Annotated in this window: 41 protein-coding genes and 2 pseudogenes; 15 read left to right on the plus strand and 28 right to left on the minus strand. The window is 70.6% G+C overall.

From position 1 onward, the window contains the following. Positions 1-69: 69 nt before the first annotated feature. The 11 genes from hpnE to ACFXC1_RS42635 all read right to left on the minus strand — a co-directional run bounded on the left by hpnE (position 70) and on the right by ACFXC1_RS42635 (position 10,907). The gene (hpnE, locus tag ACFXC1_RS42585; protein WP_381253463.1) at positions 70-1,473 is read right to left on the minus strand and encodes a hydroxysqualene dehydroxylase HpnE; all 1,404 of its coding nucleotides are present in this window, start codon (positions 1,471-1,473) and stop codon (positions 70-72) included. Continuing rightward, entirely contained in the window at positions 1,470-1,592 is a 123-nt protein-coding gene (locus tag ACFXC1_RS42590) for a DUF6380 family protein (protein WP_381253466.1), read from the minus strand. Before ACFXC1_RS42590 ends, hpnE begins: the two co-directional genes overlap by 4 nt. After that, the gene (gene hpnD, locus ACFXC1_RS42595) at positions 1,592-2,542 is read right to left on the minus strand and encodes a presqualene diphosphate synthase HpnD (RefSeq protein ID WP_381253469.1); all 951 of its coding nucleotides are present in this window, start codon (positions 2,540-2,542) and stop codon (positions 1,592-1,594) included. The genes ACFXC1_RS42590 and hpnD overlap by 1 nt, the downstream gene beginning before the upstream one ends. Then, positions 2,539-3,441, minus strand: a complete 903-nt coding sequence (gene hpnC / locus ACFXC1_RS42600) for a squalene synthase HpnC (protein WP_381253472.1) — start codon at positions 3,439-3,441, stop codon at positions 2,539-2,541. The genes hpnD and hpnC overlap by 4 nt, the downstream gene beginning before the upstream one ends. Before the next feature lie 361 nt (positions 3,442-3,802). After that, the gene (locus tag ACFXC1_RS42605; protein WP_381253475.1) at positions 3,803-4,609 is read right to left on the minus strand and encodes an ABC transporter ATP-binding protein; all 807 of its coding nucleotides are present in this window, start codon (positions 4,607-4,609) and stop codon (positions 3,803-3,805) included. After that, a complete protein-coding gene (locus tag ACFXC1_RS42610) occupies positions 4,602-5,531 on the minus strand; it encodes an ABC transporter permease (protein WP_381253478.1) in 930 nt (309 codons plus the stop codon). The genes ACFXC1_RS42605 and ACFXC1_RS42610 overlap by 8 nt, the downstream gene beginning before the upstream one ends. 149 nt (positions 5,532-5,680) lie before the next feature. Beyond that, the gene (locus ACFXC1_RS42615) at positions 5,681-6,553 is read right to left on the minus strand and encodes a glycosyltransferase family 2 protein (RefSeq protein ID WP_381253677.1); all 873 of its coding nucleotides are present in this window, start codon (positions 6,551-6,553) and stop codon (positions 5,681-5,683) included. A 5-nt stretch (positions 6,554-6,558) separates the two neighbouring features. After that, entirely contained in the window at positions 6,559-7,338 is a 780-nt protein-coding gene (locus tag ACFXC1_RS42620) for a CDP-alcohol phosphatidyltransferase family protein (protein WP_078532484.1), read from the minus strand. Beyond that, positions 7,316-8,377, minus strand: coding sequence for an iron-containing alcohol dehydrogenase family protein (locus ACFXC1_RS42625; RefSeq protein WP_381253481.1), 1,062 nt, complete (start codon positions 8,375-8,377; stop codon positions 7,316-7,318). Before ACFXC1_RS42625 ends, ACFXC1_RS42620 begins: the two co-directional genes overlap by 23 nt. Further along, positions 8,365-9,117, minus strand: a complete 753-nt coding sequence (locus tag ACFXC1_RS42630; protein WP_262057373.1) for a phosphocholine cytidylyltransferase family protein — start codon at positions 9,115-9,117, stop codon at positions 8,365-8,367. The genes ACFXC1_RS42625 and ACFXC1_RS42630 overlap by 13 nt, the downstream gene beginning before the upstream one ends. After that, a complete protein-coding gene (locus tag ACFXC1_RS42635; protein ID WP_381253484.1) occupies positions 9,114-10,907 on the minus strand; it encodes a DUF5941 domain-containing protein in 1,794 nt (597 codons plus the stop codon). Before ACFXC1_RS42635 ends, ACFXC1_RS42630 begins: the two co-directional genes overlap by 4 nt. 444 nt (positions 10,908-11,351) lie before the next feature. On the opposite strand from ACFXC1_RS42635, the gene ACFXC1_RS42640 reads away from it, so the two are divergent. Together ACFXC1_RS42640 and idi are read left to right on the plus strand one after the other, a co-directional pair. After that, positions 11,352-12,296, plus strand: coding sequence for a cation diffusion facilitator family transporter (locus ACFXC1_RS42640; RefSeq protein ID WP_381253487.1), 945 nt, complete (start codon positions 11,352-11,354; stop codon positions 12,294-12,296). 200 nt (positions 12,297-12,496) lie between these two features. After that, a complete protein-coding gene (idi, locus tag ACFXC1_RS42645) occupies positions 12,497-13,090 on the plus strand; it encodes an isopentenyl-diphosphate Delta-isomerase (RefSeq protein ID WP_359613714.1) in 594 nt (197 codons plus the stop codon). Positions 13,091-13,099: 9 nt separating this feature from the next. On the opposite strand, the gene ACFXC1_RS42650 is transcribed toward idi, so the two are convergent. After that, positions 13,100-13,612, minus strand: a complete 513-nt coding sequence (locus ACFXC1_RS42650; RefSeq protein ID WP_381253680.1) for an ATP-binding protein — start codon at positions 13,610-13,612, stop codon at positions 13,100-13,102. A gap of 204 nt (positions 13,613-13,816) precedes the next feature. Between ACFXC1_RS42650 and ACFXC1_RS42655 the strand changes: the two genes are divergently transcribed. Next, positions 13,817-14,566 (plus strand): enoyl-CoA hydratase/isomerase family protein, encoded by a 750-nt coding sequence (locus ACFXC1_RS42655; RefSeq protein WP_381253489.1) that lies wholly within the window; start codon positions 13,817-13,819, stop codon positions 14,564-14,566. Here the strand turns inward: ACFXC1_RS42655 and ACFXC1_RS42660 are convergent. Then, a pseudogene (locus ACFXC1_RS42660) lies at positions 14,544-14,688 on the minus strand (DJ-1/PfpI family protein); the annotation flags it as partial. The gene ACFXC1_RS42655 and the pseudogene ACFXC1_RS42660 sit on opposite strands and share 23 nt — an antisense overlap. 56 nt (positions 14,689-14,744) lie before the next feature. Here ACFXC1_RS42660 and ACFXC1_RS42665 point away from each other — a divergent pair. Then, positions 14,745-15,614, plus strand: coding sequence for an SCO6745 family protein (locus ACFXC1_RS42665; protein WP_381253492.1), 870 nt, complete (start codon positions 14,745-14,747; stop codon positions 15,612-15,614). Positions 15,615-15,620: 6 nt separating this feature from the next. On the opposite strand, the gene ACFXC1_RS42670 is transcribed toward ACFXC1_RS42665, so the two are convergent. Then, positions 15,621-16,355, minus strand: coding sequence for a DUF6585 family protein (locus ACFXC1_RS42670; protein ID WP_381253495.1), 735 nt, complete (start codon positions 16,353-16,355; stop codon positions 15,621-15,623). A 197-nt stretch (positions 16,356-16,552) separates the two neighbouring features. Here ACFXC1_RS42670 and ACFXC1_RS42675 point away from each other — a divergent pair, with 197 nt between their 5' ends. Further along, positions 16,553-18,940, plus strand: a complete 2,388-nt coding sequence (locus tag ACFXC1_RS42675; RefSeq protein ID WP_381253496.1) for a Tex family protein — start codon at positions 16,553-16,555, stop codon at positions 18,938-18,940. Positions 18,941-19,044: 104 nt separating this feature from the next. Beyond that, complete coding sequence (locus ACFXC1_RS42680) at positions 19,045-19,680, plus strand: DinB family protein (protein ID WP_381253498.1); 636 nt, start codon at positions 19,045-19,047, stop codon at positions 19,678-19,680. 16 nt (positions 19,681-19,696) lie between these two features. Here the strand turns inward: ACFXC1_RS42680 and ACFXC1_RS42685 are convergent, their stop codons facing one another. Continuing rightward, positions 19,697-21,340 carry an ABC-F family ATP-binding cassette domain-containing protein gene (locus tag ACFXC1_RS42685; protein WP_381253500.1) on the minus strand — a complete coding sequence of 548 codons (1,644 nt, stop codon included), beginning with the start codon at positions 21,338-21,340 and terminating at the stop codon, positions 19,697-19,699. A gap of 48 nt (positions 21,341-21,388) precedes the next feature. Continuing rightward, on the minus strand, positions 21,389-22,414 hold the full coding sequence (locus ACFXC1_RS42690; protein ID WP_381253683.1) for an oxidoreductase: 1,026 nt from the start codon (positions 22,412-22,414) through the stop codon (positions 21,389-21,391). An 84-nt stretch (positions 22,415-22,498) separates the two neighbouring features. On the opposite strand from ACFXC1_RS42690, the gene ACFXC1_RS42695 reads away from it, so the two are divergent. After that, entirely contained in the window at positions 22,499-23,458 is a 960-nt protein-coding gene (locus ACFXC1_RS42695; RefSeq protein WP_381253502.1) for an FAD-dependent oxidoreductase, read from the plus strand. A gap of 649 nt (positions 23,459-24,107) precedes the next feature. On the opposite strand, the gene ACFXC1_RS42700 is transcribed toward ACFXC1_RS42695, so the two are convergent. Next, on the minus strand, positions 24,108-26,060 hold the full coding sequence (locus tag ACFXC1_RS42700) for a Xaa-Pro dipeptidyl-peptidase (RefSeq protein WP_381253505.1): 1,953 nt from the start codon (positions 26,058-26,060) through the stop codon (positions 24,108-24,110). Between the two features lie 240 nt (positions 26,061-26,300). Between ACFXC1_RS42700 and ACFXC1_RS42705 the strand changes: the two genes are divergently transcribed. Next, positions 26,301-27,788 (plus strand): M1 family metallopeptidase, encoded by a 1,488-nt coding sequence (locus ACFXC1_RS42705; RefSeq protein ID WP_381253508.1) that lies wholly within the window; start codon positions 26,301-26,303, stop codon positions 27,786-27,788. A 69-nt stretch (positions 27,789-27,857) separates the two neighbouring features. Here ACFXC1_RS42705 and ACFXC1_RS42710 read toward each other — a convergent pair whose 3' ends face one another. Together ACFXC1_RS42710 and ACFXC1_RS42715 are read right to left on the minus strand one after the other, a co-directional pair. Next, complete coding sequence (locus ACFXC1_RS42710) at positions 27,858-28,769, minus strand: PfkB family carbohydrate kinase (RefSeq protein ID WP_381253511.1); 912 nt, start codon at positions 28,767-28,769, stop codon at positions 27,858-27,860. A gap of 81 nt (positions 28,770-28,850) precedes the next feature. Then, entirely contained in the window at positions 28,851-29,330 is a 480-nt protein-coding gene (locus ACFXC1_RS42715) for a macro domain-containing protein (RefSeq protein ID WP_381253514.1), read from the minus strand. Positions 29,331-29,427: 97 nt separating this feature from the next. On the opposite strand from ACFXC1_RS42715, the gene ACFXC1_RS42720 reads away from it, so the two are divergent. Then, entirely contained in the window at positions 29,428-30,141 is a 714-nt protein-coding gene (locus tag ACFXC1_RS42720; protein ID WP_381253517.1) for a MerR family transcriptional regulator, read from the plus strand. A 361-nt stretch (positions 30,142-30,502) separates the two neighbouring features. On the opposite strand, the pseudogene ACFXC1_RS42725 reads toward ACFXC1_RS42720, so the two are convergent. The 5 genes and pseudogenes from ACFXC1_RS42725 to ACFXC1_RS42745 form a co-directional block, all read right to left on the minus strand. Continuing rightward, a pseudogene (locus tag ACFXC1_RS42725) lies at positions 30,503-30,772 on the minus strand (thiamine pyrophosphate-binding protein); the annotation flags it as partial. Between the two features lie 106 nt (positions 30,773-30,878). Then, positions 30,879-33,074, minus strand: coding sequence for a 3-hydroxyacyl-CoA dehydrogenase NAD-binding domain-containing protein (locus tag ACFXC1_RS42730; RefSeq protein WP_381253520.1), 2,196 nt, complete (start codon positions 33,072-33,074; stop codon positions 30,879-30,881). A gap of 79 nt (positions 33,075-33,153) precedes the next feature. Next, a complete protein-coding gene (locus tag ACFXC1_RS42735; RefSeq protein WP_381253523.1) occupies positions 33,154-34,368 on the minus strand; it encodes an acetyl-CoA C-acetyltransferase in 1,215 nt (404 codons plus the stop codon). A gap of 11 nt (positions 34,369-34,379) precedes the next feature. Then, complete coding sequence (locus tag ACFXC1_RS42740; protein WP_381253526.1) at positions 34,380-35,561, minus strand: CaiB/BaiF CoA transferase family protein; 1,182 nt, start codon at positions 35,559-35,561, stop codon at positions 34,380-34,382. A gap of 115 nt (positions 35,562-35,676) precedes the next feature. Further along, positions 35,677-36,066, minus strand: a complete 390-nt coding sequence (locus ACFXC1_RS42745; protein ID WP_381253528.1) for an MmcQ/YjbR family DNA-binding protein — start codon at positions 36,064-36,066, stop codon at positions 35,677-35,679. Positions 36,067-36,157: 91 nt separating this feature from the next. On the opposite strand from ACFXC1_RS42745, the gene ACFXC1_RS42750 reads away from it, so the two are divergent. Together ACFXC1_RS42750 and ACFXC1_RS42755 are read left to right on the plus strand one after the other, a co-directional pair. Next, positions 36,158-37,336, plus strand: coding sequence for a saccharopine dehydrogenase family protein (locus tag ACFXC1_RS42750; protein ID WP_381253530.1), 1,179 nt, complete (start codon positions 36,158-36,160; stop codon positions 37,334-37,336). Between the two features lie 146 nt (positions 37,337-37,482). After that, on the plus strand, positions 37,483-37,698 hold the full coding sequence (locus ACFXC1_RS42755; protein WP_381253533.1) for a hypothetical protein: 216 nt from the start codon (positions 37,483-37,485) through the stop codon (positions 37,696-37,698). Positions 37,699-37,917: 219 nt separating this feature from the next. Here the strand turns inward: ACFXC1_RS42755 and mmpA are convergent, their stop codons facing one another. The 3 genes from mmpA to ACFXC1_RS42770 all read right to left on the minus strand — a co-directional run bounded on the left by mmpA (position 37,918) and on the right by ACFXC1_RS42770 (position 39,967). Next, entirely contained in the window at positions 37,918-38,055 is a 138-nt protein-coding gene (gene mmpA / locus ACFXC1_RS42760; RefSeq protein ID WP_381253535.1) for a morphogenic membrane protein MmpA, read from the minus strand. An 86-nt stretch (positions 38,056-38,141) separates the two neighbouring features. After that, positions 38,142-38,831 carry an endonuclease V gene (locus ACFXC1_RS42765; RefSeq protein ID WP_381253538.1) on the minus strand — a complete coding sequence of 230 codons (690 nt, stop codon included), beginning with the start codon at positions 38,829-38,831 and terminating at the stop codon, positions 38,142-38,144. A gap of 41 nt (positions 38,832-38,872) precedes the next feature. Continuing rightward, the gene (locus ACFXC1_RS42770) at positions 38,873-39,967 is read right to left on the minus strand and encodes a WD40/YVTN/BNR-like repeat-containing protein (protein WP_381253541.1); all 1,095 of its coding nucleotides are present in this window, start codon (positions 39,965-39,967) and stop codon (positions 38,873-38,875) included. A gap of 242 nt (positions 39,968-40,209) precedes the next feature. Here ACFXC1_RS42770 and ssgD point away from each other — a divergent pair, with 242 nt between their 5' ends. Then, complete coding sequence (gene ssgD, locus ACFXC1_RS42775) at positions 40,210-40,626, plus strand: spore wall synthesis regulator SsgD (protein WP_381253543.1); 417 nt, start codon at positions 40,210-40,212, stop codon at positions 40,624-40,626. A 10-nt stretch (positions 40,627-40,636) separates the two neighbouring features. On the opposite strand, the gene ACFXC1_RS42780 is transcribed toward ssgD, so the two are convergent. After that, positions 40,637-41,461, minus strand: coding sequence for an isocitrate lyase/PEP mutase family protein (locus ACFXC1_RS42780; RefSeq protein ID WP_381253546.1), 825 nt, complete (start codon positions 41,459-41,461; stop codon positions 40,637-40,639). A 340-nt stretch (positions 41,462-41,801) separates the two neighbouring features. On the opposite strand from ACFXC1_RS42780, the gene ACFXC1_RS42785 reads away from it, so the two are divergent. From ACFXC1_RS42785 to ACFXC1_RS42795, 3 genes are all read left to right on the plus strand, one after another. Then, complete coding sequence (locus tag ACFXC1_RS42785) at positions 41,802-43,424, plus strand: ABC-F family ATP-binding cassette domain-containing protein (protein ID WP_381253549.1); 1,623 nt, start codon at positions 41,802-41,804, stop codon at positions 43,422-43,424. A gap of 135 nt (positions 43,425-43,559) precedes the next feature. Beyond that, positions 43,560-44,336, plus strand: a complete 777-nt coding sequence (gene ddaH, locus ACFXC1_RS42790; RefSeq protein ID WP_381253551.1) for a dimethylargininase — start codon at positions 43,560-43,562, stop codon at positions 44,334-44,336. A gap of 215 nt (positions 44,337-44,551) precedes the next feature. Next, positions 44,552-45,526 (plus strand): acyl-ACP desaturase, encoded by a 975-nt coding sequence (locus tag ACFXC1_RS42795; protein WP_381253553.1) that lies wholly within the window; start codon positions 44,552-44,554, stop codon positions 45,524-45,526. Positions 45,527-45,650: the final 124 nt, after the last annotated feature.

The raw sequence follows: 45,650 nt of genomic DNA on the forward strand, positions 1-45,650 counted from the left end.
CCTTACAACCGAACAGGACCACCGCCTCTGTAACCAACTGCGCGTTGGACACGGCACTACGGCACACCGTCACCAACAGCGAGTCCAACACGCCCATTCCCGTCGCGGGCCCCCCCCCCCCCCCCCACTGCGGACCGCACTTTCCATGGTCGCGGGCCACCCTGTGGCGGTCCACGCTCCGGCCAGGTAGAGGCCGGGGGCCTTGGTGCGGGCGCCGGGCCGCAGCCGTCCGACGCCGGGGGCGGGAGCGAACGTCGCCGTGCGCTCGCGGGTCACGAAGAAGTCCCTCACCTCGGCACCGCGCGCACGGGGCAGCAGCCGCTCCAGCTCGGGAAGGTAGCGCTCGCGCAGTTCGGCGACGGTCTCGTCGATCTCGTCGTGCGCGGCGGACTGGGACAGCGCCAGGTACTGGCCGTCTTTCAGCCCGGACGCCCCGGTCCGGTCGAACACCCACTGCACGGGGCTGCCCAGCGCGGCGAAGAAGGGCCGGGCGAGCACCTTGCGGTCGTAGACGACATGGACGTTGAGAATCGGCGCGGTGTCGATGGCGAGCAGCTGCTCAGGGGCGTCGAGGGCCCCGTCGGGCAGCAGATCGTGGGCCTCGCGCTGCGGTACGGCGAGGACGACGGCGTCGGCCTCGATGCGCTCGCCGGGAACCTGAACGCTCCAACGCCCGTTCTCCTCAGTGGAGACGGAGGTGACGCGTGTACGGACTTCGGTGCGCACGCCCGCGGAGTCGAGCGCCTTGCGGGCCAGCCGGTCGTGCAGTTCACCCAGCGGCACATGGGCCCAGCCGATGTCGGCCGCGCCCGGGTCGGAGAGCAGACCGGTCTTGAACACCATCGCGGCCAGCGCCAGCGAGGAATCGCCGGCCACCGCGTTGAGGGTGGCGACCCCCACCAGGTCCCACAGTGCCTCGACGGCACGCGCCGACTGACCGTGCGCGGCCAGCCAGCTGCCGAAGTCCTGCGTGTCCAGGGCCGGATCGTTGAGGTCGAGCGCTTTGAGCGCGAGAGCGGCACGGCCTACTCTGGCGCGCTCGGCGAGCGAGAGATGCGGGTAGGTGGCCAGGCTGCGCCCAAGATGCAGAGGTACGGGCAGCGCGTCGCGCCGCAGTCTGCCGAGCCGGCGGCCCTCGGGGCGGTTCGCGTCGAGTACGGGCACGTCGAGACGATCCTGCAGCGGCGACAGCGCCGCGCCCTCGATGCGGTCGAGGAACCAGCGGTAGGCGGTGCAGCAGCGCAGATACACATGCTGTCCGTTGTCGACGGTGAGTTCGCCGCGCTGGAAGGAGAAGGCGAGTCCGCCCAGGCGCGGGCGGCCTTCGAGCAGGGTGACACGGACTCCGGCGTCGGCGAGCGCGAGCGCGGTGGTGACGCCGGCCAGGCCGCCGCCGACCACGACGGCATGCCGTGGGGCCCCGTGGGCCGGTTCGTCCGAGGGCAGCCCGTCCGGCTGCGTCCCGTCGCTCATCGTGCGCTCCCCCCTGCGTACCCGCCGTGGCAGGTCGTCGCAGTCAGGGACGCGACTTCACACCGGAGGGTTGCGTGCCGCATTTCTCCGGTGACATCACCTTGGCCCACTTTGTCCATCAGGTGCGCCTCCTGAGGGTCCTGCGCGTGACGTGGCGGGTGTCCAGTCCGGACAGGCCGCGCACGGCGACGTAGGCCTTCTCACGGCCGGGCAGCGAGACCCGGCCGCGCAGCACGGCCTCCGGCTCGCGCTCGATGCGGTCCAGGAGGCGGCGGTAGATGCCGGCCATGGCGGCGACACAGGCGCCGCTGCGGCGGTCGAGCATGGGGAGCAGCCGGTAGCCCTCGGCGAAAAGGGTGCGGGCCCGGCGCACCTCGAAGTGCACGAGACCCGCGAAGTCGGAGCCCTCCGGCGGAGTCGGCCCGTCGAACCCGGCCGAGCAGCCGAATTTCGCGAGGTCGTCGGCAGGCAGATAGGTACGGCCGCCCTCGGCGTCCTCGCGGACGTCTCTGAGGATGTTGGTGAGCTGGAGCGCGAGCCCCAGCGTGTCGGCGTACTCCGAGGCGCGTTCGGAGCCGCGCGCCCCCGCTTCCGTGCCGAACACGCCGAGCGAGAGCCGCCCGATGGCGCCCGCGACACACCGGCAGTAGACCTTCAGGTCGTCCCAGGTCTCGTAGGTCTCGCCCTGGACATCCATCAGGACGCCGTCGATCAGCTCGTCCAGGCCACCGAGCGGGATCGGGAAGGCCTCGGCCGCGTGCGCGAGGGCGACCGCGACGGGGTCGGTGTCGTCCTCCTCCACCTTGCCCTCACGGACCCGCGTCAGCAGCGCCCGGGTGTCCTCCAGCCGCGCCGCCTTCACCTCGGTCGCCAGCGTGCCGTCGCCGATGTCGTCGACACGCCGCGAGAAGGCGTACAGCGCAGACATGGCGCGCCGCTTCGGCGTGGGCAGCAGTCTGATGCCGTACGCGAAATTGCGCGCCTGTTGTCCGGTGACGGCCTCGCAGTAGCTGTAGGCGGCGAGTACCGGCGCGGACATGTGCGGTGCAGACTCCACGGTCCGGATCACCCCTCTCCTCGCAGAGTCACGCCCACCTCACGCAGCAACTGGATCTTGCCGGGTTTGGGCGGGCCGGGAAGTACGTCGTATTCCGCGGCGACGATCGCTTTGATCGCCGCCCGTCCCCCCGCCACGAACCCCGCGAGCAGCAGCTTCAGTCTGCCGTGGACGCTACCCACCAGGGGGGCGCCTTCATTCAGGAGATCGCGGGCGCGTTCTGCTTCGTATGCAACCAGTGCGCGCACCGATGCGCCCGCGGAGGGCGTGGCGAGATCCGCTTCCTGGACGTGAAAGCGCTTCATGTCCTGGGCGGGCAGGTAGATGCGGTCGCGGCCGAGGTCCTCGGTCACGTCCTGAAGGTGTTCGACGATCTGCAGTGCGGTACAGATCGCGTCCGAGAGCCGGACCCGCTCGGGGGTCTCGGTGCCGGTGACGCCGAGGACGAGACGGCCGACCGGGTTTGCGGAGAGTTCACAGTAGGCAAGGAGATCGTCGTACGTCTCGTAACGCGTGACGAGCTGGTCCTGGCGGTTCGCCGCGATCAGGCCGAGGAAGGGCTCCGGGGTGAGCGCGCACCGGCGGACGGTCGGCTGGAGGCGGCGCAGCAGGGGGTGGCTCGGGGTGCCGTCGAAGACCCGGCGCAGATCGGCCTCGAAGGCGTCGAGGAGGACCACGCGGTCCTCGGCGTCCTCGGGCGACACGCCGAGCAGCCGGGCGTCGGCGCCGCCGGGGGCGAGGTCGCCGTCGCCGATGTCGTCCACGAGGCGGGCGAATCCGTAGACCGCCATGAGGTCGGTGCGCCACGCCCTGGGCAGGAAGAAAGGCGCCACGGGGAAGTTCTCGCCCGCGGCCTTGTCGAGTGTGCCGCGCTCCGGATCACCGGGGCCGGCGGTGCCGCTTCCCGTCACCGCTCACTGCCAGGGGCGGGGACGGCACATGCTTCGGTGAGCTGGGGAGTTTCCGTAGCCATTGCCGTCACATCTCCCGTTCTACACTGCCGACCCAATACACACTATTTCGGACACGCCGCCCAGTCGTCCGCACGGTGACCCGTATTTGGGTGTCGCGCATTATCGCCCCACTTGCCGCTATTCGGCACCGGTACAGCTTACGTTGTACAACGCAGCGAGCCTCCTCGGGGTGTCCTGCACATCACAACAACACACCGATTGGTGTCAAGATTCCTTGGCCCGGGCCGAGTTGACGTTTCCTTTGCAGACGCGGGGCCCTGGGAAGCGTTCCGGGCTTTTGCGCCCATATGCGAGTGGACTACTTGCCGGTGAACTTCTCGTACTCCTTGAGGACCTCTTCGGTCGGCCCGTCCATCCGCAGTTCGCCGCGTTCCAGCCACAGGACGCGGTCGCAGGTGTCGCGGATCGACTTGTTGTTGTGGCTCACCAGGAACACCGTGCCCGCGGACTTGCGCAGTTCACGGATGCGCTGCTCGGAGCGGACCTGGAACTTGCGGTCGCCGGTGGCCAGCGCCTCGTCGATCATCAGGACGTCGTGGTCCTTGGCGGCGGCGATGGAGAAGCGCAGCCGGGCCGCCATTCCGGAGGAATAGGTGCGCATGGGAAGAGTGATGAAGTCGCCCTTCTCGTTGATCCCGGAGAAGTCGACGATCTCCTGGTAGCGCTCCCTGACCTGTTCGCGGCTCATGCCCATGGCGAGTCCGCCCAGGATGACGTTCCGCTCGCCGGTGAGGTCGTTCATCAGGGCCGCGTTCACGCCCAGCAGGGAGGGCTGGCCGTTGGTGTAGACGCGGCCGCTCTCGGCCGGGAGCAGACCGGCGATGGCGCGCAGCAGGGTCGACTTGCCGGAGCCGTTGGAGCCGATGAGGCCGACGGCCTCGCCCCGGTAGGCGACGAAGGAGACGCCCCTGACGGCGTGCACCTTGCGCACCCCGCGCTCCTCGCCGCGCTTGACTATGCGGCTGAGGGCTGCCGTTGCGCTGCCCTTGCCGGTCTTGGCGCCGTGCACGCGGTAGACGATGTGCAGTTCGTCCGCGACGACGGTCGGGATCAGCGCCTGAGGCGTCTGGTCCACCGGGTTCTGCTCGGTGTCGGGCTCAGCCACGGCCGTACCTCTCCTCCGCCTGCCAGAAGTACACGAAGCCGCCGGCGAACAGGACCACGGCCCAGAAGGTGGCGATGGCCCAGACGTGCGGCGGAAGGTTCGAGGAGCCGTAGCCGTCGATGAGCGCGAAGCGCATCAGGTCCATGTAGATCGCGGCCGGGTTCACCTGGAGGAAGCGGATGAACACCTCGGAGCGGCCCTCCATCATCTTGCTGATGGAGAACATGACGCCGGACGTGTACATCCAGGTGCGCAGGATGAACGGCATCAGCTGGGCGAGGTCCGGGGTCTTGGCGCCCATCCGCGCCACGATCAGCGCGAGCCCGGTGTTGAAGAGGAACTGGAGCACCAGGACCGGGACGATCAGCAGCCAGGACATGCTGGGGTAGCTGCCGAAGCCGACGACGATAATAAACAGCACGATCATCGAGAACAGCAGCTGCTGGAGCTGCTGGAGCGCGAAGGAGATCGGCAGCGAGGCGCGCGGGAAGTGCAGCGCGCGCACCAGGCCGAGGTTGCCGGAGATCGCGCGGACGCCCGCCATGATCGAGCTCTGCGTGAAGGTGAACACGAAGACACCCGTCACCAGGAACGGGATGTAGACGTCCCGCGACATGCCCCGGCTGGCCTTCAGGATGACGCCGAAGATGAAGAAGTAGACGGCCGCGTTCAGCAGCGGGGTGGCCACCTGCCAGAGCTGGCCGAGCTTCGCCTGGCTGTACTGGGCCGTCAGCTTCGCCTGGGAGAAGGCCAGGATGAAGTGACGTCGTCCCCAGAGCTGGCGGACGTAGTCGACGAGTCCGGGGCGGGCGCCGCTCACGGTCAGCCCGTACTTGGCGGCGAGCTGCGGCGCCGTGAGGCCTTCGTCGGGCGACGGGCGCGGGCTCACCGCGACCCCGCCGTCATGCGTTGTCTCACTCAAGGGTGGAAGCCTTCATGTTCGGATGCGTCTTACGATCGTCTTGTGTTTGTCTTACGGAATTGTGCTACAGGACGCGACACGTATCCGCCGCCGGACAGGTTCCACGGGCGTCCGCGCGTCGAGCGCGCGGTCACGCACCGTCGAGCCGGTCAGATCACGGGGGGTCGACCCAGTCGGGTCAGCCGCCACACCGTACGCCACTTCATGGGCCTGCGCGGTCCGCACGGAGTGGTCCAGCCCTCCCTGAACCCGCCGAACCAGGCCTGCAGGGCCGGGCGCGAGGGCCGGCGCAGGAGGGTGAGGAGCAGCCATACCCCGAGGTAGACGGGGACGAGGGGGGCGGGGAGGTTGCGGCGGGCCAGCCAGACGCGGTTGCGGGCGACCATGCGGTGGTAGACCGCGTGCCGCGAGGGCGCCGTCGTCGGGTGGTACAGGACCATGTCGGACCGGTAGTCGATCATCCAGCCGGCGTCGAGGGCCCGCCAGGCGAGGTCGGTCTCCTCGTGGGCGTAGAAGAACTCGTCCGGGAGGGCGCCGACCTCGGCGAAGACCTGGGTGCGGACGGCGTTGGCGCCGCCGAGGAAGGTGGTGACGCGGGAGGAGCGCATGGGGTCGGAGGCGCGCAGCCGGGGGACGTGGCGGCGCTGGGTGACGCCGGTGTCCGGGTCGGCGATGCGGAAGCTGATGATGCCGAGCCGGGGGTCGGCGGCGAAGGCCTGGCGGCACAGCTCGGCGGTGTCGTGCTGGGCGAGCAGCCCGTCGTCGTCGAGGAACATCACTATGTCGACATCTCGACCGCACGGCCCGAAGGCCTCCAGGCCGATGTTGCGCCCGCCGGGAATGCCGAGGTTCTCGGGCAGCTCTATGGTCCGCACACCGTCCGGGACGTCCGGGACGGGCGAGCCGTTGCCGACGACGACCGCCTCGACCCGGTCGCCGTCCTGCTTGGCGACCGAGTCGAGCAGCGCCCGGAGTTCGTCGGGGCGGTTGCCCATGGTGATGATCACCGCGCCGACCTTCATGCCGCTCACTTCAGCCTGCTCGACGCGAGGATCGACACCAGGTGCAGCAGGGTCTGGAGCAGCGCGATGCCGGCGAGTACGGCGACGCCGAGCCGCGAGTAGAAGAGGTCGCCGCGGACCTGGTCCACGATCGCGAGGACCAGGATCAGCAGGGACGCCTCGATGCCGAGGATCAGCCGGTGGAACTTGAAGGCGGCGGCGGCCCGGCGGGCCAGCGCCATCCCGGAGGACCGCATCTCGGCCGCGGACTCCTGCACCGGCGCCTTGCCGGTCTGGTGCCGGGCGACGCCGACCAGGTCGGTCTCGGCCTTGATCAGGATCGCGCCGAGCGCCGCCAGCGTCCCGAGGAACGCCCACAGCCAGTCGATACGGCCGCTGCCCCACAGGTCGGCGGCGCGCAGCCCGAAGCCGACTAGCACGGCGGCGTCGGTGAGGTAGGCGCCGACCCGGTCGAGGTAGACGCCCGCGAGGGAGTACTGCTTGCGCCAGCGGGCGATCTCGCCGTCGACGCAGTCCAGCAGCAGATACATCTGGACGCACACCACGCCCAGCACGGCGCCCGTGATCCCCGGCACCAGCAGCGCCGGGGCGGCGAGTACGCCGAAGACGGTCATCAGGTACGTGAGCTGGTTGGGCGAGACCCTGGTGTTCACCAGGTAGCGGTCGACCCGCAGGGACACCTCACGCATGTAGAGGCGTCCCATCCAGTGCTCACCGCTGCGCCGGTCCTTCACCCCTGCGGGGTGGACGACGGGACGGAGTTCAGCTACCGATGGCCTTGACATAGTCGGCGTAGATGTCCTTGATCTGGTCGGTTTTCAGGTCGAGGTGTTCGAGGATCGTGTAGCGGCCGGGGCGGGTCTCCGGAGCGAACTCCACGGCGCGGACGAACTCGTCCACCGTGAAGCCGATCTCCTCCGGCAGCACCGGCAGTCCGTGCCGGCGCAGCACCTCGGCCATGTACGCCGATTCCTCGTGGGCTCCGCGCAGGTACATCGCGAAGGCCGCGCCCAGTCCGCACTGCTCGCCGTGGGCGGCGGCGCGTTTGGGGAAGAGCAGGTCGAAGGCGTGGTTGATCTCGTGGCATGCGCCGGAGGAGGGGCGGGAGTCGCCCGACACCGACATGGCGACACCGGTGAGGACCAGTGCCTCGGCGAGGACCTGGAGGAAGCCGTCGTCGCCGACGCCGCCGGGGTGCCTGAGGACCGCCTCGCCGGCCTGCCGTGCCATCGCCGCGGCGAGGCCGTCGATCTTCTCGCCCTTGACCCGGTTGGCCAGCTCCCAGTCCGCGACCGCGGAGATGTTGGAGACGACGTCGCCGATGCCGGAGCGCACGAAGCGGACGGGGGCCTCACGGATCACATTGAGGTCGATGACCACCGCGATCGGATTGGGCACACCGTACGAGCCGCGCCCCGCGTCGTTGTCGAGCGTCGCGACCGGTGAACACAGGCCGTCGTGCGCGAGGTTGGTGGCGACGGCCACCAGCGGAAGACCGACCCGTGCGGCCGCGAACTTGGCACAGTCGATGATCTTTCCGCCGCCGAGGCCGACGACCGCGTCGTACCGGTCGGCCTTTATGTCGCTCGCCAGCCGGACCGCGTCGTCGATGGTGCCGCCGTCGACCTCGAACCAGGTGGCGCCGGGCAGGCTCGGCGCGAGCCGTTCGCGCAGCCGGGCGCCCGAGCCGCCGCTGGCGGCGATCGCGAGCTTTCCGGAGTGCGAGATGCGTTCGTCGGCGAGCACGCACGCCAGGTCGTCGAGGGCACCCGGGCGGATGTCCACGACGAGCGGCGAGGGAATCAGCCTGGTCAGTACAGGCACGCGATCTCCCGCCCCTTGGCCAGATCGTCGTGGTTGTCGATCTCGACCCACTTGACGTCGCCGATCGGGGCGACATCGATCCGGAAGCCGCGGTTGACCAGTTCCTGGTAGCCGTGCTCGTAGAACTGCTGCGGGTCGGTCTCCCACACGGTCTTGAGCGCGTCGGCCAGTTCGGGGGTGGCGTCGCCCTCGATGAGGGTGACGCCGATGTACTCGCCGGTGGCCTCGGCGGGGTCCATCAGTTTGGTGATCTTCGTCATGCCCTTGGCGGGGTCGACGACGACCTTCATCTCCTCGTCCGCAAGGGACTTGACGGTGTCCAGCGCGAGGATGATGCGCTTGCCGTCGCCGCGGGCCGCCAGCAGCGTCTTCTCGACGGAGACCGGGTGGACGGTGTCGCCGTTGGCGAGGATCACGCCGTCCTTGAGGGCGTCACGTCCGCACCACAGGGAGTAGGCGTTGTTCCACTCCTCGGCCTTGTCGTTGTCGATGAGGGTGAGCTTGAGGCCGTACTTCGCCTCAAGGGCCGCCTTGCGCTCGTACACCGCTTCCTTGCGGTAGCCGACGATGATCGCGACCTCGGTCAGACCGATCTCGGCGAAGTTGCCGAGCGTCAGGTCAAGGACCGTGGGTTCGCCCTCTATACCCGCGGGCCCCACCGGCACCAGAGCCTTGGGAAGGCTGTCGGTGTAGGGGCGCAGACGCCGTCCGGCGCCGGCCGCCAGCACGAGGCCGATCATGCGGGTTCTCCTTCATCGTGTACGGCGGGCGCCCCTGCGGACACCCAGAAGCGGATGCTCTCGAAGAGCACCAGCAGGGCCACGGCCACGGCCAGGACCGTGAGCGCGACCGTGAACTGCGACGCGGTGAGCACGGCGGCGAGAACGGTGACGAGCAGCGTCCGCCCTTCGTGCCCCCCTATGGCGCGCACCAGCCAGGCCGGGGACGCCCCGGCGTTGCCGCGAATGCGGTACACCGTGTCGTAGTGATGGTAGGCGACCGCGGCCACCAGGCCGAAAGCCGCAGGAAGGGCTCCGTTCACCTCCGCTTCAGCCGCGAGGATGAGGACCGTGCAGTATTCGGCCGCCCGGAAGAGCGGCGGGACCAGCCAGTCGAGAGCTCCCTTGAGGGGGCGGGCGACGGCGAGCGGGGACTGGAGCACGTAGAAGACGGCGCCCAGGACGGGCACCCAGCTGCCGTATCCGCCGAACCAGGCCGCCAGGAGGACGACCGCCGTACCGACCAGCGCGGTGTGGGTCGGCGCGCGCAGGGACACCCTGCGCGCGATGCGCGTCAGCCCCTGGGCCAGTGGCCCGCTGTCCGCCAGGTCCGCCAGCGCCTGTGCCGCCCGGTCCGTGCGCCGTGCCTTCCGGGTCAGCGAGCGCAGCACCCGGCCCGCCGTCGTGTACGTCGCCGCGAAGGCACAGCCGACGAGGAGGACGTAGAAGGTGATGCGGGGGGTCGTCACGGCCGTGAGGACGGCGATCATCGCCCATCGTTCGCCGATGGGCAGGACTATCATCCGGCGCACCCAGACCGTCCAGCCGACGCTGTCGAGCTTGTCGGAGAGGGCGGCGGTGGGGCTGGTGTTGGCGGTGGCGTCGTGGTTGGCCTCGTTGAAGGAGAAGTCCACGACGTGCCGGCAGGTCTGCAGGATCATCGCGCCGAGCGCGAGCGCCCATACGTCGTCGCCGCCCCGGGCCGCTCCCAGCGCGAGCCCCGCGTAGTAGGCGTACTCCTTGGCCCGGTCGAAGGTGGCGTCGAGCCAGGCGCCGAGCGTCGAGTACTTCAGGGCGTAGCGGGCGATCTGGCCGTCGACGCAGTCCAGGACGAAGGACGCGATCAGCAGGACGCCGGCCGCGACGAACCCGGCGCGGGTGCCGGTGGCCGCGCAGCCGGCCGCGATCAGCGCGGTGAGCAGGGAGGCGGTGGTGACCTGGTTCGGGGTGAGGCCGCGGCGGGCGCACCAGCGTGCGATGTAGCGGGAGTACGGGCTGATGAAGTGGGTGGTGAAGAAGCCGTCGCGGGACTTCACGGCCGACTTCAGGCGTACGGCCTCGTCGTCCACGGCGGCCACGGCCTGGCGGGCTTCGTTGCTGGCCTGAGGGTCGGCGGGGACGGTGGCGACGAGGCTGCCCAGTTCGGGGCGGTGCACGGCCGAGCCGTCGGCGTCGAGGGCGGTGACGATGCGGTCGGCGAGGTTGTCGAGGAGGGTCGTGCCGCCGCCGACCGAGTTCTCCCGGGCCATCGCTCGGGTCAGGGCCTGACGGCCGGCCGGCTGCGCGGTGACGGCGCCCGGTACCGCGGCGAGCGGGAAGCGGGGGTCGGTGAGGCCGAGGCGCAGCGCGTGCAGATGGCCGACGAAGCGGGCGTCCACGACGGCGACGCGCCGGTCAGCGGGAACGGTCGCCAGCAGCGTTTCCGCCTCGGCGGTGTCGGCGGCGATCCGGACCTCGAAGCCGAGCGAGCGCAGGTCGTCCTCGATCGACGATCCGGGGACCGGCTGACCGGTGAGGATGGCGGTCGACAACCGAACTCACTCCCTGGTGCCGACGCGTGGGCGCCGGTCATGTGCATGGTGGTGGCGCCCCTTGGGTGGCACCCGGGCGGCATGTCGGCAGAGGCTATCGGATGCTCTCAAGCCCTTGTTCACCGGCCGTTCATAGGCTGATCAACAGGATCTGCAAACGCCTCCGCCGAGATCATCATCAGGGATTCGGCCCCTGGCCGACAAACCGCACATGCCAGAGCGGGCATCGCCGGACATTCCGCGGAGCCCATTACGGCGGTCAGCGCGTGCGGCCGTAGGCCTGAGCCGTCTTCCGCACCCTCCCGCAGGCACTCCGCGCCACTCCGACCTACGATCCGTTTGCGCAGGTCAGAGCAGATGACAACGGTGTTCAGTGCCGCGTTGCCCCATACCCCCCACCCGTAGTTCACTGTGATTCGGGCAGTCATCAGGAGGGCGGCTTTCATGGGGGCAGGGCACGACCACGGGCATTCCCACACACACGGCGCACCCGTCCCCGGTACGGCCGCGGCGGCGTACCGGGGCAGGCTGCGCGTCGCGCTGGGGATCACGCTCACCGTGATGGTGGTCGAGGCGGTCGGCGGACTGCTCGCGGACTCCCTCGCGCTCATCGCGGACGCGGCCCACATGGCGACGGACGCACTCGGGCTCGGCATGGCACTGCTCGCCATCCACTTCGCCAACCGCCCGGCGGCCGGCAACCGCACCTTCGGCTACGCCCGCGCGGAGATCCTCGCCGCGCTCGCCAACTGCCTGCTGCTGCTCGGCGTCGGCGGCTACGTCCTGTACGAGGCGATCCAGCGGTTCGTCGTGCCCGCCGACACCGAGGGCGGACCGACCGTCGTGTTCGGTCTGATCGGCCTGGTCGCGAACATGATCTCCCTCACGCTGCTGGCGCGCGGACAGAAGGAGAGCCTGAACGTGCGGGGCGCGTTCCTGGAGGTGGCCGCCGACGCGCTGGGCTCCCTCGCGGTGATCGTCTCGGCCGTGGTGATCCTGGCCACGGGCTGGCAGGCGGCCGACCCGATCGCCTCGCTCGCCATCGGCCTGATGATCGTGCCGCGCACGCTGAAGCTGCTGCGCGAGACCCTCGACGTCCTGCTGGAGTCGGCACCCAAGGACGTCGACATGCGGGACGTACGGGCACACATCCTTGCCCTGGACGGCGTCGAGGACATCCACGACCTGCACGCCTGGACGATCACCTCGGGCCTGCCGGTGCTCTCCGCACACGTGGTCGTCGGCTCGGACGTCCTGAACGCCATCGGCAACGAGAAGATGCTCCACGAACTCCAGGGCTGCCTCGGCGACCACTTCGACGTGGAGCACTGCACCTTCCAGCTGGAGCCCGGCGGGCACGCGCGGCACGAGGCGAAGCTCTGCCACTGACCACCGACAGAAACCGACAGAAATTGAGGGAAACCGACCAGTTCGGACGGAACGCAACCGTCCGGCGTACACCCGTGTCCACACTCCCGTGACCCCACCCCCGGACGGTTCCCCCGCCGCCGCGCCGGGCACGATGAACTGCCGGGAGTGCCGGATTCGTACGGCAGACTTGGCCCTGAAGACCGATGTGAAGGATGGGTATGCCGATCACACCTGCCACCGCGACGCACACCTCGTCGAACGGCACCGCCGAAGCGATCCTGCTCGAACTGGTCGACGAGAACGGCGTGACGATCGGCACCGCGGAGAAGCTCTCCGCCCACCAGCCACCGGGGCGGCTGCACCGCGCCTTCTCCGTCTTCCTCTTCGACGAGCAGGGCCGGCTGCTGCTCCAGCAGCGGGCGCTCGGCAAGTACCACTCCCCCGGCGTCTGGTCCAACACCTGCTGCGGTCACCCCTACCCGGGCGAGGCACCCTTCGCGGCGGCGGCCCGGCGGACGTACGAGGAGCTCGGGGTGTCGCCCTCGCTGCTCGCCGAGGCGGGCACGGTGCGCTACAACCACCCGGACCCGGCCTCGGGCCTGGTGGAGCAGGAGTACAACCACCTCTTCGTCGGCATGGTGCAGTCCCCGCTGCGGCCGGACCCGGAAGAGGTGGGCACGACCGCGTTCGTGACCCCCGCCGAGCTGGCGGAGCGGCACGCGAAGGACACCTTCTCGTCCTGGTTCATGACGGTCCTGGACGCGGCCCGCCCGGCGGTCCGCGAGCTGACGGGCCCGTCCGCGGGCTGGTGACCGGCCGGCCTACGGCACCCGCGCGGCGGTGAGCGGCAGCGCGGCCCAGATCACCTTGCCGCCGCTCGCCGTGTGCTCCACGTCGCACACGCCGCCCGCCTCCCGGGTCACCTCGCGCACCAGGAGCAGTCCCCGGCCACCGGTCTCGTCGTGGTCGGCCACCAGGGCGGTCGGGCGGTAGGGGTGGTTGTCCTCGACGGACACCCGCACCCACTCGGCGCCGACGGCGACCTCCACCGCGAGTATCGGCGACAGCAGCGCCGCGTGCTTGACCCCGTTGGTGACCAGCTCGGAGACGATCAGCAGCAGCCCCTGCAGCAGGTCGTCCGTCAGGGGCACGCCCTGGCGGAGGAGCAGGTCCCGTACAGCGTGCCGCGCCTGCGGGACGGAGGCGTCGACGGCGGAGGCGGTGAACCGCCAGACTCCCTCGTACGGCAGCGGACCCGGCGGAGCGGGGGCCGGGAGATCGTCCCCGCCGCCGCCTTCTGGGCGGGGGCCTGCCCCACGCCCATCGTTCTCCATCGTCCGGTCGCCACCCTTGCGCTCGATTGTCACCACCTGATGAGTGTTGGCAACGACCCGCACCGTCCCCTACGACTGAACAGAAGTCAGCAGTTTTCGGGTGTATTACGACCGCTTCCGCCCGGCACGGTCACGTGTCGGACCGCTCGTGTTCCGATCATGCCGACTTCGCGAACTCTTCCGGTTGTACGTAGCATCCGGCGCATGGAGCCCCGACTGCTGCACGAGGTCGCCGACTCGGTCGCCACCGTCGTCGTCCACCATCCCGGCAAGCGCAACGCGATGACTGCCGCCATGTGGCGCGCGCTGCCGCCGCTGCTCGACACCCTGGCGTCCGATCCCGCCGTACGGGCGCTGGTGCTGACCGGTGAGGGCGGGACGTTCTGCGCCGGGGCCGACATCTCCACGCTGCGGGATTCGGCGGATGAGGCACAGGGGCTCGCGGTGCTCGCAGAGGAGGCACTCGCGGCGTTCCCGAAGCCGACGCTGGCCGCGATCCGGGGTCATTGTGTGGGCGGCGGGGCGCAGTTGGCGGCGGCCTGCGATCTGCGGTTCGCGGAGCAGGGGGCGCTGTTCGGGGTGACTCCGGCGAAGCTCGGGATCGTGTATCCGGCCTCCTCCACCCGGCGGTTGGTGTCGCTGGTGGGTCCCGGAACCGCCAAGTACCTCCTCTTCTCGGGCGAGTTGATCGACGCGGACCGGGCGCTGCGCACCGGATTCCTCGACGAACTGCTGCCCGAGGGCGAACTCACCAAGCGGGTCGCCGAGTTCACCCGCGTGCTGACCACCCGCTCCCGGCTGACGCAGGCCGCGGCGAAGGAGTTCGCCAACGGGCGTACGGACAGGGACGGTTACTGGGCCGAGCAGGCACGCGGCAGCGACGACACCGCGGAGGGCGTCACCGCGTTCCTGGAACGCCGCGAGGCGCGCTTCACCTGGACCGCGTCAGGATGAAGCGGCTTCCGGCCCGGAACTTCTCGACGAGATGCGCGGGCGCCTTCTGCGGGGACCCCGCGTCGTAAAGTCAGGCCCATGTCGATACCGGAGGAGACGCCGGCCGCGGTGACGTACTTTCCCGCCATCCGACGCCCACCACTGGAGACCGTACCGACCAGTCGGTAACGTGACCGTCATGACTACTGCCGCCGTCGACCCCCGTGCCGGGCGCCGCTGCCACAACGCGCTCAACTCCCTGCACGCCACGCTCTACTTCTCGCCCGACCTGGGGAGGGAACTGGCGGAGCTCGGGGTCACGGACTCCAGGGCCGTCAACTTCGCCGCGCGGGCGGCGGCGCTGGGACGGGTCGGGCCCGGCGTGGTGGCGGCGACCTTCTACAACTACAAGTACGAACTCGTGGCCCGGTATGTGCCCGCCGTGTGGGAGACCGTCTCCCCGGAGCGGGCCCTTCGGGCACGCGCGCGTGCCGTCGACGCGACCCTGCGCCGGCTGCTGGACGACGACGTCGTCGAGTCGGAGGAGATGGCGGAGGCCGCGCGGCTGGCACTGCGGGCCACCGAGGCGTGCTCGCGTACCGCACGTCCCCTGTACGCCGCGCACGCCGATCTGCCGGTCCCCGAGGAGCCGCACCTCGCGTACTTCCACGCCGCCACCCTGCTGCGCGAGCACCGCGGCGACGGTCACCTGGCCGTCCTGATGTCCGCCGAACTCGACGGCCTGGAGGCGGTGGTGACCCACACCGCGACCGGCAAGGGCATGACCCCGAAGTGGGTGTTCGGCACCCGCGGCTGGAGCCAGGAGGAGTGGGACGCCGCATCGGGACGGCTGCGGGAGCGCGGACTGCTCGACGGGGACGGCGAGTTGACCGAGGCGGGCGTGGCGCTGCGCGCCGGGATCGAGACGGAGACCGACCGCCTGGACCGGGCACCGTACGAGCGCCTGGGCGCCGGAGGAGTCGCACGGCTGACCGAGCTGGCGACCGGCTTCGCCCGGCGCGCGCTCGCCGCCGGGGCGTTTCCGGCGAATCTGCTGGGCAAGAGCTAGGAGGGTTCAGGAGTTGCGGTGCTTGTCCACCATGGTCAGGAACACCTGAAGATTCGGGACGCTCTTGGCCATGGAGCGGGCCCAGAAGGCGGATTCGCCGGCCTTCGTCACCGCGACGGCTCCGCCGCCGAGCTTGACCTGTCCCACCTGGGTCCAGGGCAGCAGCTGCTTGCGGTGCGCTACGCCGGCGGTGGAGAGGTCGAACTCGCCGAAGTCCAGGACCTCGCCGGCCAGGAACGCCTGCTGTGCGGTGGCGCCCTGGGCCCGCAGTACCGCCCGCTGCATGGCCGGGGCCCAAGTGCGGGGGTTCTCGTAGAAGTTGGTGACCGTCACGCTCGCGCCGGGGCTCGTCGCCACGCAGGTGTACTGGATCGGCCCCGGTATGCCGTTGATGATCTTCTGTACCTGCTCCTCGTAGAGCCTGATCCGGTCCCACCGTACGGCGACCGTGCCCACGCCCGTCTCCTGGTCGGCGATCACGCCGTGCTCGAACAGGTGCAGCCGCTTGGCCGCCTGTCTGGGGTTGAAGTCCGGGGTGCGGCGGAGCGCCACGTAGTAGAAGATCACGGCCGGCACCACGAACATGAACAACAGCACCGCGAGCGTCACGTAGAGCGACGACTTCACGAACCACCCGAAGCGCTGGGGCTTGAAGGTGGCGAGCAGCGCACCCAGTTCGTGCTGTGCCGCCAGTTCGGCGACGGCGGGGGACGGGGGCGCAAGGGGGACTGTCGCGGGCATGAGCCTCAACTTCGCTGTAAGGGGTGTCAGTTGTCTGCTGCCTGCTCATACCAGGCGATACCCGCAGCCTGTACTACTCCGCTCCCACCGTCCAGAAGATCACGGAAAATCGAATCCGGGACGGCGCCCTGATCCCCGAGTGTCAGTGTCACCTGCCACAATTGCCGCGCAACCTCAGTGGAGAAGGCGGTACGGGCGTGACGACACCCCTCGTAGGGTCCATCGAAGGCAGGATCGCCGAGGAGCTCGGCGTACGGGAGCGGCAGGTGAAGGCCGCCGTCGAGCTGCTCGACGGCGGCTCGACGGTGCCCTTCATCGCCCGCTACCGCAAGGAAGCGACCGAGATGCTCGACGACGCGCAGCTGCGCACGCTCGAGGAGCGGCTGCGGTATCTGCGGGAGCTGGGGGAGCGGCGGGCCGCGATCCTCGAATCGGTGCGCGAGCAGGGCAAGCTCACCGAGGAGCTGGAGGCGCAGATCCGGGCGGCGGAGACGAAAGCGCGCCTTGAGGACATCTACCTTCCCTTCAAGCCCAAGCGGCGTACCAAGGCGCAGATCGCACGCGAGGCGGGGCTCGAGCCGCTCGCGGAGGGCCTGTTGGGCGATCCGTCCGTGGAGCCGCTGGCCGCTGCCGCCGCGTTCGTCGACGCCGACAAGGGTGTCGCCGATCCGCAGGCCGCCCTGGACGGCGCCCGGGCGATCCTCACCGAGCGGTTCTCGGAGGACGCCGACCTGATCGGCGAGCTGCGCGAGCGGATGTGGGTGCGCGGACGCCTCGCCGCGAAGGTGCGGGACGGCAAGGAGGAGGCGGGCGCCAAGTTCGCCGACTACTTCGACTTCTCGGAGCCGTTCACCGCGCTGCCCTCGCACCGCATCCTGGCGATGCTGCGCGGCGAGAAGGAGGAGGTCCTCGATCTCGTCCTGGAGCCCGAGGAGGCCACCGAGGGGCCTTCTTCCTACGAGGGGATGGTCGCCCATCGCTTCCAGATCCTCGACCGGGGCCGCCCCGGCGACAAGTGGCTGCAGGACACGGTCCGTTGGGCCTGGCGCACCCGCATCCTGGTGCACCTCGGCATCGACCTGCGGCTTCGGCTGCGTACGGCGGCCGAGGACGAGGCGGTCAACGTGTTCGCCTCGAACCTGCGCGACCTGCTGCTCGCCGCCCCGGCCGGCACGCGCGCGACGCTGGGTCTGGACCCCGGTTTCCGTACGGGCGTGAAAGTGGCCGTCGTCGACGCGACCGGCAAGGTCGTCGCCACGGACGTCATCTACCCGCACGTTCCGGCGAACAAGTGGGACGAGGCCATCGCCAAGCTGGCCCGGCTGTCCGCGCAGCACTCGGTCGACCTGATCGCGATCGGCAACGGCACGGCATCGCGTGAGACCGACAAGCTCGCCGGTGAACTCATCACCAGGCACCCGGAGTTGAAACTCACCAAGGTGATGGTGTCCGAGGCCGGCGCGTCCGTGTACTCGGCGTCCGCGTTCGCCTCGCAGGAACTGCCCGACATGGACGTGTCGTTGCGCGGCGCCGTCTCCATCGCCCGCCGACTCCAGGACCCGCTCGCCGAGTTGGTGAAGATCGACCCCAAGTCGATCGGTGTCGGCCAGTACCAGCACGACCTGTCCGAGGTGAAGCTGTCGCGTTCGCTGGACGCGGTGGTCGAGGACTGTGTGAACGGCGTCGGTGTAGACGTCAACACGGCCTCCGCACCGCTGCTTTCACGCGTCTCCGGCATCACCTCCGGCCTCGCCGAGAACATCGTGTCGCACCGCGACGCCAACGGCCCCTTCACCTCGCGCACCCAGCTGAAGAACGTGGCACGGCTCGGCCCGAAGGCCTACGAGCAGTGCGCGGGCTTCCTGCGCATCCGCGGCGGCGACGACCCGCTCGACGCGTCCAGCGTGCACCCCGAGGCGTATCCGGTCGTACGGCGGATGGTGAAGACGGCGGGCAGCGAGGTCGCCTCGCTGATCGGCAACACGGCGGTGCTGCGGTCCCTGAAGCCGACGGAGTTCGTCGACGAGAAGTTCGGTCTGCCGACCGTGACCGACATCCTGAAGGAGCTGGAGAAGCCGGGGCGCGACCCGCGGCCCGCGTTCAAGACGGCCACGTTCAAGGACGGCGTCGAGAAGATCTCCGACCTCGCACCCGGGATGGTCCTTGAGGGGGTCGTCACGAACGTCGCCGCGTTCGGGGCGTTCATCGACGTCGGTGTCCACCAGGACGGGCTTGCACACGTCTCCGCCCTGTCGAAGACGTTCGTCAAGGACCCGCGGGACGTGGTGAAGCCGGGGGAGATCGTCAAGGTGAAGGTGCTTGATGTCGACATTCCGCGGAAGCGGATCTCGTTGACGCTGCGGCTGGAGGACGAGGCGCAGGCCTCCGGCGGGGAGCGGGGACAGCAGGGTGGGGGTGGCGAGCGCCGGCAGCGTGGTGGGCGTCCTCCCCAGCAACGCCAACAGCAGCGCCAAGGTGGTCAGGGTGGCGGGGCGCGGCCGGCGGCTCCGCCGGCCAACAGTGCGATGGCCGATGCTCTGCGCAAGGCGGGGCTGCTGGACCCGGGTAAGAAGGGCAAGCGCTGACGGCTGCGGCCGTCAGGTTGTGGGGAGCTGCGGGCCGGTGGGGGCTGGTCGCGCAGTCCCCGCGCCCCTGCAGAGCGCGCAGCGCTCTGCGACAGACTGGGCGCATGATCACACCGGACTTCAAGGCCGACCTCCGCGTCATTCTGCAGGACAGCCGTGACACGCTCTTGTGGAAGCTCGATGGGCTCTCGGAGTACGACATCCGACGGCCGATGACGCCGACCGGCACCAACCTGCTGGGGCTGGTCAAGCATCTGGCCGGGGCCGAGGCGTTCTACTTCGGAACGGTCTTCGGACGGCCGGTCGACGCGCCGGAGTTGTGGATCGCGGGAGACGCCGAGCCGAACGCGGATCTATGGGCGACGCCGGACGAGACGCGGGAACAGATCGTCGGGGACTACCGGAGGATATGCGCGCACTCGGACACGACGATCGAGGCACTACCCCTCGAAGCGATCGGCCGTCTGCCCGGTGAACCGGGGCGCGAGATGACGCTGCACCGCACCCTCGCCCACATGATCTACGAGACGTCCCGGCACGCAGGGCACGCCGATGTCGTACGGGAACTCGTCGACGGATCGGTGGGACAGCGGGCAGCAGGCGACAACATGGCGCCGGGCGACGCGAGTTGGTGGGCGGAGCACCGGGAAAAGGTGGAGCAGGCCGCGAAAGAGGCCGCACGGCAGCGGCCTGAAGGGGCGCGGGGAACTGCGCGACCAGCCACGACGGACCCGCAGTGAACGAACTCTCAGCACCTCACCGCTGCTCAGTCACCTTCCCGTCCGCCACCTCCAACCGCCGAGTCACCTGAACCGCGTCCAACATCCGCCGGTCGTGCGTGACCAACAGCAGCGTGCCCTCGTAGGCATCGAGCGCCGACTCCAACTGCTCGATGGCCGGCAGGTCCAGGTGGTTCGTCGGCTCGTCCAGAACCAGGAGGTTGACACCCCGGCCCTGGAGCAGCGCCAGGGCCGACCGCGTGCGCTCGCCCGGCGACAGCGTCCCGGCCGGCCGCATCACATGGTTCGCCTTGAGGCCGAACTTGGCGAGCAGCGTGCGGACTTCGGCCGGCTCCGTCTCCGGGACAGCCGCGCAGAACGCGTCGAGCAGCGACTCCGTGCCGTGGAACAGCCGGCGGGCCTGGTCGACCTCGCCGACCAGGACGCCCGAGCCCAGCGAAGCCTGCCCCGAGTCCAAGGGGATACGGCCGAGCAGCGCGCCGAGGAGCGTCGACTTGCCCGCGCCGTTCGCACCGGTCACCGCGACCCGGTCCGCCCAGTCGATCTGGAGGGACACGGGGCCGAAGGTGAAGTCGCCGCGACGTACCTCGGCGTCCCGCAGGGCCGCGACGACCGCGCCGGAGCGGGGCGCGGAGGCGATCTCCATGCGCAGCTCCCACTCCTTGCGGGGCTCCTCCACGACGTCGAGGCGTTCGATCATGCGCTGGGTCTGCCGGGCCTTCGCGGCCTGCTTCTCGCTGGCCTCGCTGCGGAACTTGCGGCCGATCTTGTCGTTGTCGTTGTTCGCCTTGCGGCGGGCGTTCTTGACACCCTTGTCCATCCAGCCGCGCTGCATCTGCGCCCGGTCCTGGAGCGCCGAGCGCTTGTCGGCGTACTCGTCGAAGTCGTCGCGGGCGTGCCGGCGGGCCACCTCCCGCTCCTCCAGGTAGGCCTCGTAGCCGCCGCCGTAGAGGTTGATCTGGTTCTGGGCCAGGTCGAGTTCGAGGACCTTGGTGACGGTGCGGGTGAGGAACTCGCGGTCGTGCGAGACGACGACGGTGCCGGCGCGGAGGCCGGAGACGAAGCGTTCGAGGCGTTCCAGGCCGTCGAGGTCCAGGTCGTTGGTGGGCTCGTCGAGGAGGAAGACGTCGTAGCGGGAGAGGAGGAGGGAGGCGAGGCCCGCGCGGGCGGCCTGGCCGCCGGACAGGGACGTCATCGGCTGGTCGAGGTCGATGGTGAGGCCGAGGGTGTCGGCGATCTCCTCGGCTCGTTCGTCGAGGTCGGCGCCGCCGAGGTCGAGCCAGCGCTCCAGGCTCGCGGAGTAGGCGTCGTCGGCGCCGGGTGCGCCGTCGACCAGTGCCTGGGTGGCCTCGTCCATCGTGCGCTGGGCCTCGGCGACGCCGGTGCGGCGGGCCAGGAACTCGCGCACGCTCTCGCCCGGGCGCCGGTCCGGTTCCTGCGGGAGATGCCCTACGGTCGCGGCCGGCGGGGAGAGGCGCAGCTCGCCCTCCTCCGGTGCGAGGAGACCGGCGAGCATCCGCAGGAGGGTGGACTTGCCGGCGCCGTTGGCACCGACGAGGCCGATCACATCGCCGGGGGCGACGACGAGGTCGAGCCCGGAGAAGAGGGCGCGGTCGCCGTGTCCGGCGGCGAGATTCTTGGCGACGAGAGTGGCAGTCATCAGACCGCCGATCCTAATCGGTCCGTTTGCCCGCTCGCGCCGCGGTTTTCAGCGCGCCATCGGCTCCACCAGCACGCTCCCCGTGGTCCGGGCCACGACGAAGGACTCGCCCTTCACGGCTTTCGCGTCGAGGGCGATGCGGTGGCGGCCGGGTTCCAGGACGCCGTCGAAGACGTCCTGGGTGTGGCTGCGGTAGAGGCGGTCGAGCCGGTACGCGGTGACGCGTACCCGGCACGGGGAGGTGACCTCGACGCCCGCCTCGCCGTCGGCGGCGACGAGCCCGGTCAGCCGGTGCTGCTCCAACGGGCGTCGGTCCAGGGCGTGTTCGATCTGGGCGACGAGGAGCGGGACGATGGGGGCGAGTCCGTCGACGTAGGCCACGTCGACTCCTGCGCGGTCGAAGGCGGTCCGTACGGCGGCGCGCTCGTCCTGGGTGACGGCACGGCCGAAGGCTACGGCGCCGTAGCCGCGGAGTTCGTCGGCGGGGACGTGGGTCGCGTCGCCGGTGATCTCGGCGCCGATGCCGATGGCGCGGAGGGCGGCGGCGAGTTTGTTGAGGACGGCGACGCGGGCGCCGATGAGGAGGACGCGGCGCTTGGCGGCCGGGGGGTCGGTGCCGTCGATGAGGGCGTCGAGGGCGGCGCGGTATTCGGTGCCGGCGAAGCGGAAGGGTCCTATGCCGTGGTAGCCGTTGCGCTCCAGGTCGGGGTGTTCGTCGGTCTGCCACGCGAAGTCGCGCCAGATGTAGTCGGTGCCGTCCCGTTCGATGACGGCGGTGACGGCGCCGCAGGCCAGGTCCGCGCACTCGGGGCAGCCGTAGATGATGTGGCGTCCGCCCTCCAGGGGTGGGTCGGTCTCCAGGAGGAGGCTGCGGACCTGGGCGGTGAAGATCGCGGGCGGGACGTCGGAGGCGAGCGGGGAGACGGCGTCCAGGTCGGCGAGCCGGAAGAGCAGCGGGCGGCCGTCGACGAGGAAGTCGACGAAGTCGCGGTGTACCTGGTAGCCGCCGTCCGCGAGGACTTCACCGGCGCGCATCGCCGGTGCCAGGCCGAAGGCCGCGTACGCGGCGGACATCGCGTGTTCGGCAGACATGCTGTGAGTATCCCCAGCGAGATGCCGGTGTGAGCACGGCATGGGGTATTCCGCTACGGTCCGCGCATGGAGAGCGGTGTGAGTGGCGAAGTGATCGTGGTCGGCGGGGGCGTCATCGGGCTGACGACGGCCGTCGTCCTGGCCGAGAGCGGTGCCCGGGTCCGGGTGTGGACGCGCGAGACGGTCGAGCTGACGACCTCGGCGGTCGCGGGCGCGCTGTGGTGGCCGTACCGGATCGAGCCGGAGGCGCTCGTCGGTGAGTGGGCGCTCCGATCGCTGGGCGTGTACGAGGAGTTGGCGGCGCGGCCAGCGGAGACGGGCGTACGCATGGTCGAGGGTGTACAGGGCGGGACGCGGCTGGACGAGCTGGGGCCGTGGGCGCGCCGGGTGCCGGGGCTGCGCGAGGCGCGGGCCGAGGAGTACGCGGGAGGTGGGCTGTGGGCACGGCTGCCGCTGATCGACATGTCGGTCCATCTGCCGTGGCTGCGGGAACGGTTCCTGCGGGCGGGCGGGACGGTCGAGGAGGCGTCGGTGACGGACCTCACCGAGGTGCCGGCACCCGTCGTGGTCAACTGCACGGGCCTGGACTCCCTTGACCTGGTGCCCGATCGTTCGATGCGGCCGGTGCGCGGTCAGCTCGTCGTGGTGGAGAACCCGGGGATCACGACCTGGTTCACGTCCGTCGACCACGCGGCCGACACGTCCACGTACTTCTTCCCGCAGCCCGGCGGCCTGATCCTGGGCGGCACGGCCGAGGACGGCGCCTGGTCGATGACGCCGGACCCCGCGACCGCCGAGGCGATCATCGCGCGGTGCGCGACGATCCGGCCGGAGATCGCTGACGCCCGTGTCCTGGAACACCGGGTGGGACTGCGACCGACGCGGCCCGCGGTACGCCTGGAGCGTCAAGTGCTGCGCGGCGGCCGGGTGTTGGTGCACAACTACGGTCACGGCGGGGCGGGGATCACGGTCGCCTGGGGGTGCGCGGAGGAGGCCGCGGGGCTGGCGCGGCTGCGGTTGGGCTGAGCGTCTGGGCATTCGGCCGCCTGCATGGACGACGCGGACGCGGAGCCAGGTGCGCGGCCGGTGCGCCCGGCACGGACGCGGAGCGAAGTGTGCGGCCGGCGTGTCCAGGCGGGCGCCGAGCGAGGCGTGCGGCCGGCTTGCCCGACACGGACGCGGAGCCACGCGTCCGGCCGGTACGCCCGACACAGCCACCACGCGAGACCCGCAACCGACGTCCCCAGGCGGGCGCCGAACAAAGCGTGCGGCCGACTTGCCCGACACGGACGCGGAGCCAGGCGTCCGGCCGGTGCGCCCGACACGGACGCGCAGCGAGACCCGCGACCGGCGCGCCCCGAGCGAGCGCGCAGGATAGTCCGCGACCGGTGTGCCCGAGCGAGCGCCGACCGAAGTGTGCGGCCGGCTTGCCCGACAGGGACGTGGAGCGAAGTGTGCGGCCGACGCGCCCGGCACGGACGTGGAGCGAAGTGTGCGGCCGGCGTGTCCGAGGCGGACGCGCAGCGAGATCTGTGGCGGGTGTGCCCGGAGGGAGCGCCCGGCGAGACCCGCAGGCCGCGTGCCCGGAGGGGGCGCCCGGCGAGACCTGCGGGCCGCGTGTCCGGAGGGGGGCGGCGGAGAGCGCTCGCGCCGCCGCCCCGCTCCGGGTCGGTGATCAGTTGCCCGGTACCCGCTGGGCGGCCGGACGCGGTGTCCGTACGCCGTCGAGGGTCGTGGCCGTGGGGGCCTTGGAGCCGGCTCCCGCCGTGGCCTTCGTGAAGGCCGACGCGCCGCCGACGAGGGGGAGTTGGGCCGAGGTGCGGGACAGGGTGAGGGAGAGGGTCGGGGTGGTGGACGGAGGGTCGATGAGGTCCTTGTCCGTGCCCGCGACGATCAGGGCGAGACGGTGGCCGGCCGGGACGACGTGGTCGGTCGCCGCCAGGTCGAGGGTGATGGTGTACGCCTTGCCGGGGGTGAGCGGTACGCCCTTCGTGGCGGAGGCGTAGTTGCCGAGGTCGGCCCAGCCGCGGCTGAAGACGTTGTAGTCGACTGCCGTGGTCTTGGCCTGGGTTGCGAGGAAGCAGGCACTGTCACCGGCCGTGCTCTCGCCCCAGCAGGTGCGGTTGGTGAGTGTCGTGATGCCCTCGGCCGAGTCCGCGTAGTCGCGGATGGTGTCGGGGCCCAAGTCCACCAGTACGGCGGAGAGATGGGCCGTGGCGGTGGTGGATGTCGCCGTGATCGTCACCTTCGAGGAACCCGACAGGCGCAAGTCCTTCTTGAGCGGTCCGGTGACGAAACCGGCCTTGTCCGCCGTCGACTTGTCGATCGCTGCGGCCCAATCCGTCTCACTCTCCTGCGGGTTGTCGGTGAACTTCTCGGTCCCGGCGCCCTTGCCGAGGCCGAGTGTGCCGACGCCCGCCTGGCTGCCCTGCGCCGGGTGGAGGGTCGTGGTCGCGGTACCGCTCGGCGGCCAGACCTTCGACGTCGCCCACTGGTCGGGGTGGCGTTCGACGTCGGCCATCGGCCGGCGGTCGATTCCGTTGTCGTAGCCGAGGAGTTCGTGGTCGAACCAGCGGTGCAGGGTGTCGACCCAGGCGTCGCGCCGGTAGTCGAAGGGGTCGACATGGCCGGTCTGGGAGAGCCAGATCTTGCGCTCCACGCCGTTCTTGGCGAGCGCGTCCCACCACTGGCCGAAGTTCTTGGTGCGGACGTTGAGGTCCTGCAGCCCGTGCACGAGGAAGACGCTGGCCCTGACCTTGCTCGCGTCCTTCACATAGTCGCGCTCGGTCCAGAACGGCGTCCAGTCGCCGGTGCGCGGGGCCCCGTCGACGATCTTCTGCTGGACGGCGGCGCACTTGGCCTGCGCGTCGGGGCTGTCGACGTAGCCGGAGAGCCAGTCGGGGCCGGAGTCGTAGAGCGGGGCGCCCTTGGCGAAGTAGTAGTCGTACCAGGAGGAGATGGCGCTGATCGGGACGATCGTCTTCAGGCCCTTGACGCCGGTGGCGGCGACGCCGTTGGCGATGGTGCCGTCCCAGCTCTTGCCGATCATTCCGGTCTTGCCGTTGGTCCAGCTCGCTTGGGTACGAACGGTTCCGGTGCGTGTCGTGTACGCCTTCGCGCGTCCGTTCAGCCAGTCGACGACGGCCTTCGCGGACTGGATGTCGGAGCGGCCGCCGACGTCGACGCAGCCGTCGGAGCGGTTGGTGCCGGCGAGGTCGACGCCGACGAAGGCGTAACCGCGGGGCACGAAGTAGTTGTCGTAGAACAGCGGCATCTGGACAACGTTGCCGCTCGTGTCGTAGGTCTTCAGCTGGCCCTCGTTGCCGCGTCCGCAGCAGGAGTAGTAGGGGCTGGCGTCCATGATGACGGGGACTTTGCGGCCCTCGCGGGCGGGTTCGCTCGGCCGGACGATGTCGACGGCGACCCTGTCCGGCTTCCCGTCACCGTCGCCGTCGAGTCCGGTGTCCACCCAGACGGCCTCGCGGACCGCGTTCGCGTAGGAGTAGACGGGTTGGCTTTCCTGCGGAGCGCTCTGGGCCACTGCCGGGGTGAGGAAAGTGGCCAGGAGGGCGGCGGTCGCCGCCGTCGCGAGCGATCTCCAGATCGTGAAGCGCGTGCGTTTCGGCATGCGCGGACGGTACATCGGTCAACTCCCGTGCTGGAAGAGGCACTCGGAGTCATGTCGGCCGAATGGCGATCGTGTGACAGGAGGTGCCGTGGACAGGCATGGGAGCACAGGGACTGAATAGCCTTTGAACAGACTGAGGACCGGGTGAACCCACGGCTCCTCGGTTCGTCGGCTCTTCAGACCTTCGTGGACCCCCACGGCTCTTCGGCTTCCCGCGGAGCCCTACGACTTGGAGTTCTCGTGCACCGCAGAATCATCGCGCCGGGAGCGCTCGCGGCGGCCTCCCTGCTGCTGGCGATCCCGGCCTCGGCGGCAAGCTACTCCCCCGGCGCTCCGGGTATCGGCGACCCCTACTACCCGGCCTACGGCAATGGCGGCTACGACGTCTCGCACTACGACCTCAGGCTTCAATACCAGCCCGCCACCGACGAGTTGGCGGGTACGGCGACCATCCTCGCCAAGACCACGCAGGATCTCTCGCGGTTCAATCTGGACTTCCTCCTCGACGTGAGCGAGGTGCGGGTCAACGGCGTGAAGGCGACCTTCGCGACCTCCGGCCAGCACGAGCTGGAGATCACCCCGAAGACCCCGTTGCCGACGGGCACACCCATCACGGTCGTCGTCCGCTACAGCGGGGTGCCGTCCACTAAGAGCGCCTACGGCTTCAACACCTGGCACCGCACCCCGGACGGCGCGGTCGCGGCGGACGAGCCCGAGTCGGCGTGGTGGTGGTTCCCCAGCAATGACCACCCGAGCGACAAGGCGACCTACGACGTGTCGGTCGCGGTGCCGAACGGCACCCAGGTCATCTCCAACGGCACGCTCCAGTCGACGAGTTCACAGCTGGGCTGGACCCGCTACAACTGGCGGGAGAACAAGCCGCAGGCCACCTATCTGGCCACGCTCGCCGTCGGCAGGTTCGACATCACGACCAGCACCTCGGAGGGCGGGGTCCCGGTCATCAACGCCTACAGCAAGGACCTCGGCGACAACGACGGGTCCGCACGGGCGAGCGTCGAGCGCACCGGGGAGATCGTCGACTGGCTGAGTGGCTACTTCGGTCCGTACCCGTTCAGTTCGGCCGGCGGGTATGTGCCGAACACGACCACCGGGTACGCGCTGGAGACGCAGACCCGCGTCTACTACAGCCAGAAGCAGTTCGCGAACGGCGCCAACACCTCTGTCGTCGTCCACGAGTTGGCCCACCAGTGGTACGGCGACGACGTGTCGCTGAAGGGCTGGAAGGACATCTGGATCAACGAGGGGTTCGCCCGGTACGCGCAGTGGCTGTGGTCCGAGCACGAGGGTGAGGGGACGACGCAGCAGCTCGCCGACTATGTGTACGCCTTGCATCCGGCCGACGACGCGTTCTGGACGATCGCGCCCGGTGACCCGGGTCCCGACAACCAGTTCGAGCTTCCCGTCTACGACCGGGGTGCGCTGGCTATCCAGGCGTTGCGCAACGAGGTCGGCGACGACGCGTTCTTCGCCATTCTGAAGGGGTGGCCGAAGGAGCACGCGTACGGCAACGCGTCCGTCCAGGACTTCCAGGCCTACGCCGAGCAGGTGTCGGGGAAGTCGTTGTCGGCGCTCTTCGACACGTGGCTGTTCCAGCCGACGAAGCCGGCGGCGCCTGCCGCGCGGACCGCTTCCATCGCGAAGGCGGCTGTGGCTCCGGTGCAGCCGAAGTCGTGGAAGAAGATCGAGGCTACGAACGACGTGCACTAGGCGTCTGCCGGGTTCGGTGGGATGGGGGCTGCGGGCCGGTTGTGGCTGGTCGCGCAGTTCCCCGCGCCCCTAAAGGGGCGCTGCGCCTGCCCGCGTCAGGAGGTCGCCGCGGGTTATCGCCTCCGCCTCCGTCGAAGGCACCGTGCAGGCGTGGGCGCCCGCGATCGTGCCGTACAGGGCGGCGCGTTGTGGTGTCTCCCGGTTGAGCCAGCCGTAGAGGAAGGCCGCGGCGAAGGCGTCTCCCGCGCCGTTCGAGTCGATCATTGGGGACGGTGGGGTGACCGGTGGGATGTGGGTCACCTCGTCGTCGGCCAGCAGGTATGCACCCTGCGCTCCGGCCGTGGCGACGACCAGTTCGGCGCGGCCGTGCTCGGCGATGGCGCGCATGGTGCGCGCGGGGTCGCCGGTCAGCGCGGTGGTGGACAGGAAGACGATGTCCGCCGCGAGGGCGAACTCCTCCTGGTACCCGTTCTTGCCGTCCCAGTTGTGCAGGTCCGTCGAGATCGTCACGCCGGCCTCGCGCAGGATGGGCAGCGCGTGGGCGCAGGGCTGGGTGATGGAGACGTGGGCGTGGCGGCTCGCCTCGGCGAGGGCGCGGACCGTGGGTTCCGGCAGGCGGTCGTCGGGGTGGGCGCGGGTCGAGTCGTAGAGGGAGAGGCGGCGGCCGTCGGGGCCCACGAGGTTGACCGCGCGCTTGGTGCCGGCAGGCCCGGGGACTTCGGTGAGCGGGATGCCGTGGTCGCGGTGGAACGCGCGGACCAGGTCGCCCTCGGGGTCGGCGCAGAGCAGGTCGAGGTGGCGGGTGCGCAGGCCGAGCGCGCTCAGCCCGAGGGCCACGAAGTCACCGGTCTGGCCCGCGCGGGTGGTGATGCCGGGGTCGACCATGTAGCTGTCGGCGTACGGGAGCGGCAGTTCGGGGACGTGGACGATGGTGTCCACTCCCGCGCCGCCCAGGACGAGGACGTCGATGTCACGGCTCATGATCGCGGCCTTCTTTCTGGTTGCGCAAGATTCTGCAACTCCTTTCAGTGCGGGGCAAGTTGGATCGGGGATCGGATGTGCTCAGTCCTCGTGGTCGTACACCGTCACCGCGATCCCCTGCCGTATCAGCCGCTCGGTGACGAGTGGTTCGACCCGTGACCATTTGCCGCCCGCGAGGCCGCAGCCGATGCGGGGCATGTGCACGGACGCGCCGAGTTCCGCCGCGCGGTCGGCCAGCAGGCCCAGGGCCGTGTCGATGGCCTCGTAGCGCACGGGGACGCCCTTGCTGCCGGTGCGTGTCCCCCGCTGGCCGATCATGTTGGCCACCCAGACGTAGCGCTCGACCTTTACGAACTGGACGGCGCCCAGCCCGAAGTCGTTGGCCGCGCGGGCGCGGTGCCAGGCCCGGTACTCCTTCTCCGGCTCCGGCCAGCGGCGCGACAGGGCCAGCACGAAGCCCTTTCCCCAGCCCCCGATGTCGTTGCAGACATGCGCGATCACCTTGACGCCCTTGACCGACGGAACGGTCGCGTCACCCCGGACATAGTTGATCTCCCCCATGCCATCCACCGTAGACGGCACCACTGACAACGGCCCTGGTGCCGACAACGGCCTGCGGTGGTTTCACAGCGTTGGTGAGACAGCGATACTGCTGCGCATGACGACCGACACCGGGGAGCCGACGCTCACGATCGACGAACTGGCCGCGCGGGCCGGCACCACGGTCCGCACGGTCCGGTTCTACGCCACCAAGGGGTTGCTGCCGCCGCCGGTGATCGGGGCCCGGCGGGTCGGGCACTACGGGCAGGAGCATCTGGCGCGGCTCGCGCTGATCGAGGAGTTGCAGCACCAGGGCATGACGCTGGCGGCGATCGAGCGGTATGTGGGGCAGTTGCCGCCGGACCTCAGCCCACATGACCTGGCGATCCATCGGGCTGTGGTGGCGTCGTGGGCGCCGGACGGCACGGAGACCCTGGACCGGCGGGAGCTGGAGCGGCGGGCCGGGCGGGATCTGACCGAGGAGGACGTGGAGCGGCTCGTCGCGATGGACGTGGTCCGGGTCGACGGTGCCGCGTATCGCGTCGACTGCGGTCTGCTGCGGCTCGGGGTGCGGTTGCTCGACGTGCCGCTGTCGCAGGAGGCGATCCTCGCGGCGCGCACCGTACTGATCGAGCATTCCCGCGCGGCGGCCCACGAGCTGTCGCAGGTGTTCCGCGAGGAGGTGTCCCAACGTGCCGCGCAGGACGTGAAGTCGCTGTCCGCGCACATGCAACCCCTCGTGGTGCAGGCCCTGCTGACGGCCTTTCAGCGGTCGCTGCGGGAGGAGCTTCAGCAGTGGCTCGGCGCCCCACAAGTAGGCGGATCCTCCTGACACGTTGAGGGTCTGCCCGGTGAGGAAGCCGCTGCCCTCGTCGACCACGTAGAGCAGGGTCGAGGCCCGGTCGAGTCCGGCGGCGGGCCCCGGCCGGGGCGGTGCGGGCGGGGACCTCGACCTCGGTGTCCTCGGTCAGCAGGTCCATGGGGAGGGAGAGGAACACCGGTCCGGCGGGCGGACGTTGGGCCTGCGCGAAGGCGCGGCGCAGGGCGAGGGGCAGGTCTCGGGCGTGCTGGATGTCGTACGTCGCCTTCGCCGCGGGCCGGGCGAGGCCGAGGAGGTCGCCGGAGAGCATGGGGTCCTGCTGGAGGTGGCGGCGGTCCTGCCGGCCGGCCGTGACGACGAGCGGGGTGCGCGAACGGCGGGCGTTGAGCAGGCCGCTGAGGCCGTTGGCGAGTCCGGCGGCGATGTGCAGGCCGACGAAGGCGGGGCGGCCGGTGCCGCGCGCGTAGCCGTCGGCCATGGAGACGACGGCGCCCTCGTGGACGCCGAGGACGTACTCGGGGGCGTCCTCGGTCTCCGACAGGGCGGCGAGGAAGGGGAGTTCGGTGGTGCCGGGGTTGCCGAAGATCCGGTCCACGCCCTCGCCGCGCAGGATGTCGAGGAGGGCGAGGGCGGGAAGGTCCATGGGGGCTCCTCGGGGGACGGGACCGCTGACCGGTTCGCCGGTCAGCGTCGGGGTCCCGTCCCCGCGAGGGCAAGTGCAGCGTGTCGCTCAGCGATACGTCGACACGTCAGCGCGCGTCGCTGAACCGCTCGCCCTTCTCGGCCTTCTCCACGAGCAGCGCGGGCGGCGCGAACCGCTCCCCGTAGCGCTCGGCGAGCGCACGCGCGCGTGCCACGAAGCCGGGCAGGCCGGCTTCCTCCCCGGCGTAGGCGTCGTAGCCGTTGATGTACTGGAGGACACCACCGGTCCACCCCGGGAAGCCGATCCCGAAGATGGAACCGATGTTGGCGTCCGCGACGGACGTCAGGACGCCCTCCTCAAGGAGCTTGACCGTGTCGAGCGCCTCGGAGAACAGCATGCGTTCCTGCATGTCCTCGAAGGGGATCTCGGCGCCCTCGCGGGTGAAGTGCTCGCGCAGGCCCGGCCACAGTCCGGCGCGCCTGCCGTCGTCGCCGTAGTCGTAGAAGCCCGCGCCGCCGCTGCGCCCGGTGCGGCCGAACTCGTCGACCATGCGGTCGATGACGGCCTCGGCCGGGTGCGCGGGCCAGGTGCCGCCCGCCTCCTCGACGGCACGCTTCGACTCGTTGCGGATCTTGCGCGGGAGCGTGAGCGTCAACTCGTCCATCAGGGACAGGACCTTGGCCGGGTAGCCCGCCTGCGCGGCGGCCTGCTCGATCGACGCGGGCTCGATGCCCTCGCCGACCATCGCGACGCCCTCGTTGATGAACTGCCCGATCACGCGTGAGGTGAAGAAGCCGCGCGAGTCGTTGACGACGATCGGGGTCTTCTTGATCTGCCGGACCAGGTCGAAGGCGCGCGCGAGGGCCTCGTCGCCGGTGCGCTCGCCCTTGATGATCTCGACGAGGGGCATCTTGTCGACCGGCGAGAAGAAGTGCAGCCCGATGAAGTCGGCCTGGCGCTCGACCCCTTCGGCGAGGACGGTGATGGGCAGGGTGGAGGTGTTGGAGCAGAGCAGCGCGTCGGGCTCGACGATGTGCTGGATCTCCTGGAACACCTTGTGCTTGAGGGAGGTGTCCTCGAAGACGGCCTCGATCACCGCGTCGCAGCCCGCGAGTCGCTGCGGGTCGGCGGTGGCGGTGATACGGGCGAGCAGCGCGTCCGCCTTCTCCTGGGTCGTACGACCTCGGGAGACGGCCTTGGCGCAGAGCTTCTCGGAGTAGGCCTTGCCCTTGGCCGCCGCCTCGTCCGTGACGTCCTTCAGGACGACGTCGATGCCCGCGCGGGCGCAGGAGTAGGCGATGCCGGCGCCCATCATCCCGGCGCCGAGGACGGCGACCTTGCGGACCGGGCGGGACTCGATGCCCTTGGGGCGGTTGGCGCCGGAGTTGACGGCCTGGAGGTCGAAGAAGAACGCCTGGATCATGTTCTTCGAGGTCTGGCCGGCGGCCAGCTCCACGAAGTAGCGGGCCTCGATGAGCTGGGCGGTCTCGAAGTCGACCTGGGCGCCCTCGACGGCGGCGGCGAGGATGTTGCGCGGGGCCGGGTAGGGGGCGCCGTTGGTCTGCTTGCGCAGGCTGGCGGGGAAGGCGGGCAGGTTGGCCGCGAACTTCGGGTTGGCCGGGGTGCCGCCCGGGATGCGGTAGCCGGGCTTGTCCCAGGGCTGCTGCGACTGCGGGTTGGCGTCGATGAAGGCGCGGGCCTTGGCGATCAACTCGTCCGGGGTGGCGGCCACTTCGTGGACGAGGCCGTTGTCCAGCGCGCGCTGGGGGCTGTACTGGGTGCCCTGGAGCAGCACCTTCAGCAGCGCGTCGGTGATGCCCAGCAGCCGTACCGTGCGGACGACTCCGCCGCCTCCGGGGAGCAGGCCGAGGGTGACCTCAGGGCAGCCGATCTTCGAGCCGGGGGCGTCCAGGGCGATGCGGTGGTGGCAGGCGAGGGCGAGTTCGTAACCGCCACCCAGGGCCGCGCCGTTGAGTGCGGCGACGACCGGCTTGCCGAGGGTCTCGATGCGGCGCAGGTTTCGCTTGATGGCGAGGCCGCCGTCGAGCAACTCCTGCGCGGTGTCCGGAGTGACGCGGATCAGGTCGCGCAGGTCACCGCCCGCGAAGAAGGTCTTCTTGGCGGACGTGAAGATGATGCCCCGGATGGACTCCTGCTCGGCTTCGAGGCGATCGGCGATCGCGGCGAGGGAGTCGCGGAAGGCCGCGTTCATGGTGTTCGCGGACTGGTTCGGGTCGTCGAGGACGAGGGTGACGACGCCGGTGTCGTCCTGTTCCCAGCGGATGGTGGTGCTCTCGGTCATGAGGGGGTTCTCCGTAGAAGTCTCTGGTCGCCGCGGAAGCCTCAGGTGGCCGCAGACGTCGCTGCCGGCCGCCGGGTCCTCAGATGCGCTCGACGATCGTGGCGATGCCCATGCCGCCGCCGACGCACAGCGTGGCGAGGCCGTAGCGCTTGTCCTGGCGCTCCAGTTCGTCGATGAGGGTGCCGAGGATGATCGCGCCGGTGGCGCCGAGCGGGTGGCCGAGGGCGATGGCGCCGCCGTTGACGTTGACCTTGTCCAGGGACAGGTCCATGTCCCGCACGAAGCGCAGGACGACCGCGGCGAAGGCCTCGTTGATCTCGACGAGGTCGATGTCGTCGATGCTCAGGCCGGCCTTGGCGAGGGCCTTGCGGGTGGCCGGGGCGGGCCCGGTGAGCATGATGGTCGGCTCGGAGCCGGAGACGGCGGCGGAGACGATCCGCGCGCGCGGGGTGAGGCCGTAGCGCTCGCCGACCTCCTTGGACCCGATGGCGACGAGGGAGGCGCCGTCGACGATGCCGGAGGAGTTGCCCGCGTGGTGGACGTGGTCGATCTTCTCGACCCAGTGGTACTTCTGCAGGGCCACGGCGTCGAAGCCGCCGAGTTCGCCGATGTCCGCGAAGGACGGCTTGAGCCGGGCGAGGGAGTCGGCGGTGGTGCCGGGGCGCAGGTGCTCGTCGTGGTCGAGGACGACGAGTCCGCTGCGGTCCCTGACCGGGACGACGGACCGCTCGAAGCGGCCCTCCTTCCAGGCGGTGGCCGCGCGCTCCTGCGAGAGGGCCGCGTACTCGTCCACATCGCGCCGCGAGAATCCCTCGATCGTGGCGATCAGGTCGGCGCTGATGCCCTGCGGCACGAAGTTGACGGCGAGGTTCGTCATCGGGTCGTTGAACCAGGCGCCGCCGTCCGAGGCCATCGGCACTCGGGACATCGACTCGACGCCACCGGCGAGGACGAGGTCCTCCCAGCCCGAACGCACCTTGGCGGCGGCCATGTTGACGGCCTCCAGACCCGAGGCACAGAAGCGGTTCTCCTGCACTCCCGCCACCGTGTCCGGGAGTCCGGCGGCCACGGCGGCGATCCGGGCGATGTCGGAGCCCTGGTCGCCGACCGGGCCGACGACACCGAGCACGATGTCGTCGATCGCGGCCGGGTCCAGGTCCGGGAAGCGGCCGCGGATCTCGTGGATCAGTCCGACGACCAGGTCGATGGGCTTCGTGCCGTGCAGGGATCCGTTCGCCTTGCCGCGCCCGCGCGGGGTGCGGATCGCGTCGTAGACATACGCTTCGGTGCTCACTGCCAAGCCTTTCACTGAGGGTTTCCGAGGACGCGTCGAGGTGTTCCCCGACCCGAGTCCTCAACGACGTCGGCAAGTCGGGGGACGTCCCAGTCACGGGCCACGTCCGAGGTGTCGGCGCCCGGCAGGGCGGGCCCGCCGCGCACCGAGGTGGGCGTTCGGGAGAACCGGGGCGCGGGGGCGGGCTGGGTGATCCCGCCGTGCTCGGTGAAGGTCCCGCGCGCGGCGAGATGCGGATGATTCGGTGCCTCGCGCAGCGACAGCACGGGCGCCACGCACGCGTCCGTGCCGTCGAAGACGACGGTCCACTCGTCTCTCGTACGGCTCCGGAAGCGGGCCGCGACCGCCTCGCGCAGCTCGCCCCAACGGGTCCAGTCCCGGCGGGCGTCGGAGAAGTCCGTGAGGCCGAGGAGGCGCGTGAACTCGTCGTAGAACCGCGGCTCCAGGGCGCCGACCGCCATGTGCTTGCCGTCGGCGGTCTCGTAGGTGCCGTAGTACGGGCAGCCGCCGTCGAGCAGGTTGGCGGCGCGGCGGTCCTGCCAGCCACCGGCGGCGAGCATGCCGTGGATCATCGCGGAGAGGTGGGCGGTGCCGTCGACGATGGCCGCGTCGACGACCTGGCCGGTGCCCGTCACGCGCGCGTGGTGCAGCGCGGCGAGGACACCGACGACGAGGTAGAGCGCCCCGCCCGCGTAGTCGCCGAGCAGGTTGGCGGGGGCGGGCGGGGGCTCCCCGGGGCTGCCGATCATGCCGAGGGTGCCGGTCAGCGCGATGTAGGCGATGTCGTGGCCGGCGCGCTGGGCGAGGGGGCCGTCCTGGCCCCAGCCGGTCATGCGGCCGTAGACGAGCTTGGGGTTGCGGGCGTGGCAGGCATCGGGGCCGACGCCGAGGCGCTCGGTGACGCCGGGGCGGTTGCCCTCGATGAGGATGTCGGCGCGTTCGACCAGGTCGAGGACGCGCGCGGGGCCCTCAGGGCCCTTCAGGTCGACGAGGACCGAGCGCTTGTTGCGGTTGGTGATGTCGTGCTCGGGGGCGACGCCGAGTCCGGGGCCGCCGGGCCGGTCGACGCGGACGACGTCGGCGCCGAGGTCGGCGAGGAGCATGGCCGCGAAGGGGCCGGGGCCGATCCCGGCCAGCTCGACCACGCGCACGCCGGAGAGCGGGCCGTGCCCGGGCGTCGTTGCCGCTGTCATCCAGCCCCCAGCTGTGACACAACTGATGTAACACCGATGATGCTAAGAACGTGTTCCACTCGACACAAGACCTCGACGAGCAAGCGCTTAGTCAAAGTACCGCCGTCGACCGCCACTAGCCACGGCCCTCCGCGTCCAGCTCGGCCGTCAGGCGCTTCGGTGCGATCGCGCGGTAGCTCTCCTCCACCCAGTCGCAGAGCAGCTCGGCAGCCGGAGCACCCTCCTCGGCGAGAGGTATGCGCACCCAGCCGGCCTTGCCGAGGCCGTAGCCGGCGGGCTCGGCGCCAGGTGAGGTCAACGCGTGGGTGTGAGCCGTCTCGTCCGTCAGCTTGACCGTGAGCGCCAGCGGGTAGCTGCCGTCGTCCACACCCAGGAAGACGAACACCTTCTTGTTGACCTTCGCGACACTCTCGCCCCAGGGGAACTCCTCCGCGGCACCCGGCAGCCCGAGGGCGAACTCACGCACTTTCGCCCACTTCTTCAGGGCGTTCCTGGGTACGGCCACCTGATACCTCCGGGCTCGTCGTCGGGCTCCGCACTCTTCACGCTAGCCTCAGCCACCGACAGCGGCGCGGGCTGCGAGACCCAGGAGTGTCATGAGCAGGCTGAACAGGGCGGACCGTCCGTACGACATCGTGCTTTTCGGAGCGACGGGCTTCGTCGGCGCGCTCACCGCGGAGTACCTCGCCGCGCACGCACCCACGGGTCTGCGCTGGGCGATCGCCGGCCGCGACGAGCTGAAACTGAAGCGGCTGCGCGAACGACTGCCCGGCGGTACGACGGTGGGCGTCCTGCGCGCCGACGTCTCCGACCCGGCCTCCCTGCGCGAACTCGCCGAGCACGCGCGCGTGGTGGCCACGACGGTCGGCCCCTATGTGACCTACGGCGACGATCTCGTCGCCGCCTGCGCGGACACCGGCACCGACTATCTCGACCTCAGCGGCGAGCCGGAGTTCGTCGACCTGACGTACGTCCGTCACGACGCACGCGCGCGTGAGACGGGCGCACGGCTGGTGCACGCGGCCGGCTTCGACTCGGTTCCGCACGACCTGGGGGCGTACTTCACCGTCCAGCAGCTGCCGGAGGGCGTGCCTCTGACGGTGGACGGCTTCGTGACCGCCGACGCGATGTTCTCCGGCGGTACGTTCGCCTCGGCGCTGAACCAACTCGGGCGCGGACGGCAGGTCCTGGCCGCCGCGCGGGACCGGCGACGCCACGAACCGCGGCTGATGGGGCGCCGGGCCACCGCGCCCGCCGGGGCACCGCGGTTCGCCGGGGAGGTCGGCTCCTGGGCGGTGCCGTTGCCGACCATCGACCCGCAGATCGTTCAACGATCCGCCAAGGCCCTGGAGCGCTATGGCCCCGACTTCCGCTACCGCCACTACGCGGCCGTTCGGCACCTCCCCGTGGCGCTCGGCGGTCTCACGGCGGTCGGTGCCCTGGCCACCGCCGCGCAACTCCCGCCCGCCCGCCGCTGGTTGTCCGACCGCCTCAAGCCCGGCGACGGACCGAGCCCCGAGAGGCGCGCCAAGAGCTGGTTCTCCGTGAAGTTCGTCGGCGAGGGCGGCGGCCGACGTGTCTTCACCGAGGTCGCGGGCGGCGACCCCGGCTACGACGAGACGGCGAAGATGTTCGCCGAAGCGGCCCTCTCCCTGGCCCTCGACGAACTCCCGCACACCGCGGGCCAGGTGACGACGGCGACCGCGATGGGCAACACCCTCATCGAGCGACTCCGCGCCGCGGGCATCGTGTTCCGGGTGGCGGCGACGCGGTGAGCGTGCCGGTGCCGCGTGTCACGATGGACACCACGGAGACGCCGAACACCGACTGGGTCACCGTCGCGGCCTACGAGAACCTGCCCGGCCGCCCCTCGCCGTGGGCGGCCACGCGCGCTTGACTGCGTGAGCGCGGCATCGACTGGATGCCTTTCGCCCAGGACGAGTTGGGCTGGGGTCTCGCCTGCGGCATCGGGCCGGACGGCCACTGGCACGGCTGGTTCGACGTCCGGGTGCGCGCCGACGCGCTGCGGCGCCTCGGACTCCATCCGGACCAGCCCACGGCCGAGGTCGTCGGCCCGTCCCCGCCGGGCTGGTGGCACGCCGGCGCGGAACGCCGGGCCGTGAACTGGCCCCACTGATCGGGGAGTTCGAAGGACCCCTCGGGATGGTCTATAGTTGATCACGAGCCGGTCGCCGGAACACCCGGAGCCTGGTTACGCGTTGGTGGTCCAAGGAAAGACGTCCCGCTTCCTGCGGGGAGATGCAGGTGCAAGGCCTGCCCGGCGCTCAAGTCCGAGCCCCACACCGGTTGTTGCGGTGTGGGGCTCGAGTGTTTCCCATGTCCGTACGCCCCCGGCTCACGGCCACAGCGTGTAGATCATCCCGCCGATCCAGGCGAGGCCCGCCGCCACGGACAGGACGAGCGCGATCGTCACGGCGCGCTCGATCGGCTGGCTCGCGTGGGCAACGGGCTTCGGAGAACGGTGAGTTGTCATGCGGCACAGCCTGCCGATCACCCGGGCGCGGCCACATCCGTACAAGTACTCAGAACAGGTACTCAGAAACAACTCGCCCCACGTACTCAGGCGGTCGCCTCCCGCAGCGCCCGCCGGCACAGCGCGTCCGCCCTGCGGGTCGTCTCCGGGAGACGGTACTCCGGGGTCAACGCAAGGGTGTGGGCACAGGCGTTGTCCAGGGTCACCCGGTGGCCGACGGAGACGAAGACCGGCTTCACGCCCTCGCGGGTGCGCAGCGCGCGGCCGACCTCGTCGGCGTCCGCACGGAGCGGGGAGGCGGAGCCGCGCGGGACGCCCGGGTCGTCGTAGGTGAAGGTGAAGGGGTTCTTCGCGACGCCGATCGTGGGCAGGCCGGTGAGGACGCCGAGGTGGCTGGCGAGGCCGAAGCGGCGCGGGTGGGCCAGGCCGTAGCCGTCGCACACGACCAGGCCCGGCGGGCACGGCAGGGCGTCCAACGCGGCCAGCACCGTGGGGATTTCGCGGAAGGCGAGCAGGCCCGGCACGTACGGGAACGAGACCTTGCCGACGGCCGTGGCCTCGGCGACGACCGTGAGATCCGCCGCGTCCAGCACGACCGCCGCTGCCACCACCACGTCCCGCTCGTCGTCGTAGGCGACGTCAACTCCCGTGACATGCCCGGTCCCTGGCGGCGGCCCCGGTTCGTCGGTCACCACCCGCTCCCGCAACTCGTCCTGAACAGCGCGGGCCTGCTCCTCGGTCGCGGGCCAGCCCGCGGGAATGCGTACGGTCGTCATGGTGGTGCCGAGCGTACGGGGATCTTCGGCGGCGCGAACCGTCAGTCCTCCAGCCGCGCCACGCGCCCCTTCTCCCCCGCCGCCCAGCAGCCCAGGTCGGCCGCGCAGTCCACGGTGTCGTACGAACCGGTGTCGACGGTCTTCCAGGTGCGGCCGGCGTCGGTCGTGACATCCGTGCCGGTGGGGCCGACCGCGAGGGCGGTGGAGCGGCTGTGGGGCAGCCAGGTGACGCCGGAGCGGTAGGCGGGCGGCGGGGTGGTGGCGGGAGCCCAGGTGCGGCCGCCGTCGCCGGTGACGGCCGCGGCCAGCGGTGAGGGCTGATCGGCGTTGTAGTTGCCGCCGACCGCGAGGCCGTGCGCCCGGTCGCGGAAGGCGAGCGCGAAGACCCCGCGCGCGGGGTCGCCGGCCGGAATCGGTGTGTCGGTCGCCGTCCAGGTGAGGCCGCGGTCGGCGGAGTGCAGGACACGCGCGCGTGCACCCCCACCAGTGGCCAGCCACACGTCCCGGGGCCCGGAGCTCACCAGGCACTGGCCGCTGGCCGCGAAGCCCGCCTCGCCGTCGAGCGCGGCCGGCATCCCGGTGTTGGGCAGCACCTTCCAGGAACGGCCGCCGTCGCCCGTGGAGAGGATGCGGAACTTTCCGTCCACCGGGTCACTCATCGCGAGGCCGTGGCGGCTGTCGAAGAAGGTCATGCAGTCGTAGAAGGCGTTCGCGTCGGTGTTGCGGAAGGACTCCGTCCAGGTCGTCCCGCCGTCGTCGGTGCGGTAGACGCGGGACGCCTCGCCCTCGCCGATCGCCAGCACCACCGCGCGGTGCGCGTCGAACGCCTCGATGTCCCGGAACTGGAGGTCCGCCGCGCCGGGTGGCGAGACGTTCCGCCAGTCGGCCCCGCCGTCGGTGGTGCGCAGCACGGTGCCCGCCGTGCCGGCCACCCACGCGGTGTTCCGGCTGACCGCCGACAGTCCCCGGAAGCGCACACCGGCGGCCCCGCTGTCCTTGAGCTCCCAGTGCGGAGCCCGGTGCGCCGTGTCCCGTGCCTGCGCCGGCACGGCGGTCAGTACGGCCAGCGCCGCCGCGCACATCACCCCGGCCGCAGCTCTCCGGTACGTACGTCCCACCCGTCGCGTGTTCCCCATGCGCCTCATGGCGGGCGAAGCTAGCCCACTCCCAAGGAGGCCGTCCAGACGGCCCCGCCCGCCTTGGGCGCATATGGGCGACGGTGACAGAGGTCACTGGAAATTCATGTGCACGGATTGGCTCGTTCCGGCGTCTCTTCCAGTGCGGACCCATCCACTCGGAGGTCCGTTCCGGAGTCTATTCGGGAGTCCGTCCGGCCGTCACCGCAGTTCGCACCACCGTCGCACAAGGGAGCAAGGCGTTGTCCATCGCAATCGAGCAGCAAGTAGAGGCCCGCCTCGTCGCCGCCGCACCGCGGATGCCGAGCATTCCCGCCACCCTGCACTACGACCGGCGCGACCCCTTCGCCGTCCGGATGACCTTCCCGGCACCGGCCACCCTGGAGGGCGTCGAGGTCTGCTGGACCTTCGCCCGCGAACTCCTGGCGGCCGGTCTGCACGGGGCGGAGGGCCACGGCGACGTCCGGGTGCGGCCCTACGGCTTCGACCGCACCGTCCTGGAGTTCCACGCCCCCGAGGGAACCGCCGTCGTGCATGTCCACTCGACCGAGATCCGCCGCTTCCTGCACGCCACCGGCGAGCTGGTGCCCGCCGGTCTCGAACACCTCCAGCTCGACCTGGACCACGACCTCGCCGAGCTGATGCGGGACGCCTGCTGAGCCAACACCCCTACCCCAGCAGCGAGTTCAGCTCGCCGTAGCCCAAGCCTCCCGCCATCGCGTCGTAGGTACCCGTGTCCAGCAGCTCCCGCGCGGCACGGCGGACCACGGCGTACGCGGCCAGGGCGACGCTGGAGCCCGCGCTCACCCGGGCGACGCCCAGCGCGGCCAGTTCGGCGACCGGCGGTGCGCCGGGGCCGACCAGCACATTGAGCGGACCGTCGATCCCGTCGGCGAGTTCCTTGACCGTTCCCGGTTCGACGGCCCCGGGGACGAAGATCCCGTCCGCGCCGGCGGCCCGGAAGGCGGCGGCCCGCTCCAGGGTCGCGTCCACTCCCCCGGCACCCCGCAGAAACGTGTCGATACGCGCGTTGACGAACAGCGGCACCCCCTCCGCGTCGGCGGCCTCCCGGGCGGCGGCGATGCGCTCGGCCTGCTCCGCGACCGGCCGCAGGACGCCCTCACCCCCGTAGAGCGCGTCCTCGATGTTCACCCCCACCGCGCCCGCCGCGAGCACCGCGCGGACCGTGCCGGCGACGCCCGCCGGGTCCTTCGCGAAGCCGCTCTCGATGTCGGCGCTCACCGGCACGTTCACGGTCGAGGTGATGTGGGCGACCGCTGCCATGGACCGGTCCAGGTCCAGCCGGTCGCCGTCCGCCACTCCCAGGGCCCAGGCGAGGCCTGCGCTGGTGGTCGCCACGGCGGCGGCGCCCGCGTCCTCGACGAGGCGGGCGCTCGCGGCGTCCCAGGCGTTCGGCAGGACGAGCGGACGCCCCGGCACATGCAGCGCGCGGAAGGCCGACGCCCGGTCACGGAGAATGTTCTGGTTCGTCATACGGCCCACTCAAACAGCCGCGGGCGCCCGTCGGCTGGCAGGAATCCGACACCGATGTGCCGGCCAGGGGCGCGCATTTAATTGCGTTGACAGGCGCCGGCGGCCCTCCGTAGCGTTTCCCTCGGTCCTGTTGCCGTCGATTGGAGAAGGACGTTGCTCGTCTGAGGTTCTGAGACACCGCGTCACACACCCCTGAGGTGTGTGTCCGTCGTGTTCGGCCTCGGCGTCCGAGCCGTCCTCCGGAACAGGGCCCTCTCTCTGCCCTCCGGGACCAGCCTCCCGCCCCGCGGTGTCTCGCAACGCGTCTGCCCTGACCGCACCGAGCAACCGCGAGGCCCGCATGAGTTCTTCCGTCACCTGTACGTCCCTCTCCTTCGCCTGGTCCGACGGCACCCCCGTCCTCGAGGACCTCGACGTCGCCTTCGGCCCCGGCAGAACCGGGCTCGTCGGCGTCAACGGATCAGGAAAATCAACCCTGCTGAAGCTGATCGCGGGCGAACTCGCCCCGGCCGACGGTCTGGTGCGGGTCGCGGGCGAGGTCGGCCACCTCCCGCAGAACGTCACACTCGACACCTCCCTGCGCGTCGACGAGACCCTCGGCATCGCCGCGCGCCGGGCCGCCCTGCACGCCATCGAGGCCGGTGACGCGGCCGAGGAGCACTTCGAGACACTCGGCGACGACTGGGACGTAGAAGAACGGGCCCTCGCCACACTCGGCGAACTCGGCCTGGGACACATCGACTTGGACCGCACCATCGGCGAGGTGTCCGGCGGCGAGTCCGTACTGCTGCGACTGGCCGCGCTGCTGCTCGGCCGGCCGGACGTCCTGCTCCTCGACGAACCGACCAACAACCTCGACCTGTACGCGCGCAAGCGGCTCTACGCGGCCGTCGCCTCCTGGCCGGGAGTGCTGATCGTGGTCAGCCACGACCGCGAACTCCTGGACCTCGTCGACCAGATCGCCGATCTGCGCTCCGGCGGGATCACCTGGTACGGCGGCAACTTCTCCGCCTACGAGGAGACCCTCGCCACCGAACAGGAGGCAGCCGAACGGATGGTGCGCGTCGCCGAGGCCGACTTCCGCAAACAGAAACGCGAACTGGTCGACGCACAGGTCAAGTTGGCGCACCGCAGGCGGTACGGGCAGAAGATGTACGACCAGAAGCGCGAGCCGAAGATCATCATGCAGGCGCGCAGACGATCGGCGCAGGAGTCCGCGGGCAAGCACCGCATCATGCACGAGGAGCGCCTCACCGAGGCGAAGGAACGGCTCGACGACGCGGTGGAGGCCGTACGGGACGACGATGAGATCCGCGTCGACCTGCCGTACACGGCCGTACCGCCGGGCCGTACGGTCCTGACCGTCCTGGACCTCGAACTCGCCTACGGCGCGCGGGTGTCCGGGGGGCTCGATCTGCGCGGGCCGGAGCGGATCGCCCTGATCGGGCGCAACGGCGCGGGCAAGACGACGCTGCTGCGCACGATCGCCGGGGAGCTGGCGCCGGTGTCGGGCGAGGCGACGGCGCATGTCCCGCTGCGGTTCCTGCCGCAGCGGCTCGATGTCCTCGACGACGAGCTGACCGTGGCCGAGAACGTGGCCCGGTTCGCACCGGCCGCCACCAACAACCGGGTCCGGGCCCGGCTCGCCCGCTTCCTGTTCCGGGGCGCCCGCGCCGACCAGAAGGCGGCGACGCTGTCCGGCGGCGAACGCTTCCGGGCCGCGCTGGCCGCGCTGATGCTGGCGGAGCCCGCCCCGCAGCTGCTGATGCTGGACGAGCCGACGAACAACCTCGACATGGCGAGCGTGCGGCAACTGACCACGGCGCTGGAGTCCTACGAGGGCGCGTTGATCGTGGCCAGTCACGATCTGCCGTTCCTGGAGTCCATCGGCGTCACGCGCTGGCTGCTGCTGGACGGGGAGCTGAAGACGATCACTCCGGAGGAGGTGGAACACCTGGTTTAGGGCAGCGCGGCGCATCTCAGGAGGGCCACAGCCTCACGGCAGGGGTTTTGTCGGCGCGGACGGGTGACGCATGATGGCCAACCGGTGCCGCGATGCCGGCACCGGAAACGATCCCGCCGATACGGAGTCCCGCTCGTGCCCAGCCACAAGGCCCTCGTCCGCCGCCCCAGCCCGCGCCTGGCCGAAGGGCTGGTCACGCACATCGAGCGGGAGAAGGTCGACGTCGAGCAAGCCGTCGAGCAGTGGGAGGCGTACGTCCAGGCGCTGCGGACGCACGGCTGGGAGACGATCGAGGTGGAGCCCGCCGACGACTTCCCCGACTCCGTGTTCGTCGAGGACACGGTCGTCATGTACAAGAACGTGGCCCTGATCACCCGCCCCGGCGCCGAGTCCCGGCGCGAGGAGACCGGCGGGGTCGAGGAGGCCGTGGCCCGGCTCGGCTGCTCGGTGAACTGGGTCTGGGAACCGGGCACCCTGGAGGGCGGCGACGTCCTCAAGGTCGACGACACGATCTACGTCGGCCGGGGCGGGCGTACGAACGCGGCCGGTGTGCAGCAGCTGCGGGCCGTGTTCGAGCCGCTCGGGGCGCGCGTGGTCGCCGTACCCGTGAGCAAGGTGCTGCATCTGAAGTCGGCGGTCACCGCGCTGCCCGACGGGACGGTGCTCGGGCACATCCCCAAGGTGGACCGGCCCTCGCTCTTCCCGCGCTTCCTGTCGGTGCCCGAGGAGGCCGGTGCGCATGTGGTGCAGCTCGGCGGCGACAAGCTGCTGATGGCGGCGAGCGCGCCCAAGACGGCCGATCTCCTCGCCGACCTCGGCCTGGAGCCGGTCGTGGTGGACATCAGCGAGTTCGAGAAACTCGAAGGCTGTGTGACGTGCCTCTCGGTCAGGCTCCGGGATCTGTACGCCTGACCGGGAGACCGGACCACCCGTTCGGCGCCGGGACCTGCGGTCCTCGCGCGGTTCGGGATTCCCCGGCGACGCGGCCTGAACAGCGACCTTTACAGCGCCCTTAACCTACGGTCTCGTAACCTACGGTTTCGTAGCCTACGATTCCGTAAGTTGCACAGACCCCGGCACCGCTCGCCGGTTTGTTCAGTTTTGCACCACGTCCCCCTGGAGTCCCCGTGACGATCACTTCCCCGCACCTCGGCAGCCCCGCAGTCTGGACCGACGCCAAGCTGCTGTACGCGTTGGAGGAAGTCGTCGAAACGGAGCTCAACCGGCACCTCAAGGTCACCAAGGACTGGATGCCGCACGAGTACGTGCCCTGGAGCGACGCCCGCAACTTCCCCGGCTTCTTCGAGGACGGCGAGGCCTGGGACAAGGAGCAGTCCAAGGTCACCGAGATCGGCCGCATCGCCCTCGTGGTGAACCTCCTCACCGAGGACAACCTCCCCAGCTACCACCACGAGATCGCCTCCCTGTTCGGCCGCGACGGCGCCTGGGGCACCTGGGTGCACCGCTGGACGGCGGAGGAGGGCCGGCACGGCATCGTCATGCGGGACTACCTGCTCGCCTCCCGCGCGGTCGACCCGGACAAGCTCGAAGCGTTCCGCATGCAGCACATGAGCGAGGGCTTCGAGTCGGACAACCGGCACTCGATGCTGCACTCCGTGGCCTACGTCGCCTTCCAGGAGCTCGCCACGCGCGTCTCGCACCGCAACACCGGCCACCAGTCCGGCGACCCGGTCTGCGACCGCATGCTGGCCCGCATCGCCACCGACGAGAACCTCCACATGGTCTTCTACCGCAACCTCCTGAAGGCCGCGTTCGAGCTCGCCCCCGACCTCACCATGCAGGCCGTGCGCGACGTCCTCGTCAACTTCCGGATGCCCGGTCACGGCATGCCCGGCTTCGAGCGGTTCGCCGCCCAGATGGCCATCGGCGAGGTCTACAACCTGCGCATCCACCACGACGACGTCATCCAGCCCGTGCTGCGCTTCCTGAAGGTCATGGAGATCGACGGTCTCGGCCCCGAGGGCCTGCGCGCCCAGGAGGAGATCGGCCTCTACATGGGCGGCCTCGACTCCGAGGCCTCGAAGTTCGACGAGAAGCTGGCCATCCGCAAGGCCCGCATGGCGGCGCGCGCGAGCGCCTGACCCACCCTCGACCCCCCCCGCGCCCGCAAAGCCCGGGGGGGGACCCGCCCCGCGGCGGCGACAAGCCGCCCAGCGGGACCACACCACCGCCGGGGCGGCGGGGGGCGGTGTGCTGGTCCGCGAG

This window comes from Streptomyces hokutonensis, from assembly GCF_042751305.1.
Classification (GTDB): domain Bacteria; phylum Actinomycetota; class Actinomycetes; order Streptomycetales; family Streptomycetaceae; genus Streptomyces; species Streptomyces hokutonensis_A.

What these genes read in the sequence shown, in the direction of transcription:
- hpnE (WP_381253463.1), bottom strand. Translation starts at nt 1,473, where the DNA reads ATGAGCGACGGGACGCAGCCGGACGGGCTGCCCTCGGACGAACCGGCC.
- ACFXC1_RS42590 (WP_381253466.1), bottom strand. Translation starts at nt 1,592, where the DNA reads ATGGACAAAGTGGGCCAAGGTGATGTCACCGGAGAAATGCGGCACGCA.
- ACFXC1_RS42615 (WP_381253677.1), bottom strand. Translation starts at nt 6,553, where the DNA reads ATGAAGGTCGGCGCGGTGATCATCACCATGGGCAACCGCCCCGACGAA.
- ACFXC1_RS42620 (WP_078532484.1), bottom strand. Translation starts at nt 7,338, where the DNA reads ATGTCAAGGCCATCGGTAGCTGAACTCCGTCCCGTCGTCCACCCCGCA.
- ACFXC1_RS42630 (WP_262057373.1), bottom strand. Translation starts at nt 9,117, where the DNA reads ATGATCGGCCTCGTGCTGGCGGCCGGCGCCGGACGGCGTCTGCGCCCC.
- ACFXC1_RS42640 (WP_381253487.1), top strand. Translation starts at nt 11,352, where the DNA reads ATGGGGGCAGGGCACGACCACGGGCATTCCCACACACACGGCGCACCC.
- idi (WP_359613714.1), top strand. Translation starts at nt 12,497, where the DNA reads ATGCCGATCACACCTGCCACCGCGACGCACACCTCGTCGAACGGCACC.
- ACFXC1_RS42650 (WP_381253680.1), bottom strand. Translation starts at nt 13,612, where the DNA reads ATGGAGAACGATGGGCGTGGGGCAGGCCCCCGCCCAGAAGGCGGCGGC.
- ACFXC1_RS42655 (WP_381253489.1), top strand. Translation starts at nt 13,817, where the DNA reads ATGGAGCCCCGACTGCTGCACGAGGTCGCCGACTCGGTCGCCACCGTC.
- ACFXC1_RS42665 (WP_381253492.1), top strand. Translation starts at nt 14,745, where the DNA reads ATGACTACTGCCGCCGTCGACCCCCGTGCCGGGCGCCGCTGCCACAAC.
- ACFXC1_RS42670 (WP_381253495.1), bottom strand. Translation starts at nt 16,355, where the DNA reads ATGCCCGCGACAGTCCCCCTTGCGCCCCCGTCCCCCGCCGTCGCCGAA.
- ACFXC1_RS42680 (WP_381253498.1), top strand. Translation starts at nt 19,045, where the DNA reads ATGATCACACCGGACTTCAAGGCCGACCTCCGCGTCATTCTGCAGGAC.
- ACFXC1_RS42685 (WP_381253500.1), bottom strand. Translation starts at nt 21,340, where the DNA reads ATGACTGCCACTCTCGTCGCCAAGAATCTCGCCGCCGGACACGGCGAC.
- ACFXC1_RS42690 (WP_381253683.1), bottom strand. Translation starts at nt 22,414, where the DNA reads ATGTCCGCCGCGTACGCGGCCTTCGGCCTGGCACCGGCGATGCGCGCC.
- ACFXC1_RS42695 (WP_381253502.1), top strand. Translation starts at nt 22,499, where the DNA reads ATGGAGAGCGGTGTGAGTGGCGAAGTGATCGTGGTCGGCGGGGGCGTC.
- ACFXC1_RS42700 (WP_381253505.1), bottom strand. Translation starts at nt 26,060, where the DNA reads ATGCCGAAACGCACGCGCTTCACGATCTGGAGATCGCTCGCGACGGCG.
- ACFXC1_RS42710 (WP_381253511.1), bottom strand. Translation starts at nt 28,769, where the DNA reads ATGAGCCGTGACATCGACGTCCTCGTCCTGGGCGGCGCGGGAGTGGAC.
- ACFXC1_RS42715 (WP_381253514.1), bottom strand. Translation starts at nt 29,330, where the DNA reads ATGGGGGAGATCAACTATGTCCGGGGTGACGCGACCGTTCCGTCGGTC.
- ACFXC1_RS42720 (WP_381253517.1), top strand. Translation starts at nt 29,428, where the DNA reads ATGACGACCGACACCGGGGAGCCGACGCTCACGATCGACGAACTGGCC.
- ACFXC1_RS42730 (WP_381253520.1), bottom strand. Translation starts at nt 33,074, where the DNA reads ATGACCGAGAGCACCACCATCCGCTGGGAACAGGACGACACCGGCGTC.
- ACFXC1_RS42740 (WP_381253526.1), bottom strand. Translation starts at nt 35,561, where the DNA reads ATGACAGCGGCAACGACGCCCGGGCACGGCCCGCTCTCCGGCGTGCGC.
- ACFXC1_RS42750 (WP_381253530.1), top strand. Translation starts at nt 36,158, where the DNA reads ATGAGCAGGCTGAACAGGGCGGACCGTCCGTACGACATCGTGCTTTTC.
- ACFXC1_RS42755 (WP_381253533.1), top strand. Translation starts at nt 37,483, where the DNA reads ATGCCTTTCGCCCAGGACGAGTTGGGCTGGGGTCTCGCCTGCGGCATC.
- mmpA (WP_381253535.1), bottom strand. Translation starts at nt 38,055, where the DNA reads ATGACAACTCACCGTTCTCCGAAGCCCGTTGCCCACGCGAGCCAGCCG.
- ACFXC1_RS42765 (WP_381253538.1), bottom strand. Translation starts at nt 38,831, where the DNA reads ATGACGACCGTACGCATTCCCGCGGGCTGGCCCGCGACCGAGGAGCAG.
- ACFXC1_RS42770 (WP_381253541.1), bottom strand. Translation starts at nt 39,967, where the DNA reads ATGGGGAACACGCGACGGGTGGGACGTACGTACCGGAGAGCTGCGGCC.
- ACFXC1_RS42780 (WP_381253546.1), bottom strand. Translation starts at nt 41,461, where the DNA reads ATGACGAACCAGAACATTCTCCGTGACCGGGCGTCGGCCTTCCGCGCG.
- ACFXC1_RS42785 (WP_381253549.1), top strand. Translation starts at nt 41,802, where the DNA reads ATGAGTTCTTCCGTCACCTGTACGTCCCTCTCCTTCGCCTGGTCCGAC.